Source organism: Psychrobacter sp., assembly GCF_049295055.1.
Classification (GTDB): Bacteria; Pseudomonadota; Gammaproteobacteria; order Pseudomonadales; family Moraxellaceae; genus Psychrobacter.
Genome location: NZ_JBAQQF010000076.1, coordinates 115,343 through 173,013 on the forward strand (window position 1 = coordinate 115,343; position 57,671 = coordinate 173,013).

Genomic DNA, 57,671 nt, shown 5'->3' on the forward strand with positions numbered 1-57,671 from the left:
TGTTGTTATAGCTCGGCGTCGTGGTTGCTGAATAACTTGGCGTTGTGTTGCTGCTAGTATTGCTAGAAGCCATGACATTACTGCTACCGTTGCCTCTTAAAGCGGTGAGCTTAGCGTCAGTAGGGAGACTGACATCATTAGGAATAATAATACGCTGTGGACCTGATGAGTCAATACGTGCTGAAGTCAGCGCCGTATTTAGTCTTTCTAGCTCATCGTAACTGACACCTGTCACTTGTGATACTTCAGCTAAGCTTACGCCATAGTTGACTGGCACACTACGGAAATGCTGACGGTTAGCAATGGCAGGCAGATAGACCCCATATTGTTCAGGTTTAGCAACGATTTCGGCAACAGCCAAAAAGCGCGGGACATAGTTCATGGTTTCAGTCGGTAATCTGAGTGACCAATAGTCGGTGGGTAAGCCTTGAGCTCTATTGGCATCAATGGCTTTTTGCACACGACCAGGACCGGCGTTATAAGCTGCTAATGCCAGCTCCCATGAGCCAAACTGATTATGCAGCGCGGTCAAAAAGTCATAAGCGGCACGGGTTGACTCGATGACATCACGTCGACCATCATAAGTGCTACTTTGATTCAGACCATAAATGCGCCCAGTACTAGGAATAAATTGCCATAAGCCTGCTGCTGCGGCACTACTGGTACCACTTGGATCATAAGAGCTCTCAATCACAGGTAGCAAGGCAAGCTCAGTTGGAATGTTACGACGTTCCGCTTCTCGTACCGTGTGGTAAATATAGCGACTAGCGCGCGCTGTTAAGCGGTTTAGATAATCTTGTCTACTGGTAAACCAGCCTTTCTGTGCTTCAATACGCTGATTATAAACCGGTTGCCCACCGTTCATGCGATAGCCCGCACGGAGACGATTCCACAAGTCACCATATTGTTGAATCGCAAGTTTATTGCCTTCAACCATCGTCATGTCGGTGGCTTCTAATAAATCAGCCAGCTCATCCAAGCTCTCAGCATCTAAGAACGCCGTTGAGTAGTCTGCATTTCCCGCTGGCTGAACTTGGGTGGTAGGACGCTTAGTCACCACAGCTGAGCTGCCGGTCGCACCCGTGTTCTTCACCCCTGTTGTACTACTACAAGCACTGATAAGTAAAGTCGACACCGCAAGCGTCAGTGGTAAAGCAATAAATGAGCGATAGTTTAATGACACAGTAGACATGATAGTGGAAGTTTCCTAACAACAAGAAATGATAAAATAAAGTTGATTGACAGTATAGTATGCAATATCAAACAAAAACCAGCCCAATATAAAAGATAATGCACAAAATATAATATGGCTTATCTTTTAATGATGAAAAATTTTTGTTATTAATCAACTTTATTACGCAATGGTGCTTAAGCAATTATACTTAAACAGAAGCAATGATACTTAACTAGCGTGGTTCATGGCGGTAAATTAACCATTAGCTAATAGTCACCAAGCCACTAATTAATAACCACTAGCTAATTAATAGCCACTTGTGAGACGGCGCGTAAAAGTACCGCGTTACCCGTAGCCAAAGTCAATGTGACTCTTGAGGTGGTGACAAACGAGACTCTTTGGCCATCTTTTACCCAGCTCTCATTGGTCGTCACATTGGCTTTTGCTTGCGAGCCCGTAATGACAATATTATCAACATTGATATCATAGCGATAATTAGAAGTATTACTCCAACTATTCTGCAGTAATTTGAGATAAGCCTCTTTGTCTAAGCTAGTAGATTTACCTTTTCTTGACATTGAAATCAATGCGTCATCAGACACTAAGCGCGCTATTTGATTGATGTTTTGGCTATTGGCTGATGATTTCATGGCGGCGGCGTAGTTTTGTACTAAAGATTCTGTCATGTCTGCTGCTTGCGCACTAATGCTCATCGTGCTGACAGTGGCAACAACTGCAGCTACGCCGGCGCTTTTTATCAATAAAGGCAACAGCCCTTTCCCCAATAGTCTTTTCATGATAATCCTTAGTAGTATCTTGGTTATGATCATTTATTGCTTAGTACTTTTAGAAAGCACTTTTATTTGATATTTTTTACAGCTTATTAATAGGATAGTTTTAGCCTATCACTCAATTCTCACAGTCATGTGACACCCTGTGTAATTATTGCGAACACCAAAGCAAAACTATCTTTTAAAGCATCTGCAATATTGGTATGCATTTATTATATTTTTATAGCTTGAGTCGCGTGTCTTTGAAAGATTTTCACTGCTTATTATCAGCACCGTTATCTTCATACTGCTCATCATCACTCAGCTTCAGACCTAAACGCTCTACTCGTTTGTCCATCATTTGCCGTGCCAACGCTTGCATATCTTCGACACGATCTATCTCATCAACAATCTCAAGACCCAATAATGTTTCAAACACATCTTCTAAGGTGACCAGACCTTTGACTTCACCATATTCACCGACCGTAATCGCAATATGAATACGGTTTTTTAACATTAGCTCCAACAAATCAAACAATTTCATCTTTGAAAATACAAAGGTGATGTCTCGTTTGAACTGCGTTAGTGGTTTATCTACGGCATTATTAACCTTTGCCAACAACATATCTGTTTTTAATACAAAGCCAGTAATATTATCTAAATCACCATCATAAATTGGTAGACGCGAAAAGATCAGCTTTGGTCGATCAACCAATAACTCAGCGACCGTTTTGTTTTCTTCAAAAGACAGCATGACTGAACGCGGGGTCATAATATCTTCAACTTTGATGGCACCAAATGCCAGCAGGTTGCGGATAATGCGTGATTCTAATGGGTCTATTTGTCCTGCTTCTTCACCAATGCTGGCAAGTGCGGCAAACTCACGGCGGCTGAACGCTTGCGGTTCTTTGCCGCGTACAAGCAGCTTGGTCAGTTTTTCTGAGACCCAAATTAAAGGATACAGCAGCAAGATAATCCCTCGTACAAAATAGGCAACCATGCCACCTAATTGACGCCAGTATACAGTGCCGAGTGTTTTTGGCATGATTTCAGATAAAAACAAAATAGCCAATGTCATGACTGCAGAGAATAATCCAAACCAAGCACTACCGAACACAATCGTTGCCTGTGCACCAGCACCGATAGAGCCTAAGGTATGTGCCACGGTATTTAGTGTCAAGATAGCAGCTAAAGACTGATCGATATTATCAATCTTTAGGCGTCTTAGCATACCTGCTTTTTTTGGATTGGTTTCTTGAAGGTCAGCAATATATGACGGTGTCATTGTCAATAGTGCTGCCTCTGCCAGTGAACAGATAAATGAGATGCCAATCGCCACTAACACAAATAGTATGAGTAGTAATACGCTGGAAGCGCTTGGATTCGCTAAGCCATCAGCTGCCCAAACAGAGTGCGGCAATATCAAGGTTACCAATAGTGATAACGTAGAAAACGACTTGAGATTCAACCAAGTCTTGTCACGCATCGTCGGGGGAGGTTTAGCAGATGCGTCTTTACGACAAGCGCGCGGACGGTATAAACGAGGTACAGACATAAAAGAGGTGGACAAGTTAGATAACCTAAACAAATAAGAAAAAGGAAGTCACAATATATCACGACCATATCATGAGCAGATAGCAGCAGATAGAAAATAATATCTGCTAACCTCTAATCCTGATTTAGTTTTGACCGTCATTTGCTAAAAGCGCGTGTAATATAGGCTATTAAGCAATGCTTTTAACACTGGTGACTTATCCTTTGATAGTAGCATTGATGCTGATAATTCACAATAAATCGCTATTTATTTCAAGGACGCCATACGTTCGATAATTTGCATTATTAAAGCAATATTTGCTTTATACAAGTTGAGGTTTTTCTATATTATGTAGTCGATACCCATTATATAGTCGATATCCAATAAAACAGCTACGTTATTTTATCACGCGAGACTAGGATGAGTTTTTCTGTCTTGCTGTGTCTATACCTATGCCTATGCCGACAGAGGCTGCAAAAAATTCATCCTAGTCCCGCTTTATCGTTTTTATATTGAACTGACTATACTTATCGCCTTTATATATCACCTTATATATCACCTTTTTATAGCGTAAAGCGATTGTTGCATTAAATATTGGCTGTTAGTATGCCAGTACGTTAACAAAAACGTGCTCAGCTTATGATTAACAGTTACCAAGTCTGGGATTTTTTGTTACTATGCATTTAATTTTATTACTATCTATAATTTATTGAGACAGATATGGAACAGTTCGGTCAAATCTTATTACCAGTTGCCTTCTTTGCGATTTTCTACTTTTTAGTTATTCGTCCACAATCTAAACGTACTAAAGAGCATCGTGCGATGGTCAATGCGTTGACGGTTGGTAGTGAAATCATTTTTGCTGGTGGCTTGATGGGTCGTATCAAAGACTTGGAAGGCGATTACGCCGTGGTTAGCTTAAACAACAATACCGACGTAAAGGTACAACGTGCCTCTGTTATTTCAGTATTGCCAGCGGGCACTATCGAAAGCGTTTAATTATCATAAATGGTTTTGATAGCTATTAACTTCTTGTCATTAATGACTGGCTATTTCAAAACCATTGATGATTCTTTATCAATTAATAGTTGTAATGACTATAAAATGACCGTACATTATTTACGGTCATTTTTCGCTTTATCGTTTTACCCTCATCGCGGATGATCATAATGGTGCACTATCATGGCTGCTATGGCTGCTGAATATAGTATCTCACCATTGTTATCGCTAACTTCCCATCTGCTAACTTGTGGCCTGCGTCGCCAGTAGTTTATCAACTTAAAGAAGTGATTATGCAATATCCCGCTTGGAAATACTTACTCATCACCGTCGTGTTCATCTTTGCCGGTCTGTATGCTGCTCCTAACTTATATCCTGATGAACCTGCCGTACAGATTACCAGTGCAGCAGCAGGCACACAGTTGTCTGAAGGTATATTGACTCAGTCACAAAGCTTATTAAAAGAAGCTGGCTTGAACTACCATGACGGTACGTTTAAAGGCAACAGTGCGCTGGTACGTCTTGACACCTCAGCCGATCAGCTTAAGGCTCAGGAAGTATTGAGACGGAATTTAGGTGAAGACTATGTGGTCGCGCTTAACTTAGCCCAAACGACGCCGCAGTGGTTACGTGATATCGGCGCAAAACCAATGAAACTTGGTCTTGATTTGCGCGGTGGTGTGCGTTTTGTGCTAGAAGTCGATATGGACAAAGCGCTAGAACAACGCCTGACCAGTGCCAGTCGTGATATTCGACGTGATCTAAGAGCTGAGAGCATTGCCGTTAAAGGTATCAAGAATGACAAGCGTAGCGTGGTGCTGCATTTTGCTGATACGGATGCTCGCAATCGTGCCCAAAACGTTTTGCAAAGCTCGATGGGTAATACATTTGCCTTACAGTCCTCTATTGATGAACAAGGTCCTTCGCTGATTTTGGCGTATAACGATAAAACGTTGGATGAAATCAATAGCTATGCGGTCAACCAAAACTTAACCACCCTACGCAATCGTATTGCTGAGCTTGGGGTTACAGAAGCCTTGGTACAATCACAAGGTGCTAGCCGCATCGTCGTTGAGCTACCAGGTGTACAAGATACTGCTGAGGCAAAACGTGTCCTTGGTCGTACTGCCAACCTTGAGTTCCGTATGGTCGCTGAAGGTGCTGAAAACTATACGGGCGGTATACCACCTGCAGGTACCGAAGCCTTTCCATTTAACACACTCGATGGTGCGCCGGTATTGCTAGAGCGTCAAGCGATTGTGACGGGTGAAAAAGTCACTAATGCTCAGACAGGCATTGATGAAAGTGGCTCACCGGAAGTCAGTATTACCTTAGATAGTGCAGGTGGTAAGCTGATGCAAAACGCTACCCGTACTGCTGTTGGTAAACAAATGGCTGTACTATTTATTGAAAATAAGCAGCGCATTACTTATGAAGAAGACCCAGCAACGGGCGAGACTGTCGAGGTCCGCACCCCTTATGCTGAGACGAAAGTTATTAACCGCGCTAATATCCAAGCAGTACTAGGCTCATCATTCCGTATTACGGGACTTGATAGTAGTGCTGAAGCAGCTGAGCTTGCGCTCTTGCTACGCTCGGGTGCGTTAGCAGCACCAATGTATTTCGTTGAAGAACGCACGATTGGCCCATCACTGGGTCAAGAAAATATTGATAAAGGCTTATTCTCTACGCTGGTTGGTTATTTATTAGTCTTTGCGTTTATGATAATTTTCTATCGCTTATTCGGCGTGATTGCCAACGTTGCACTGGCAGTTAACGTTATTATTATCATCTCTATTATGTCAATTTTAGGCTCATCACTGACGCTACCTGGTATTGCGGGTATCGTTTTGACCATTGGTATGGCGGTCGATGCCAACGTCCTGATTTTTGAGCGTATACGTGAGGAGCTGGCAAACGGGGTCAGACCAAAATCCGCCATCGTGGCTGGTTTTGATCGTGCTTATAGTAGTATTTTCGATGCCAACATCACAACATTACTGGTCGCGTTTATTTTATTTGCGATTGGTACTGGTCCGATTAAAGGATTTGCGATTACGTTAGCGATTGGTATTGTTAGCTCGCTGTTTACTGCCATTTTAGTAACACGTGCGCTGATACAAATTGCTTACGGTAAGCGTAAATCTATCAAACGTTTGAGCATCGGTTAGGAGAACACTATGGCAATCGATAAGAATAACCCTCTAGAACAACAGAACAATCCTGAACCTAACGGCTCAAACAGTGATGCAAGCACGTATCGCCGTAAAAAACCACGCCGTGATGGTAAAGGTAGTAATACCCAAACCAATAGTTCTACTAAGACAAAATCAAGTAGCAATAAATCTCGTCGCAGTGGTAAAGGCGACGGCAAAGACAGTCAAGCACTGACTACTCAAGCGCTAAACACTAATACGGCTATCGATCCTAACTTAGCAGTGGGTGACGCTGCTGAAGATGCCGCCGCCTATGCAGAAGGTGGTATCAAAGCTATTGGCAATCAACGTATCATTCCTTTTATGAAGATAGAAAAGCCAATGGCGATTTTGTCTCTTATTTTAGTGATTGGTAGTATTATTGCGATTGCAGTCAATGGTCTAAACCTAGGTCTTGACTTCACCGGCGGGGTTTCAGCAGATGTGCGTTATGAGCAGTCTGTTGAGCAAACCGATGTGATCAACGCTTTGGCTGATAATGGATTTAATGATGCTGTCGTACAGTATTTAGGAACGTCTCAAGAGCTACTGATACGCCTACCACCGCAGTCTGATAACGTTGATGGGCTTAGCGCTAGTCTCAGTGAAGCTTTAGCACTGCCTAATAATGACGTTAACATCAGTAATGTTAATATCATTGGTAGCCAAGTTGGTAATGAGATCTATCTAAGCTCAGTGATGTCGATTGTGTTAGCATTGGTATGTATGCTTGGCTATGTCGCCCTACGCTTCCAATTCAAATTGGCTATTGGTGCAGTATTGTCGCTATTTCATGATGCTATCGTGACCATCGGTGTCTTTGCGTTATTTGGTTTTCCGTTCGACTTAACAGTATTGGCCGCTATCTTGGCATTGATTGGTTATTCATTGAACGATACGATCGTCGTCTATGACCGTATCCGCGAAAACTTCCGCCGTGTGCGCGGTATCACAGCCGTGCAAACGATTGATTTGTCACTGACAGAGACGCTACGTCGTACGATTATGACTATCTCAACCGTGCTATTAGTGGTATTAGCAATGCTGTTCTTGGGTGGTGATGGCTTATTCTGGTTCTCAGCTGCGCTCTTCATCGGCTTACTTGCTGGTACTTATTCATCTACCTATATTGCAAGCTCGATTCCTCTAGCGATGGGTCTGTCACGTGATGATTTTATCGTCAAAGTAAAACCTGAGTTTGAAGAAGAAATCGTTACTTTTAATGACCCAAAAATGTTTGAACAAGACTGATAGTGGCATCAAAGATAATAAGCCTCATTATAATAAAAGCACCTAAATCCTAGGTGCTTTTATCTTTATACTGTTTTCATTTATAGCCCGTTTATACTCCAATATTATCTAATAAATAACCGCCACCCTTAATGCGCCGACTTAAGCGACCATTTCATGCCATCTACCCTATCGCCAAGTGCTATGCCACCTATTGATACTCGTTACGCGCGCATCATTGCTATTGCATTGCCGGTATTACTGGCAAATCTTGCGATGCCACTACAAAGCGTTATTGATACTGCGATTGTCGGCAACATGAATGACACCGCTAAACTTGCTGGTATTGGACTCGCGATACAACTGCTGTCTTTATTGCTCGTCAGTTTTAATTTTTTGCAATATGCTTCATCTGGACTTTCCGCTCAAGCATTAGGTCAGCTGGCTAATAAAGAAACTTCTACTCATGATGCATTAAAAAAACCGGATACCACGCAATCACCGCTTCTATCTATTTTGCAACGTGCTTTGGTACTTGCGTTTATTATTGGAGGCGTTTTGCTACTGGCAAAACCTTGGTTAATTGATTTTGGTCTACAAGCACTCTCAGCCAATCCTGATAGTGGCACAGCAGCAAAGACCTATTTAGATGTACGCTTTTGGGGTGTAATAGCCGAGCTGATGAACTTTGCTTTTATCGGCTGGTTTGCAGGTCAAGGCAAAACCCGTTATATGCTCTACCAACAAGGTTTTATCGCGATACTTAATATCATTCTGACGCTATTTTTTGTTTTCGGTATGAATATGGGCTTGGTCGGTGTCGCACTAGGTACCATGATTGCCTTTTGGCTGGGTGTGCTATTGGCATTATGGTTGAGCCGTCGGCATCTACAAATATCTTGGCAAGCTTTATTTACTGCTGACCCGCAGCATTTTAGTAAAGATAAAATGCTTAGGCTATTTTCGCTAAATAAAGATATTTTTATCCGTACGCTTATATTAACCTTAAGCTTTGCTTGGATTACTCGGCTGTCGGCCCAAAGTGGTGATGTCATACTGGCTGCCAATGCTATTTTATTACAAGTATTGAGTATCTCAGCCTTTGCGCTTGATGGGGTGGCAGTATCCGCTGAAACGTTAAGTGGGCAAGCAGCAGGAAGACGTGATTGGCCACGCTTTCGTATCATTGTTAAGCGCACAGGTATCGTCAGCTATGGTTTAGCGTTAATGCTAAGTGCCATATGGTGGCTGGCAATGCCCACTTATTTGCAATTTATGACCAATATTGAGTCGGTCTTTACCCTTGCTTATGACTATCATCTTTATGCCGTATTGCTACCACTGGTTGGAGTTGGTGCTTATTGGCTAGATGGAATATTTTTTGGCTTAACAGCCGGTAACGTGATTCGTAATGCCGCTCTTATATTAGCAGTCGTCTTTTTCCCATTAAGCTGGCTGCTTTATCAACAATGGGATATGACTGGTATCTGGCTAAGCGTCTGGTGTTTACTATTATTAAGATTGATTATTCTCGGTGGATTCTTATACCGTGCTCAGCAAACAGGCAGCTATGAGAAATTGCAGCCTGAGCATTAAACCTTGCTAGATACTCATGTGCATAGCCAGTTTAAATAAATAAAATTAGTAATAAACGAAAACTATAGTAAAATTAGGATGTTACGTGACCACTCAATCAAATGAGATAAAGCAGAATCAAGCGCAGGGCTCTGACTGGACAGAAGGCTTCAAAAAAAGCTTACCAGTAGCCATGGGTTATTTGCCAGCGGGCATTGCTTTTGGTGTGCTTGCTCAAGTTGCCGGTATACCCATATGGGCAACAATTATGCTCAGTGTTGTGTTATATGCCGGGGCGGCTCAATATGCCTGCCTACCCATGCTGAGTGCCGGATTGCCTATTGGTAGTATGGCCACTAACATTGCCGCTATCAACTTACGTCATGTGTTTTATGGTATGCCATTGCTGCAATACTTACCCACACAGAGGCTTGCAAAGACCTATTGCTTGTTTGCCCTCACTGACGAGACTTTTTCGGTCATGACCAGCTTACCGAACGAATCACGGCAAGCCTTGATACTACCGATCAGTCTTTTCAACCAAAGCTGGTGGGTACTGGCGAGTGCTATTGGCGTTTTGATTGGCAGCGCCCTCAGTGATTTGGTACCACATTTAGATTTTGCTTTGGTTTGTTTATTTGCTATTTTAGCGTATGAGCAATTTCAAAGTATCAAACGTTATTTTCCGATAGGTATTGCTGTGATTGCATTAGCCATTGCTTCGCTGTTTACCAGTAATTGGTTATTACTGGTGGCGATTACCATTTGCATGCTGATGATTTTGGCGCGTGGGTTTTGGACACGACAAAGCGTGAAAGGAGGCAGCAATGACCAGTAGCTATCTGATTATAGCGACTTTTGCTATGGCCACAGTGACCTTTGTGACTCGCGCCCTACCTGCTTTAATACCCAAAAAACTGCTCGACACACCTTGGCTGCACCGGTTGAATGAGAGTTTACCCCTATCAGTCATGGTATTACTGATTTTAACCAGTTTGTCGTATCAAGGCTTATCAGAAAATATTGGCTTAAACAGTGCAGAGCTGCATTTATTGATGGCACAAATTGGTGCTTTATTATTGGTACTATTCGTCTACCATATTAGCCGTCAGTTGCTAGTTAGTATGATAGTCGGTATTGCAGCGATTAATGGCTTTCTCTGGCTATTAGCCAGCTTTTAACGCTAAGATATGTGCTTTCTGCCCATGATTCCTAATGATAATTCTTGAGCATAAAAAAGGCTGAATTCATTGAGATTTCAGCCTTTTTGCACTTTAAAATCAATTTTATTTTTTAGTTACTTGGTAATCTATAGCTCTTCTACACCCATCATATCGACTGGCGTATCGGCAACGATTTGCATGCCTTTCTTACCTATTTTAGCCGTTTCACTACGCTGTTCTTGTAGATGATCAAGATAAGCTTCATCTATTTGACCAGTGATGTAGCAACCATTAAATACTGCACAGTCAAAGCCTTCAACCTTACTGTGCTTGGTATCTTTTACCGCATCAATGAGGTCATCTAAATCTTGAAAAATTAAGCGATCGGCACCGATAATATCACGTACTTCTTCCACTGTATGACCTGAGGCAATCAACTCGCTGCGTACTGGCATATCAATACCATAAACATTAGGGTATTTGACCGGTGGCGCAGCACTGGCAAAGAATACTTTGCTGGCACCTGCATCACGTGCCATTTGAATGATTTCATGGCAGGTCGTACCGCGGACGATAGAATCATCAACCAACAAGACATTTTTGCCTTTAAACTCTAATGGTACTGGGCTAAGCTTTTGGCGTACCGATTTTTTACGCTGCTGCTGACCTGGCATGATAAAGGTGCGACCGATATAACGGTTTTTCATAAACCCTTCACGGTACTTAATATTCATTTTCAGCGCCAGTTCCATCGCGGAGGTACGCGAGGTATCCGGAATAGGAATCACCACATCAATATCGTGATCTTCGCCCCACTCTTTAAGGATTTTATCTGCTAATTTCTCACCCATACGTAAACGTGACTTGTAGACCGAAATATTATCCATAATCGAATCTGGACGCGCAAAATAAACATATTCAAAAATACATGGGGTATATTCTTTTTGCTCTACACATTGATGGGTATGCAGTTGATGGTTTAAGTCAATAAAGATAGCTTCACCAGGTTTCACATCACGAATAATGCTAAAACCTGAACCAGTAAGCGCTACCGACTCAGAAGCTACCATATATTCTGTGCCGCCGTTTGCCGCTAGACGCTCACCGAAAATTAACGGACGAATGCCATTAGGATCACGAAACGCCAGTAAACCATGACCAGTAATCAAAGCTACTACCCCATAAGCGCCTTCACAGCGGCTATAAACTGCTTTTGTTGCTTCAAAAATATCATCAGCAGTCGGATGGGTTTTGCCTAAATTCTGCATTTCATGCGCTAAGACGTTTAATAGTACTTCAGAGTCTGAGTCAGTATTCAAATGACGACGGTCATCCTGATAAAGTGACTTTGCCAAGCTTTCCGCATTGGTTAAATTACCATTGTGGGCAAGCGTAATACCATAAGGGGAGTTGACATAGAAAGGTTGCGCTTCAGCACTGCTTGAGCTCCCAGCAGTAGGATAACGGACGTGACCAATACCGAATTTACCTACCAAACGCTGCATGTGGCGATTCATAAAAACATCACGTACCATGCCGTTTTCTTTACGTAAATATAAGCGTCCATCCTGTAAAGTCACAATACCTGCCGCATCTTGCCCGCGATGCTGCAACATAGTTAAAGCATCATAAAGAATTTGGTTGACTGGCTCATGAGCTGCGACCCCAACGACTCCACACATAGTTGTATCCTATTTTAAATTTGAACCACACACTGAAAACACAATAACGGCATAATTCATGACAAAGGTATTTTGCAATATTACCTATCACTTGCCGTCAAGCTGATGATATTTTCTGAGATTAAAATCTTATTGATAACAGCTAAAGCTGATGATCAGCAAGACAAACGATTGATGCTTGATAATTAATGCTTGATAGCTGATGGATTATATTTTAATAATATTAAAAGCGATTAAATAGATTTTATTCATAGTTTATGACTGATTGACTTGATCCCAAGCCAACCCAAACATATCTGAGACCAGCTCTTTACCCATCGGTGCATAAGGCAGCAATTCAGGCGCAAGTATTGATGTTTGCCATTGCGGCATCTGTACCAATAATGGCGCACTAACGCTAAGAACAACCAACACCATGAGCACGTTTTTAGCAGCACCCAGTACACCGCCTGCCATTTTATCTAATACGCCCAAACGCAAGGTTTTGAGCACCCCTGAAAAGACAAACGCCACTAAATGCATGATAGCCAAGATAATAATTACCACCAATAAAAAGGCGGTTGCCATCTGTAATACGGGGTTTTGTACGATACCTGATAACTGCGGTGCCACTGAACCTGCCAATCTGGTCGCAGCAATGAGCGCGATAAACCAACCCACCAGACCAACCGCCGTTTTAATCAATCCGACTTGAAAGCCACGCCATAAGCCAATTAAAACAATAACAGCAATCACAATGTCTAAACCACTCATGTTTATCGCCTCATTAGCCTATATTTATTGTATCGGGTATTTAATTGAAGTTTTCAGCACGCTTAACTAAGATTTGGTTTTCAATAAATCATGCGCTACCTAATGAATAATTGGTCTGGCTATTTAACCTTTCAGCTAACTTTTCACTTAGCCTTCCATAGCATCGTAATAACCGCCAATGGATTGGATACAAGACTGTACCAACCCAGGACCTCGATAAATAAGCCCTGTATAAAGCTGTACCATGTCTGCACCTGCTTCGATCTTTTTGACCGCTTTTGCGCCGCTATCGATACCGCCCACACCAATCAAAGCTACTTTACCATCCAGTTGATCGGCGAATTGTTGTAAAATTTGGGTGCTAATGTGGCTGACTGGGCGACCTGATAATCCGCCCATTTGATCGCCATCTGGCAAGTCTTCGACACCGACTCGGCTTAATGTGGTATTGGTCGCAATCAAACCATCAATCTCAAAATCTAGCAGCTGCTGAGAAATATAATCAACTTGTAACGGCTCTAAATCAGGCGCGACTTTAAGCACCATCGGCACATAAAAACCATATTCTGTTGCCAGCTGATTATGACGATTTTTAATAATATCTAATAGACGAGTGAGCGCTTCCCCACTTTGTAGGTCACGTAAGTTTTTGGTATTGGGTGAGGATATATTAACGGTAATATAGGAAGCATGCGGATAAACACGCTCTAGGCAATAAACGTAATCATCAGCGGCTTGCTCGACTGGTGTAGCGGCATTTTTGCCAATATTAATACCGATGTTACCTTTATATTTACAACGCTTCACATTTTCAATCAGGTAATCGACACCTTCGTTGTTAAAGCCCATACGGTTAATAATGGCATCGGCTTGTTTGAGTCTAAACAGTCGTGGTTTATCATTACCTATCTGCGGCTTTGGGGTGACCGTACCCACTTCTATAAAACCAAACCCTAGCTCAGCGAGGGCATCAATATAGTCGCCGTTTTTGTCCAATCCTGCAGCAAGCCCAACCGGGTTAGAGAACTGCAAGCCCATGCAATCTGTTGGCTGCATAGATTGACCATATATCAAACCTAAAACGCGCGCCTTATGAGCTTTATCTAATAAAGACAATGTCATTTCGTGAGCGTGTTCAGGGTCGAGATTGAATAAAAAAGGGCGAAGTAAGGCATAAGACATAGTAATGGCAGACCCTGCTTGAAAAGCGATAATGAATAAGAAAAACGAATGAGATCAAGCGCAGCGATTATATCAGCTTAACAGAAATAAGACCAAAGTTTCATCAGTCGATTTTTTATATAAAAGCTTAAATATGTAACTATAAATCGTGATTTATTTGGCATGTAGAAGCTGTATGTATGTGTATTGATATTAAGGTACAGGTCGACCATCGGTTAAAGCAATCCAACCTCGCACGATACGGTATAAATGCCAAATAAAGGTAAAACCCATTATTAAAAAGCCCAAACCAGCTAATAATACCGAGCCGATGGCTATATTGCCACTATCGGCCAACATGCTTACGCCAAAGCCACCTAAGGCAAAGGTGATGGTGGCAATCCCAATGACGAACAAAACGATACTGTACCAAAAAGTTTTAATTTGCCAGTCAAAATGCGTCGCTAGCCATGTGCCGTCAGCATCATGGCGCTTGGCGTAATTCATAAAAATAGGCACAATCCATAATAGACCAGCTGTAAAATAACTGAGTACATATAATAAATAGGTGATGTGATTATAAGTGACCAAAGAGCGGCGCGTGTTGTCGCTCATATTATTATTCATGTTTTGACTCATATTCCCATTCATATTGTTATTTATACTGTTATTTATATTGTCGCTCGTCATATCGTATTGTCCTTGCCCTCTCCCTCTCATTGCATAATCAGATGAGTTCTCAAAAGGCGCATTATTATCAGACACAACCGATTCAGATTCTTTAACCTGTTGACGCAAACGTGCTTCAGTTTGGCGATTAGGAGAGTCATTCATCATAAACATCCATCACTGGCAGTGGCTAATAACTATTTTATTGTGTCATATCAGCGTTTTTCAATGACCATGTTTTAAATTATAAGTATTACAAGTTAATCCTGAGATGACTCCATCCTAATATACTTATACTAAGAGGTGACGGTCGCCTGTACTTGAATCGCCTTAGTGACCAAATCCTGCTGCATGGACAGCTGAGTAAATTGCCAACCTTGCTGCTCAAGCTTACCAAGTGCGGTGCTCACCACTGCTTGGCTTGCATGATTAAAGCTCAGCTGCACTGCATCACCAGCCGCGATTACTTGCGCATCGACAATACCTGAATTATTTAGCAGCGCGCTGACACTGCTGGCAGGTGGCATCGCAGCCGCGCCATCAGCGCTATTGGCAGCATTTAACGCGTTACTATCGATATTGCTTGCTTGGGCACGCAACCAGAAATAATCCGCCACCTGCTCTTGATATTCACTTTTGCTATTATTTGCTACCTGATGAACACTATAGCCCCCATAACCGCCAACAAATAACAGTAAAAAAGTAGACAGTAATATCAAAGCCAACTGATCGCGGGAAGACAATATCTGCCAGCGTGCAGATAACATATTTTGATAGCTAGTCATTCGCGCTGATAGCACACTGGTCTGAGGCATAGAGGCGTTACTTTTGGCGCGGCGCTGTAATATTTTCATTATTAACCTTTATTGCCTATCGTTGGACAGCTTATAAATAACTCGTTAAAGAACAGACCGCTTATTTGAAGCGCGTATAAAATGAGTACTGTACTAGGACGTTGCCCCATTATTCGCTGTGCTGTTATTTTCTATGACATTGACGGTCACTTGACCACTAAATTGACCTTGCTCATTACTATTAACCTGCTCTAACTTGGCAGTTAAGCCTTGTGCAGCAAGCGTATTGGTAAATTGGTCAAGACTACTACGATCAGGTGCAATCAGCGTAAAACTGAGTGCCGATGGCTGCATTACTAATGCCTGCGCCCTTAATGAGGACTGCTTAATCACAGGGGATATGCGCGCAAGTATGGCCATATGTGACGCTGGCGCTTGGCTATCGCTGCGTAGCTTTGGTTGTAATTGCACTTGCAGCTTCGTACGCGCACTTAAAGGCTCATTTGGAAACCAAGACTGATACTGCGCGGCAATCTCTGTCTTGGTTTGCGCTGCTGCGTCATTATATTGGTACCACTGTATCGCATCCGTTGCCATCTGCAACACTAGTGCCGATAGCGCCACCATCATTGCCACACGAAGATACGGAGATAACTGCGAATCTGTTGATTTAATAAAAAAGTTAAGTGCATGACGCTCAGGGTTGTCAAACGGCTTAGGAGTAATAGGCAGCGTGGTTAATAACAGCTGATGCTCAGCTATTAGTGCCGCTGTGATAGCGGTAAAGCTGGCCGTTGTTATAGGCTTTATTAAATCAACATTACTATCAGACTCTAAACCATCAGTAACACCTGTATCAGAAGCATAAGACGCCTCATCGATGACTGGTAATAGCAAAATCTCACTCAAATGCGGGAAACGCTCGAATATTAAAGGCAGGTAACTAACCGCCATACCTTGACGCAATGACTGGCGCAATAACGTCGTATGCGCATCTTGGTACAATGTTATTTGCTGCCCAGCACCTTCTTCTGGCGTTGGCAATAATAAAAAATCAGGAAGCAATGCTACGATATTCATGCCCGCAAGCTTTGCACTTTGCTGCCATAACTCGATATCACTTTGTGCCAATGCATAGAGATGATGGCTATTGGTATCGCTCAGCTGCCGAATGGCCAACTGCTCAACAGGAGTCAGAGAGGTCTCTTCAAACAAATACTGCTTACCAACACTCCCCAACTGTTTGAGTTGAGCGGTATTCAGTTCAGTATCTACTTGTAAAACATGGCTTGAGGGAAAATAAAGACAAATGGCTTTTTGGCTATTTGTCTTATAGCTACTATAGATATCATATAGCTGTTGCCAACCGTCGACCAATTGCCAGTGTTGACTGTCTTCATGCCAGACCGCTAATGGACTGTGCTGCGCTCTTAACCAAACGTGTAACACCAAATGTGTCCTTAATTATCGAAGCGGTAGCTTATTAAAGTTATATTCATCAAAGCCATTATTTATCGAAATTGTTATTTATTGAAACTATTATTTATTGAAGCTTTAATCTACAAAAAAACAGTCTAGCTAGAAACATAGACAGTTTTTATGAGCATTAATAGCGGTCATGTTAATACAGGCACAGCTACTATTATAATCAGTTAAAAATGAAATCCTTACGATTATCACACCACTCTGCTAGTATAAATTTTTCTCGCTTGCTGTGCACTTCATCAGACAGAGGCTTCGAAAACTTCATACTAGTTCCGCTGTATCGCTTTTACATTGAACTGACTATAGCAATAAAGTATTTTTTTAAGTGAATCGAATACAATACTTAGGTGCTAATTATTAATTACCAAAACAGCATATGTTAATAAGGTTGATCCGGTACAAAACGATCAATTTCGCGTGCCATACCAGCCATCATAAAGTCCATCTCGAACACGCGCGCTTCTCCTAGAGAGAAAGACTCAGGATAGTCATCGATGAGCAGCCCAGCAATGTTAGCCACGATAGACATATGACAGACTACTGCCAGACACTCTACTTCAATATTAGCAATGTCCGTTAAAGCATGACGCGCATCATCAGAAGGCGTGATATTTTCTTGTATTTTTGATGGCACGCTAGGTAAAAGTGATTGCAATGCTGCTAGTGTCTGCTGCGCTCTATCATAAGGACTCACCAAAAAACAATCAGGACGATAACGAGCCGTGATATATTCTGCCGTTTGTGCAGCCTGCTGCTGCCCGAAGTCGGTCAACTGACGGGCACTATCTGGACGCGTCTCGTCTTCTGCTTGACCATGACGAATCAATATAATTTTCATAACCTTCCTTATTACTTTTTTGCATTGCTATCAGTATCATTTTTTTTGGTTTTTGCTTTACTGCTTGCTGTTTGCATTTGTGCCGTCAGCGCCGCATTACTATGATCATGCTCCATGACAAACTCAACGTCGCTACGGAATCCCGCTTCCATCAAGTGTAAAGCAACCCCTAGCGCCGCCTTATCTTCGTAAATGACTGCATGCAATGCATGGGTGATAGGCATATAGATGCCTTCCTTAGTGGCTTTTTCATGCACCTGCTGAATGGTATTTACCCCTTCAGCGGTTTGACCCAGTTTTTTGACGGCGGCATCAATATTCATACCGCGACCAAGCATATTACCGATGCGATAGTTGCGACTCAATTCTGAGCTACAGGTGGCGTATAAATCTCCAACACCTGATAGACCTAAGAAAGTAAGCGGATTGGCACCAGCATGTACCCCAAAGCGGCTCATCTCTGCCAAGCCACGGGTTAATATCATGGCTTTGGTGTTCTCGCCCACTTCATAAGCTGCCGCCATACCCATAGCAATGGCATAAATATTTTTTAGCGCACCACCAAGTTCGACACCGCGGATATCATCACTGGCAAACACTCTAAAGAAGGCGCTGTGCAGTGCTGCTTGTACCGCATGGCGTAGTGGCTCAGATTCACTAGCAATTACAGTGGCTGACGGCATATTTTTCATGATTTCTATAGCCAGATTTGGACCTGACATAACACCGAAGTTTACTTCAGGTAGCTCATCTTTGATGATATCGCTCATCAATGCAAAGGTATCTTTTTCCATACCTTTGGTGAGAGAAACAATAGATTGACCACTAATAAAAGGAGCGATACTTTTGAGCGTTTCACGAAAAGCCAAGCCCGGTACGGCAATAAAAATAATATCGGTATCTTTCACTGCTGCTTGTAGCTCGTGGCTATATTTGAGACGATCATCAAGCTTGTGACCTGGCAGATATTTTTTATTCATCTGCGACTTCGCCATCGCTTTAACAGTACGCTTGTTACGTACCCAAAGCGTGGTATCACAACCATTACGCGCCGCTAGATTTGCCATAGCAGTACCAAAGCTACCACCGCCTAAAAATGCCAAACGCAGCTTAGTCGGATTGTTGTGAATCTCTGCCATGTTTTTTGCTACGGCAGACTCTACCGCACTTGGATTTAATTTTTTACGCCCAATGCCTGATTTGGTCGCACGTTCAATGATACCGGACAACAAACTATTATTTTTTTCAGCCATTTTTTGCTCGGCTTGATTGCTGTCTATTTCCGTATCTGTGTTTTTATCACTGGCACTTGTCATATTTTTTATCCGTGTTGACTAATTTATTATAAATCAAATTTATGCTGAGTATACAGTGAGACCAACGCTATGTATGAACAATTATTGATATAAAATAATAGTATTCATTAAATAGCGGTATTCATTAAATAATTAACTTAGCTGAAAGGGCATCTTGATTCAGCCATTGTTTTTATGAGTCAGTCGCTTCACTAAAGCAATCGTACTCTGCTGAATGTATTACTCAAAGCGCACCAGTGGCTCAATATCAATCGGCTTGCGTGTTGGCATATCACAAGGACTGCTGCCAGTATAAACAAAAGCCGTGACATAATCATCTGCACTAACGTCGAAATACTCTTTAACGGCTGGCTCGTTACATAGTAGACCTGTACGCCAAACGGTACTAAAGCCTTGTGCTTTTAGCGCTAAAATGAGGTTTTGAACTGCCGCACCTGCACTGAGCATCTGCTCAAAAGGCGGTACTTTTTTATGGGCTTGCATATGCGTAACGACAGTAATAATAACTGGCGCGCGTAACGGCATATTATAGGTTTTCTGTCGTGCTTTCTCAGACAGCGTTTCGCCCTTTTGCGCCGCTTGTGCTTCGGCGGCTGCCAAAAAAGCACGCCCTAGCTCATGACGCGCGTTACCCTGTGTGACGATAAAACGCCAAGGTTGTAGTTTTTTATGATCTGGTGCGGTAACAGCACAATCAATCGCCGCTTTAATTTGGCTTTCTGTCGGTGCAGGAATACTGAGATTACCGATACTACGTCTCGATTTAATCCAATTAATCAATTGTTCATCAGTTACTTGTGAGTTTGTCACTATTGGGCTTTCAGTATTGTTTTGCTCGTCATTTTTATGCTCATTCTTATCTTTAGAGATACTCATGGCTCATCCTTATTCATTATTATGTGTGGTTATTCATAGTGTTGTTATTGATAACGTTGTTATTATAATTTTATAAAATATGTGTAGAAAAAAGCCAGCCTCTATTTTCTCGTTTTAAATAGTAGCTGGCCTTAAATGGAAGCAGACTGAATAGAAGCAGAATTAACTTTTCATTACGCCGCATCCGAATCTTCTGTACGATGCTCCATTTTCAAATAATCTTCTGACTGCATCTCAAGCAAGCGCGAACGCGTACGCTCAATCTCAAACGCCAGCTTCTCGCCTTGATACAACTCAAGAATGGGCTGCTGTGCTCTAACCAGTAGCTTGACACGACGATCATAAAACTCATCAACCAGATAAATAAAACGTCGTGTTGGGTCGCGTAGGTCATCATCTAGCGCTGGTACGGCGTTGACCAATACGGTGTTGAACTCCTTAGCGATAGCGATAAAATCAGACGCCGAACGTGGCTCCATACATAAATGCCGGAAATCACAGAATAAAATATCTTCGGTACGAGCATTAATTCTAATTTCTCGACCGTTAATGATGATTGGCTCATTACTGATTTTCTGATTATTGGATAAGCTGGCAAAACGGTTGGCTAACCAATGGTGATTGGCTTTGGTCATAGGCGACTCGTACAGCTCCGCTTGCTGCAAGACCCGTAAGCGATAATCAATACCAGAATCGATATTCATAACGGTAGTATGACGCTCAACTTCAGCGATAGCCGGCATAAAGCGATCGCGATGCAAACCATCTTTATAGATACCTGATGGTTCAATATTTGAGGTTGCCACTAACGTAATACCTCGATCGAATAACATGGTAAACAAATCACCTAAAATCATGGCATCAGAGACGTTGGAGACAAAAAACTCATCAAAACAAATAATCACGGCTTCTGCATAAATGATATCAGCAACTTTTTCTAACGGATTACTCTCACCTTGTATTTTATTTAACTCTTGATGGACACGCTGCATAAAATGGTGAAAATGTTGGCGCATTTTGCGATCAATCGTCAATGAATCATAAAACATATCCATCATCCATGTTTTACCACGTCCTACCCCGCCCCACATATACAAACCTTTGGGTGCAGCAGGCTTTGCCTTTAAAAAACTAAAGAAGCCTTTTTTTTGTACTGCGCTATCATTAAGCTGATGGTAAAGCTCATCTAAGTAGCTCATCGCCTGATATTGCTGCTCATCTCGAGTAAACTCATCAGTGCTAATGGCTTGCTCGTAACGCTGTAAGGGAGATAAACTCATAATACGACTCATCATTAAACAACATAAATACTAGAATAAAGTGTTAATACCGACAATCACTACTCACTTATGATTTTTACACTGAGATAGTAGTCATTGATATATCAGAATGGCTCATCACAACCATTCTTTAGGTTAACACAGCTCAAGATCGTACAAAAAACCCATTAAATCGTTAAAATATTTTAATACTGATTGGCGCAAAATTAGTTTGAATAACTTAAAACCTACCAAGCGTTTGTTAGACAATACTATGTATCGCCGTTATAGGTATGCTGCTCTAATAGCTTTTTGAGCTCAGACAAGCGCCCATGAAAAAAGTGACCTGCCCTATCGACAACACTGACAGCTATCCCTAATTGTTCAGCAAATGCCTGCATGTTGTCAGGGTTAATGACTTCATCAGCATTGCCATAAATCTCAAAGGTCTTATCAGCTGGCAAACTGATATCACTACTATCATTTTTTTCAACAGATGGTGCGATAAGAGCGACTTTTGCTATCTCAAAATCGCTTAATCCCCATATATGCGCTGATCCCATGACTTGCTCAGCTACCCGTGCAGTCACATAACCACCAAAGGAAAAACCACCAAGCCATAATTTTCGTGCAGAAGTTTGCTCTGCAATCCATTGTAGCACGGTCATTGCGTCCACTACCTCACCTTCAGCATAATCATGCTCGCCAGTTGACTGCCCTACACCGCGAAAGTTAAAGCGCACCACATGCATACCGTTGTCACGAGCGAAGCGATACATGGTGGTGACCACTTTATTGTTCATCGTACCTTCAAACAATGGATTAGGATGACAAAGCAGCGCCACTGTATCAGTATTCGGGTCATTAGGATTGTCTTGTTGCCATAGTGCGTCAAGCTCTAACACGCCAGCAGGAGCGGGAATCAATTGCATAAAATACTTACTAATTAAAAATGAATAGCTCAATTATCCTAGATATGGTTTATATTTCAAGTAATTTGCTGTGTAATGCTGATATCCATCACTTTTTTAATGTAAATCCTAGACCACAGTAGCCAAAATAGATGAGAAAGACGCAACTGATAGCTTTTTTGGCAAACTCAGCACGTTTTTATTCATTGTAATTTTGATATGCAATATAAGCGCAATACCAAACACAATAACCGCCTAGACACTCAATACGTGAATAGGTTAGATTTATCCTGCCAAAGCCTTGGTTTCTTATTTTATTAACGCATTGCTTCATTAACGCCATGTTTACAAAGAAGGCTTCGCACCAATTTTGTTTCACTTTTAGGTTCGCGCTTTCATTTTTAATTTACTGGAATTAGGAATAACTTATGAATACTTTTAATAAAACCGCCACTTTAGCGGCAACTTTAGTCGCTGCCCTCGCTTTAAGTGCTTGCCAAACTACCCCTTCATCACCAGTGATCCAACGTGCTAACTCTCTTTATGAGACCACCGGTATCGCCAAAACCAAAGTACAAGCTCAAAAAAATGCATTGGATAGCGCGAAGACTACTTGCCGAAGTAAGCAGGTTATCATCGTTGAAGACACGGTTAAATATAACGGTATTTTAAATGAAAATACGGGTCGTATGATTGGTCAAGCTGGTGCAGTGCTCGGAACAATTCTTGGTACTGGCTCGCCAAACTTATCACGTGATGACGATTATGAATATATGATTAGCTTCCGTTGTCAGTAAGCGATAACGTTAAACTGCCTTTATCTTATAAATAACCAATACATAAAAGGCAATGTATAGCCAATAAGTTTGCGACAGATATTATATCCATCGCAAATTTATTGGCTTTGCTTTTTGTGCAGAGGCTTTTGGGTTAAACTACCCCATCTAAGCTTTTCACTCTTTTACCTCGCCTAGCCAGTCTCTGAGCTTTTACAATCTTTGGTCTATTATTATGCGCAAACCCAATCTGTCAAATATTAAACAAGCGAGCACTGAAAAATCTAAGGTACTAGCACCTGCCAAAGATTTAGCGACCTTAGAAGCCGAGCTGGCAGAGCAAGAAAACAGTCTAGAAGTCAATTTAGAAGATACTGTCCTGCGTCTTAGTGATTACTTATCGGCGGTTGATATGGTAATCAAGCAAACCTTTAATCACCGCGTATGGGTCAAAGCTGAGATTCGCAACTTATCTAGTAAAGGCGGACATTATTATTTTGAATTGGCAGAGAAGGACGACGATGGCAAAGTCATCGCTAGCTGCCGTGGTAACCTTTGGCGCTTTAAAGCGGCGCGCGTCTTAGCGAAGTTTGAGCGTGCAACCGGTATGCCTCTTGACCGTGATTTAACGGTTTTACTAAAAGTATCGGCAGGTTTCCATGCACAATATGGCTTCTCGCTCACGATTGAAGATATTGACCCTAGCTACACGTTAGGCGATTTGGCGCGTCAATATGCCGAGATGGTCGATCGCCTGACTGGTGAAGGGTTACTACATCTTAATCAGCAGCTGCCTACCCCATTTGATATTGAACATGTGCTGGTCATCGCCCCTGAAAAAGCAGCCGGATTAGGCGATTTTCAAGCGGATGCAGATCGCTTAGCGAGCACTGGCGCTTGTCATTTCCATTATCATAACGCGACCTTTCAAGGCAATCATGCCCCAGAGGAGATTCGCCAAGCAATCGTCAGCGCCCAGCAGCAATTTCAAGACACTTATCAGCGTTTACCTGACTTATTAGTGATTATCCGTGGTGGTGGCGCAGTCGGTGATTTGGCCTATCTTAATGATTATGAGCTTGCCGCCTTAGTCGCTGAGCAGCCTGTGCCGGTTTGGGTAGGTATTGGTCATGAGCGTGACAAAGTTATCTTAGATGAAGTCGCGCATAGCAGCTTCGATACGCCATCCAAAGTCATTGCCGCTATCAGTAGCCATTTAGTGCAGCTGGTCACTCAGACGCTACAGTATCAAGCACAAATCAAGCAAGCTGCCCAGCGCCAATTAAATATCGCTGAACAACAAACGGCACGTCAATTAAGCCAAATACAGTCGCAAACGATTGGTCAATTAACGGCACTACAAAAAGACAGTGACTATGCGTGGCGTAGTATTCAGCAAAGCGCCCAGCGCCAAGTTAAGCAAGCAGCAAGACAAACAAGCGAGTTGCACACACAAACCCAAGCCTCTGCTTATCAGCAACTATCAACTGCTTCTACTCATAGTGCAAATCATCAAAAAACTATCATCCAAAGTGCTCAGCAACAAGTGATACAAGCGCAACGTGATAGTGAGCATCTGCGTGATATCGTACTCTTGCATCGACCAGCTCGTATATTGAAGCAAGGCTATAGCATGCTTACTGATGAGAAAGACAAACAAATACTGACCAGTAGCAGCCAGCTGCATCCTGAGCAAACCATTCATATCATCTTAAAAGATGGTAAGGCAAAAGCTCAGATTATGGATGTTAATATTAACGAGAAAACTATAGAATCTGCAGATACGCCAGCTTAATCATATAACACGATTCTATAATTACTCAGCTACTTACTCTTACTTTGTACTTACTTTTATTTTAAAAATCAGGAAATATTATGACAACCCCTACTCGCAAACGTAAAAAAGCCGCCCCAAAAACCTTTAAGGCGGCTTACGATATTCTAAAAACCAATGCCGCTGAATTACAGCAACAAGACGAGCCTGATATTGATAATCTGATGACGACCGTTGAAGAGTCTATCGCCGCTTATCGCGTTTGCGAGACTCGCATCAATGCCGTACAACAAGCATTAGATGCAGTCTTTGCTGAAGAAGATAAAACTGAGAAAAGTGATAGCTAAACTATAGTCGATCCACTATTAAATAAATACAGCGCTACTGGGATAAATTTTGCGCAGCCTCTGTCTGCGCAGGCACAGCAAGCAAGTAAAATTTACACCAATAACGCCTGATAATAGTTGTAATTTTTTTATTTAAAACTGACTATATCTTTCTTTATTCTGGTTCATCCACTTCAAATACTTGGCGCAAATAGGCAAGATACGTATCGTTATTGATCATGGTCTTGCCTGGACTGTCAGACAGCTTAGCGACCGGTTGACCATTGCATTCAACCAATTTTAGGACAATATTTAACGGCGTTATACCCATATCGTTGGTGAGATTGGTACCAATACCAAAGCTGGTTTTAATCTGATCTTTAAAATACTGGTGTAAATCCCATGCTTTATTAAGATTCAAACCATCACTAAAGGTTAAAATCTTAGTCCTAGGATCTATTTTTAGCTTTTTATAATGGGCAATCGCTTTATCACCCCATAGATATGGGTCGCCGCTGTCATGACGCAGACCATCAAAAAGCTTGGCAAAATACAGATCAAAATCACGTAAGAAAGCATCCATTCCAACGACATCGGTCAGTGCAATACCCAAATCACCGCGATATTCATGTACCCAAGCTTCAAGTGCGGCTTTTTGTGAGTCACGCAAACGCACATCTAATGCCTGAAATGCCTGCATAAATTCATGCGCCATCGTGCCGATTGGGGTTATCCCGAGCTTTTTTGCCAAATACACGTTAGAAGTACCGCTAACTATTTTTGGTTCAGCTTTGTGCAAAGTCTCAACCACATGTGCTTGCCAATGTTTGTTAAAGCGTCTACGAGTACCGAAATCAGCAACGATAAATGGCGGTATATCGTGACCGTCTTTTGCCTGAGCTGCTGCATAATCATGCAACAATGCGACTTTTTTATCTAACCGGCGCTGCCCTTCTTCAATCACACTGGCATCTGATAAAGCATCAAAATATAGTTCATTGACAATCGCTAGTACAAATACTTCAAAGAACATCGCCTGAATCATCGGACCTTCGATATCAATAAACAAGCGACCTTTTCCATCGGTAGTAACCGTAATAAAACGCCGTTTAAGCTTAAATAGCTCTAAATAATCTACGAAGTCTGAACGCATAAAGCGTAAACCACGTAGATACTCCAACTCATCTTCTAAAAAGCGCAATTCACATAAACTGTCTAGTTGTTTTTCTAGTTGCTCTTTAATATCAGACAATGGATAAGTAGTATCTTCGTTGTTACGGCAGCGAAAACGGTAGACACCATGGGTCTGTGGAAACTGATGCAGCATGGCTTGTAACATCGTAAATTTATACAAATCGTTATCAAGTAACGAGGTAATAATAGGTTCAAAAGTTTTAGAGATATGGGTAACGATCATGTTACAGCCTTAAAAGCAAAGATGAAAAATCGCTAAATGAAGCAAGCGATAAAATAGGTAGACGTAGCTATAGTAGTTATATAAATATTGTAGCTGTGTAAATATAGTAGCTTTGTAAATATAGTAGCTATATAAAATTACTGATAGAACAATCATAAGCGTTTGAGTATAACGAAATTTAGCTAATTTTTCATAACTCACCTGCTATAACAGCAAAACTACAACGATAATAAGAGTATCTACCACGCTTTGTCTAGCAAAGAAGTTATAGCACACAAGTTATAAAAAAGACGCTGAGGATAGCCTTAACGTCTTTTTGCAACTTAGATTTTATTTATATAAGAGTTATTAATAAATCCGGATAATCAATAACCATTAACCATTAACCATTAATTATGGTCTCGCCGGTTTAACCAATTTCACTAACGGCGCATAGCCTGACTGCGGCATCACATCGACTGGGATAAACTGCAAGGCACCGCCATTGATGCAATAACGCAGGCCGCCACGGTCTTTAGGACCATCAGGGAACACATGACCAAGATGCGAATCCGCTACCCGTGAGCGAATCTCAGTACGCACCATGTTAAATGCCATATCGTCACGCTGAGTAATTACCTGCATATCAATCGGCTTGGTAAAGCTCGGCCAGCCACAACCTGATTGGTACTTATCGGTTGACAAGAATAATGGCTCACCGCTGACCACATCGACATACACACCGGGTGCAAACAATTCATCATATTCATGACTGAACGCACGCTCAGTTCCAGCATCCTGAGTGATATTATATTGTGCTTTAGTCAAGGTGTTTTTCAATGCCCCTTTATCAAACCCAGCATAACGCTTAGGATTTAACGTCTCAGCAACGCTGTTTACAGGTGCAAGCTTAGTACGTGCTGTGCCTTCAGGCTTATCATCGGCAAGGCTCAAATCAACATGACAATAGCCATTTGGATTTTTCGCTAGATAATCTTGATGATACATCTCAGCTAAATAGAAGTTGTCTAATGCTTCGTTTTCAACCACGATTTTTTGCTTATATTGACTTTGGACGCGTTTGAGTGCCGCATCAATGACCGCTTTGTCTGCTTTATCGGTGTAATAGACACCAGAACGGTACTGTACACCGCGATCATTGCCTTGCTTATTTAGGCTAGTTGGGTCAATCACGCGTAAGTAGTATTTTAGGATAGTATCGAGATCGGTTTTATCAGCGTCATAGGTAACCTTGACTGCTTCGACATGTCCTGAACCACGGATTACTTGCTCATAGCTTGGGTTAGCCGTATCACCATTCGCATAGCCTGATACTGCATCTATGACGCCATCGACGCGCTCCATATAAGCTTCGACGCCCCAGAAACAACCACCAGCCAGATAAATTGAGCGCGTATTAATCGCTTTACCTTTATCGTTATAGTAAACGCCATCTTTTTGTTTGATGGTTTCAATCTTACTGTTGTTATCTAATGCTTGCGCGTTTGCAGGTTTGGCACTGCCGGCTTTTAACTCAGCAAAATCGTTACCGGCATTTTCAGCGAGTGCATAGGCTTGCTCTGCTGACATATTACCTTTGACTAAATGGACCAAATTACCCTTTTTATCGAGTATCGCCCAGCTAGGATACACCTGCACGCCAAGCTTATTAATCAACTCACCTGAGGCATCTGTTAATACAGGTAGCTTCGGATAGTCGGCTTGGACGCCAGCATACCAAGTGCTGAATTCGCCATCGGCTTTTTCATTCAGATGACCAGGGCTAACAACGGTAACGACATTCAAATCAGTAAATTTGGGGTCAGTGCGCCATTGTTCTGTTTCTTCAAGCGTCCCTAAACATAGAGGACACCAGCTTGCCCAAAATTTAACTAAGGTAGGTTTATTAGGATCAATGACTGCAGCGCCATTTTCACCCAAACCTTTTGTCAGCTGCGGCAATGCTTGCATTTGCTTGAGCATATCAGAGGGCAACATATCACGTGAGCTTTTCACGCCACTGTTTTGCGTGCTCTTGTTTGCGCTACTGGTCGCATTATTTTCTGCACTGCTCATTTGCCCACAAGCAACCAATATGCCTGCACTCAAGACTGTCGTCACGCCAAAAGCACTAACGTTTTTTAGCCAACGTGATGGTGCGCGTGATGAGTCTGTCGCTAAATTATTGGCATTATTGGTATTGTTGCGGTCGTTATTATGATTTTTTTTATGTGGCATGATATGTCCTTTTTACGAAGTCTTACTGCCATGAGCTAGAGATTATAAGGGCGCTCATGATCTTCTTACGTTATTGATTAAAATGAGTGGAACGAGATTTTCGGAGAAAATAAACGTGCTGTAGAGCTACTCGCTACTTTTAAGTAAAGATAGCTAAAAAATATGATGGTTAATAAAGAAATTTTGCAATCTGCTCATATTATTAAAATAAGGCTATCTGCTAAAACAAACCTGTCTGATAAAAATTACCTGCATTAGATTATCTTAATAGTATACATCGATATTGGAGTTTACTTTAATAGTAAAATATAGATGCTACACTTTTTTAACAACATAGTAAGAGTAGAGAGATAGAGAAATAATTAATGTGATTATTGGCACTAATATGTAGTTATATGGGCATAAAAATGAGGATATGAGCGATATTATTAATAGGTTACCCATAAAAATAATATTCATTGGATGGCTTAATATGAGTTGATTGTCATTTAAGCCATCTTATTCAATGATTTTAATTAAGCCTTAGCACTCATAAACTGCGCAACATAGCCGTCAGATGGATTATGGCGTAAATCGCTTGGTGTACCCGTTTGTATTAAGCGTCCACCATTTAAAATACTGATACGCTGACCTACTTTAACGGCTTCATCAATATCATGGGTAATAAAAACAATGGTCTTATTCAGGCGCTCTTGTAAATCCAACAACTGATCTTGTAGTTGGGCGCGAATCAGCGGATCAAGGGCAGAAAACGCTTCATCCATCAGTAATATCGGATTGTCGGTTGCCAAAGCACGTGCTAGTCCGACACGCTGCTGCATACCACCTGATAACTCATCAGGATAGCTGTGCTCCAAGTTTGATAGCCCAACCTCATTTAGCCAGTGCCGAGCAATCTCATGGCGGTCGCTCACGCTCATTTTTCGTACACGCAAACCGTAGGCGACGTTCTGTATGATTGTCATATGTGGCACTAAGCCAAAATGTTGAAAGACCATACTGACCGTTTGCTGGCGATACTGCTGCAAGCCTTTATCATCAAGATTTAAAATATTTATAGCGGAAGATGAGCTTTCAGTTTCTGATAGCTGCTCAGTGTTTGTTAGAACTTCCTCAATATTTTTAGCAGCTTTGGTTGGTTGCTTCTCATTTGTCGAATTCTTTATATTAGTGGGGCTTTTTGCGTTAATAGCAGTATCGACCCATATTTTTCCGCTGGTTGGATCAATCAAGCGATTAATATGGCGTATCAAGGTTGACTTACCAGAGCCTGACAATCCCATTATGCAATGTAACTCGCCCGCCTTAATATTTAGATTGATATCATAAAGCCCGACTGAATAGCCGGTTTGTTCCTTTACCGCAATACTATCCATGCCCTCAGCCAATAATGCCAATGCAGACTGTGCTTGCGCATTATTAGCATTATAAATTTTACTAATATTCTCGAGCTGGATATGATTCATTGCTATTCTCTTTATTTTAATTTTTAGATTTCTATCTATCAAGTTTAATTGATAGCGAATCCTTAACTAGGATGTCAAATAACCTCTAACCGATCGAGCGTTTCCCTGCTTCAATGGTTTTTTGCCGCGCACGCTTGCCTTGCCCAAATGCTTGAGTGATACGGTCGATGATAATAGCTACAATGACGATAGCCGTACCTGCCTGTAGACCCTGACCAATATTGAGCGTTTGAATAGATTGCAATACGTCTTCTCCAAGACCAGGCGCGCCAATCATAGAAGCGAGTACCACCATCGCAAGCGACATCATCACGGCCTGATTAATACCTGCCATGATACTGGGTAGCGCTTGCGGCAATTTAATCCAAATAAGCAGTTGCAGATGAGTGCTGCCAAATGAGCGCCCTGCTTCAACCATTTCATGATTGACTTGAGTAATACCCAGAGTCGTCAGACGAATCAATGGCGGTAATGCATAAATAACCGTCGCAAATAGCGCTGGCACTTTACCAATACCAAACAGCATCAACACAGGTATCAAGTACACAAAACTTGGCATAGTCTGCATCACATCGAGTATCGGCGTGATAATCTTGCGCAGCAACTTACTACCCGACATCGCAATGCCAATAGGAATACCAATCACCACCGTCACCAATACTGAAACGATGAGCAGCGCTAAGGTGTCAATCAACGCGCCCCATAGTCCAAATGCACCGATTAAAAACAGTCCTGCTCCACATGCCAGCGCAAACCAAATCTTACGTACACCAAACCAAGCTAATACCGTTACAAATGAAATAATCAGCCATGGTGGAATAACGGTTAATAGTCGTTCAATAGGAAGTAATAAATATGTTAATGCCATCGTACTGATAGCACGGAACACATCGCCGTAATTTTGTACGACGTTTGCTAAGGCGTTATTAAGTGGCGTTTCAAGTGACCATGAGGGGAAACTTGACGATAGACCCAATTCATTAGTGCTAGATACTGCTGTATCGATAGCGATAGCAGCGCCTGTTAAGCTAATACCTAACTTAGCAGCAAGGTTCGTAGCTGCCTCATCCGATAACCACTCTTTCCAGACATTTGGGTTATCACGCAAAAACACCAATGCCTGCTCCTCCCCGCTACGCTTGTTTTCACTCATCTCCAAAATAGCGCCATTGAGCTCATCAGAGGTAAACTGTACTTTTTTGAACACATCTGCCAGCTCAGGATTGGCATCGATAAACGGCGTAGATGCGGCGATACCTAAAGGGGATACGGGGAATCCAGAGACACAGTCAGCGGTGCCATCAGCAAGTAGTAGGTCTTGCCAACAAGCATCTTGATAAGCAGGAAATTCTAATGGCGCAAAGTCATACTTTGCCATCAAGCCAGTAGGCTGCCAATAGTAAAATAATAACGGTTTATGCTGCTCAAAAGCGGAGGCAATCTCCGCATCGAGAGCAGCGCCCGTACCGGGATGAGCGTTATTAAAAACACTGTCCAAACCCGTGTTTTTGAGAAGGCGTGTATTAAAAATCTCACAGGCCCAACCAGATGGACAATTCATAAATCGTGACTTGCCTGGGTTTTCAGGGTCTTTAAAAAGCTCAGCGTATTTAGGTAAATCTTGATAGCTGCGTAAACCTGGGTTTTCGTCCAGTACATACTTAGGGACATACCAGCCTTGAGTTGCGCCGCCTTTCAGCGTATCGCCAATGACTGCGACCTTATTCTGTGCAATGGCTTGCTCCATAATTGGGGAGCGTCCAACCCACTGTTCACTGATAATTTGAATATCGTTTTGTGACAATGCCGTTTCAAGCGCTGGACCTGCACCAGGCACTTCCGTCACTTGACAGCCGTAACCGCTCTCGGTGATATATTTGAGTACACCCGTAGTGAACTGCCCGCTCTCCCATGTTAGCGCCCCAAACTTAATCGGCGTATCACAGGCTGGTAAGGCGGCTGATACTGGTGAAGACAGTAGTAGCGAGCTTATTAGCAATAAGCTGAATGCAATCCATTGGCGCACGGCATGTCCTATTTAAAATATTTATTATGATTAAAATGGCTCTCTTTTATCTAAATAGCACTGACTTTCGAACCAAATCTTTATTGCTTTTTGTTCATATAAAAGCGACAGTACTATCATTTAGACTTACTACAAAGTGTAGCGACTTATAAGACTGATAACAAATGCTTATTTATCCATTATTAACACTCATTTTTACACTGTCATTCATATTAAACAATATTTATTAGACCCTATAAATATCAACATTTAATTATTTAGACAAAAAAATAGCACCTACTTAAGTAAATGCTATTAATCACTTTATCGAAAATCTGTATGCATACTTAAAAATATTAATCTAGAGCTATTACTCTAAAGCTATTAGTCTAAATCTATTGTTCTAAGCCTCTATTTCAAAAATAGTGCCATCGCCTTTTTAAATAAGCCACCATACGGCGGTAATAAGATATTCAGACCGTTAATTTTGGATTGTATAAAGATTGGCTTCATATGGCTTAAACGCTCAAAGCCCGCTTTCCCGTGGTAAGCCCCTGTACCTGAATCGCCAACACCGCCAAATGGTAAATCATGCTGTACCACATGCATAACAACTTCGTTGATACAGAGACCGCCCGATACGGTGTTGGTACGAACTTTGTCTATGTCACGGTTATTATCACCGAATACATATAGCGCTAACGGACGTGGGCGCTCGTTGACAAAAGTAATGGCGTCGTCAAGGGTGTCGTAATGCATTAACGGTAGGATGGGTGCAAAGATTTCATTTTGCATCACGTCACTATCAGGAGCAGGCTCGCTGACAATGACCGGCGGCATGAGGCGGGTTTCAATATTAGAGTCAGCAGCAGTCAGCTTATGAACACCCTCACCTGACAAATTGTCTAAATAGCCTTTCACGCGTTTAAATTGCTCACCATTGATAATGCGCGAGTAGTCAGGGTTGTCTTCTATATTAGGATAGTGCTTTTCCATCCATTCTCTTGCCAGACGAATAAATTCTTCGTGATATCGACGCTGGATGAGCACATAGTCAGGCGCAATACAAGTCTGACCGGCATTCAGGGTTTTGCCCATCATCACACGGTTGACGACGTTCTCTAAGTTTGCATCCTCTAACACTAGCACGGGTGACTTACCACCCAGCTCCAGCGTGACTGGGGTTAAATTAGGAGCCGCAGCCGCCATGACTTTTTTGCCAACCGCGGTAGAACCGGTATACAATAAATGATCAAAGGGTAATTTACTAAATTCTTCAGCAATCTCAACCTCGCCAATCACCACACAAACCATATCTGGCGAAAAATAACGCGAAATAGTATCTGCAAAGGTTTGCGCAAATTGTGGCGCCGCTTCACTCATTTTAATCATAATGCGGTTGCCAGCGGTCAGCGCATCAATCATTGGTCCTATTGCCAAAAACAATGGGTAGTTCCAAGGTACCATGATACCAACCACGCCCAATGGCTGTGGCAGAATCTCATTGTGTGCAGGCATATAAAGCGCTGAAATCGAGACACGCTGCGCTTTCATCCATCTTTTACCGTGTTTTTTAGCATAACTGATACCAGTAAAGCTAGGGAATAACTCGGCAAACTGGGTCTCTGACTCACTACGATAGCCAAAGTCTGCGCTAATAGACTTAGCAAGCAATGCTTGATTATCGCTCAGCATCACCTCTAAATTATCGAGTTGATTGGCACGAGTGGCCCAATCATTGATGGGTTGAGTACGGCTTAACTTTTGCAACCGTGAAAATTGCGCCTGCATATCAGCCACTGTTTTGACGGTACTAAGCGAGTCATACTCATTGTAAGTATCGTTCGTATTTTCGGTCTGATTGGTTTGGGCCTGCTCAGTTTGATTGTTGTATGTCATTTATATTCCTTTTCATATGCGTTAGAGTCGGCACGCTATATTAAGTTTAAGACTCTATATTTGTTATTAGATACTGTGTTTATATACATATCTTACCTACACAACAGCGTCTAATAATGAAAGCTGATGAGATTCCATTCGATGCGTTCTATACTATGGTATTTAATGTAGCGCATTGACCAATAAATGAACAGCATCTTTAATTGACTACTCGGTCTGTATGAAATACGTGTCCGTTAGCATATACGTGATTGATATTTGACGTTTTTTTTAGACGTGCTATGTGATTTAATACTTAAAAATTGACAGTATTATTGTTAAAATTTAAATTTGGACGACAATAGTAAAACTGCTACACTCGATATCAGCCATAGACATCCATCTAAACCACAAAACTATAAGATAGCCACTCTCATGCAAAACGCTACCCAACCGCTTAATGACGCACTTATCACAAAATCGCTCTCAACTGCCGATTATGTTCCTACTCTCGATGCTATGCTATCGCGTACATTAGCGCGTATTGCCCTCAAAAAAGAGCAAGGGCTGCGTACTCCTGATGAGTTATGGATCGTCGATCACAATGACGTCTATACACTTGGGCAAGCAGGTAAAGAAGAGCATATCTTGCAACGCACTAACACGCCTATTATCAAGACAGATCGCGGTGGTCAGGTGACATGGCACGGGCGTGGACAACTGGTTATATATTGGTTGTTTGACCTAGACAGTTTGGGCTGGAGTGTCCGCAATATGGTCTCCCACGCTGAACAAGCGATTGAAGATGTGGTCAATGACTGCTTAAAAAGCCCATCATCGTCTGACCCCACTCATATCAGCGCCCTTGCTCGCCGTGATGCACCCGGTGTTTACTTATATGCCGATACCTCTGCAGAAAATAATAGCAGTACAAATGATGATGCCAATACTGATGCATCTGCTGCTGATATAAATAATACCATTATGCTTGGAAAAATTGCTTCGCTCGGTTTTAAAATTAAACATGGTTTTAGCTACCATGGTATCGCCATTAATTTAGATTGTGATTTATCCGCATTTAATGCCATTAATCCTTGCGGTTACGCTGGGATGCAAATGTTACGGCTAGCCGATTTTGTCAATATGGAAAAACAGACAGACCAAGCACTAACTAACAAATCTGCTTCCGATATTTCCGAATCGCTCACTTATGAGCAAGTCACCCAAAAACTTATCGATAATATCGCTGAGCGTCATGCAGGACGTATTACACTACGAGCGCTAGCGCCAAAGTAAATTGGTTGAGTCTTTTTTTGCATAATCTTTGTTCGCATAATCTTTGTTCGCATAGTCTTTTTGCATAATCTCTTTTTGCATAATCTCGTGCGCGCTTAGACTTAAGCATTGTGAGAAAATTTGATTCAAACTTGTTATAATCGTCAGCGGCACAAATTGGGCGCAGCAACAATCCTTGTACGCCAACCTTTATCCTTTTACGACTCAAACATTCATAACAAAAGCAAATTGGAGTATTTTATGGCAGATTTTAATAAAATTTTAGACGCAGGCGACGTCGACGGTGGCATCATTAACGTGGTAATAGAAATTCCAACAGGTAGCAGCCATAAAATTGAGTGGAATCGCGAGTTGGCTGTATTTGAGCTTGATCGTATTGATCCACAGATTTTTGCTAAACCTTGCAACTATGGTTTTATCCCACAAACGCTTGATGAAGATGGCGATGAGTTAGACGCATTAATCATCACTGAATACCCATTAACGACTGGTATTTTCTTAAAAGCCAAAGTTATTGGTGTGATGAAGTTCGTTGATGATGGCGAAGTAGATGATAAAATCGTCGTCGTGCCTGCTGATGACCGTAATAACGGCAATGCTTATAACAGCCTAGCTGATTTACCTGAACAGCTTATCAAACAATTAGAATTCCATTTCAGCCATTACAAAGACCTTAAAAAACCAGGTACGACGGTCGTTGAATCTTGGGGTGACGTCGCAGAAGCCAAAGAAGTGATTAAAGAGTCTATTCAGCGCTGGAAAGATCTATAAGCGATAGGCGTTTTACTTTAAAAGTAAGCGAGCCCTAATAGTTTATAAAGTGAGATTTATCAGCATTATAAACCTCATTAAAAATACCGCAGACACGATGATGGCTGCGGTATTTTTTTGCTTGAATTTTGCTCGTCTAAAATGGTTATAATAACCCATACCTATCTATTATCACGCTCAAATAAGGACTGTCATGTTTGACTCTGATTCAAGCTCAAAGCCCACTAATACAAAATTGCTAAAAGCAATTATTATGATGGTCGAAAAAGGCAATTTAGTCATGGCCATTAAAACCTTAGCCGCCGATGAAAATATAAGTATGGATGCCGCTAAATCTCGGATAGATGCTTACGAGCTAACGCTAAAAAACAAGCAACAGCTACAACTTAATACTATCGCTAATAAACAAGGCATACCGAGTCAAGCCTTTAACTTTGATAGAAAGCAGGTTAAAGACGAATCAGAGCGCTTAATTAAAAGTCGGGTAAAAACTACCCCATCCGAACAAGGTTTCCAAGGTCTACAAGAAGGTCTCGACAGTCAACTTAATGATTTGGGTTATAAAAAGCCACTGTTGCCTTATTGGGTAAAAAGACTGTTAGTGATCGCTATCATCATGGCAGGTTTGTTTTGGATAATGTGGCGGATATTTGGCTAAGTAAAAAGAGATAGTGAAGTGTCATACCTCCTAATATCTCTTATAAATTTTTGTACTAATCAGAGCAATTACCCATATAGTCGGTACTAAAAATTCCGATAAGGGCTGTTAGTTTTGTCAGTCTGTTATAAGTGGTTCCATTATAACGGTCTGTTTTGAGTGGTTTATTAATAGGTTTGAAGGCTGAAATGACTGGTTCCCTTGGGGTATGCCCTATTAGTTAATCGTCACTCTGAATAAAAAATATTTACGAATATATTGTTTATGGCTCATTATGGCTACAACCTAGTAATAGCATTTTTGAGAATAGATTATAATCTTTACGTTCTGCTATTTTAAATTTCCTGACTCTGAGAGTTTGCATGCAACAATTCTTCCTAACAGAATAGAAGATGATATGGAAAGTTTAATTGCATCATATTTAGTAGACAATGGAGGGGCTTCGCTAAAATCACATATTGAATATTTGAAAGAATGCTTGAGAGCGCTAGAAAGCCCTTCAACGTATGAGGCTGATATAAGTAGTAATTCTTATTCTGCTGAAATACGTAATGATGGGGTGAGAGTAAGTTTTTTATATGATGAAGTTCAGAGTATTAAAGTAAGTCGTACTAAGCTGCAAGACATTACGAAGGCATGGATTTTATTTTTAGAAAGAGAGCCCATAGCAGGGTATATAGAAACTATGCATATTGCTTAAAACTGTTATATCTAATAATTATTAAATTGTTTTGAGCAAGCGAAGCTAAATATGACTTATGCTTTCAACCCTATAGTTAGCAGATCGATGCCTGTATAGCGCCTCTATCATATTCCCACAACAGAGTTTATGACTTCGGATGTCAGAAGTCAGTTTTCACTGGTTCCGCTGAGGTATGCCTTAAATCAACTCACAGCTGTAGGGATATTTCGTAGTTAGAACCTAACTCGCATTGTAATCTATTCTTTAAAGCATAACCCTCTTCCCAGAAATTTTTTTCGTCCGTATCATTTAAGAAGCCTGAGTCTATAGGGTTAGCTTTAACATAAGTTGATTCGTACTTGCTCGCCCATTGGTCTAAATCAATCTTTAGTTCTTGACTAATCTGCAGATCATCTGGATCAATATTATTCAACTCATCATTTATATATCCCCATAATGGAAAGCATTCATACTCAGGCATCAATTTTATCTCCACTTTCAGGTACTCCTATTTATTAGATGTCAGATTGTCTAAACTATGCCAGTAATTTCGTCTTTGTTAAATTTATATATAGTGCTAGCAGTTCGACTCCTGTATAGCGCACCGAACGTATTCCAACGACCAATGCTTATGTTAAATGGCTTTAACTACAAAAAATTCATCAGTATAAGTTGCTTTTTTTATTAAATAATCGTTTCCGTCAATGGTATGCTTGACCGATAACCTTCAATCAGCGAACGAAATACATGATCTCATCTAAAACCAAGTTAGCTGTCACTCTCGTTTGTCTTTCTTTATCACCTATTTTGATAACGAGCTGTCAGAAAACGCAAAATGACCACCATCATGATGTTTCTAACGTACAACCAGTAATGGAAGAAAGTGATGACATTGCAGAGTTGCAGAGATTAGCTGAACAAGGCGATACTATAGCGCAATTTGATTTAGGTGTTTCTTACGAAAAAGGGCTAGGAGTACCGCAAGATTACGCTAAAGCAATCGAGCTATATAAAAAAGCGGCCATCAAAGGTGATGCCGATGCACAAAATAATTTGGGCAGATTGTACGATTATGGTTATGGAGTAAATCAAGACTATGCTCAAGCTGTTGAGTGGTATACCAAGGCAGCTAAACAAGGCAGCTTTGATGCACAGAACAATCTCGGTTTAATGTATTTCAATGGTCAAGGTGTAGATCAGAATTATGATCAAGCTATTGAATGGTTGGAAAAAGCAGCTGAACAAGGAAATACAGATGGTCAATATAACCTTGGGATTCTATATAGAGATAGTGATGAAAATCATCAAAGCTATAGTAAGGCGGTAGAGCTTTTCGAACCGTTAGCCGAACAAGGTCGTTCCGATGCACAGAATAACCTTGGAGACATGTATCATAATGGTTATGGTGTAAATCAAGACTCCGTTAAGGCTGTTCGATGGTATCGAAAGGCAGCTGAACAAAATAATGCTGAAGCACAATACAATCTTGGGGTTATGTATATCACTGGTCAAGGGGTTGCACTAGATGAAATAGAAGCGGTGAAATGGTTGGAAAAAGCAGCGGTTCAAGGAAGGATGGATGCTCAATATAATCTTGGAGTAGTATATGAAAAAGGACTTGGTGTGGATAGAGATTATCCCAGGGCTATTCAGTGGTATGTAAAGGCGGCTAAACAAGGTTTTGTTAATGCTCAAAATAATCTTGGAAAAATTTATGACAATGGGAACGGAGTATCTGAAGATGATTTCTTAGCCGTTAAGTGGTATCGCAAGGCGGCTAGTCAAGAAATGCCTGAAGCACAGTACAATCTTGGAAGAATGTACGATTATGGTTATGGGGTAAATCAAGATAAAGTTATCGCCAAAGATTGGTATGGCAAAGCCTGTGATAATGGATTGCAAGAAGGTTGTAATCAATAAAATAAGAGGTGAGGGATAAAGCTAAGCTAATTAAGTACACTCAGATGTACACTGGTTCAATATAAAAGCTTATACCCACTGGAATCACTTAGTCTACAGCCTAAGATTCGAGTCTTAACTAGGGAACCGAACCCATTTAATGAGGTAGTATCACTTAACTGATGCAATAAGCTTAGATTCTACAATAAAAAACTAGCCCAGCTGTGAAAGCTTAATAAGGCAAATAAAATGAATATCCATGTTTTAAACGAGTTTAATGAAATATATTCTGATTTAAGTAAGCTTAGTGCAGATAATATCTATTATAAAAATCGAATTAGCTCTTTAGGATTTGATCGATTTCGTCATGACCCATTGAACTTCAAAGACGATAAGCCTAAAGAGCAGAGTTTTCATGAACACTTCTTTACGCCTTTTAAAGACAATCAACCTGAGACTTACAAAGTCTTATCTGAGATCAAAGAAGACTTTTTCTATGCTATTGAAAGATCAGATATACCAGAAATATTTTCTGATATTACGGCGTTTGGTATTAATATAAATGGCATTATAGTATATTTAGAATTCTCACCCTATATTGCTGATGATGCTCAGGAAAACGAGTTTAACTTTCCAATAGAGATTATTCAGTCATGGCTATGGCGTAGTGCAGGTTGGCATATTGCTGGAAGTGTTAATATTGCACCATTAACCGCAAGTGGTTTGCCTTCTGGTCATAATCCGCCTATCGGATCAATTTGCCCAGATATTGAAGGTAAAAATAAAAAAGCTCATAAGAAGGTGGCATTTTTAGAGGAGAAGTTTCAACAGCCATTGCTGGTCGACTATGAAGATGACGCGAGTTATGAGACGCATTTTCAACTTCGTACCTTACTCGATACTAGGTTTAATGGTCTAGAGCAAGAGACGAATTTCCAGATATTTTCTGCCACCAACCATATCCAAAAAGACATATATTTGATACAAGATCAGGATATCTATAGTATCCAAAAGCTAATGAAACCAACAGAAGCAATTGATCATTATGCTGCTCATTTACTATCAAGACAGGCTGGAGAATTCGACTTTTAACGGCATTCATAGCTCGATTACTAGCGTAATATGGCTGCTACTCCCTGTAGGGCTATTCTAGTTGACCCCTTAAACTTCGCTTATCAAGAAAATTGAGCTTTATTCCCACAACGGGTCTTATGTTAAATGAAAGAATTTGCTGAATATATTAGTAAATAAAACGCACAGCCAAATATTCAAGTCTTAAATAGGCTACCGAACCAATAAAAGCACCTAATGATTGCATATTTCCAACTAGAGAATATCCAAAAAAATACTGCTATCCTACCATTTTATATAATTATTAATACTTTTAAGGCATTAAAAAAGGATACCGAAGTATCCTTTTTTGGTTATAAACAACAAGCACAGTCTAGTGATGCTCGCCAGGTAGAATTCTTGCAAAGGCGCGTTGAGCAAGATTGGGTTTTTTATCGGTAGTTTGCCCAGCACGGGTGCTTGGGAAAATACGATAGCCCATCGATTGAATACCAACGTTGATCGCTGGTGCTAATGAATAAGTAGCCGAAGCAAATTTACCCATGTTACTGGCAATACTATTTGGCTTATGGACAATCGCTTTGGCGACCATCATCGCCGCTTCATCTGGCATAAGTGCTGGCATATAACGGTAAAGCTTGGTCGGCTCAATCATCGGCGTGCGCACCAATGGCATAAAGATATTGGTTATCGTCACATTATCGCCTTTGACTTCAGCGGCTAGGCAGCGGCTAAAGGCATCCAATGCCGATTTTGATGCGACATAAGCAGCAAAACGCGGACTGTTTGCCAATACACCAATGGATGAGATATTAACAATTTGACCAGTTTGGCGTTCAATCATCGTCGGCAAAAACCCAAGGATGATTTTGACGGCGCCAAAGTAGTTGATATCCATGGTGCGCTCAAAATCATGAAAACGATCAGTAGACTCATGAACCGAGCGTCGAATCGAGCGACCCGCATTATTTACCAATACATCAACATGATCAAAATCAGCCAAAATTTGCGCGCTGACTTTCTCAATGGCATCCATATTGGTCAAATCACAAGGATAATAACTGGCCTTACCACCAAGCTCCTCGATACTTTCTTTAACGGCTTTTAGCTTGTCTTCAGTACGTGCCAATAAAATGACATGAGCGCCGCACTCACTAAGTAAAAAGGCTGTACGCTCACCAATACCGCTTGATGCCCCTGTGATAATAATATGCTTATCTTTGACTGCTCTAGTGATTGCTTTTTTTGAGGGGTTAGCCATGAAACATCCTTTTAAGAATTAGACTTCCGTTAATATCACCCTAAATCATAGCAAAGAAATATAGAGTAAAGGAAATAAATAAGCAGTAAAACCGCTTTAACTGGATAGGCACTCTTATTTGATTAAATATGAACCACTTTGTGCTCAAAATGTCACCTTTACTTACTATTCATGAGCATGCAAAAACGCTTCGACCACACGAAACTGACCAGCTGTGCTCTCTTCACCATACATGGCTTGGCGAAAAGCATTAGAGTTGGGAATGCCGGTGGTATACCAAGCAATATGTTTGCGGGCAATTCGGCAGCCTGAATATTCACCATAAAAATCATACAACTCTTGTAAGTGGGCTAGCACAATTTCTTTTATCTCGCTTACGCTAGGTGCATCAAGGCTCTCACCAGTACGTAAAAAATGTTCAATATCACGAAATATCCAAGGTTGTCCTTGAGCAGCACGCCCAATCATCACCGCATCACAACCGGTTAGCTCGTAGACACGCTGCGCTTTTTGCGCACTATCAATATCGCCATTAGCAATCACCGGAATACTGATACTTTCTTTCACTTCACGTATCAACTCATAGCGTGCTTCGCCAGTATACATATCTTCGCGCGTACGTCCATGAATAGCAATAGCCGCAATACCTGCTTGTTCAGCTCGTCGTGCCACCCGTAAAATATTCTCACGGCCATTCTCATAGCCCAAACGCGTTTTTAAAGTGACGGGTGCATCAACGGCATTGACAGCGGCATCCAATAAACGCGCCACCAAGTCCTCGTCTTGCAGCAGCGCAGAACCTGCCAACTTACGGCAGACTTTTTTGGCTGGACAGCCCATATTGATATCAATAATCTGTGCGCCATTATCAATCTGATAACGTGCCGCTTCTGCTAACTTATAAGGTTCCGCTCCAGCAATTTGGGCAGAAATAGGCGCTATCTCATTATCAAAATTGGCACGATAGAGAGATTTTTTGCGCGCATATAGTGCAGTATCAGCGATAATCATCTCACTAACGGCATGACCAGCACCAAATGATTTACACAAGCGGCGGAATGGATTGTCTGTCACGCCAGCCATCGGCGCGACCATCAGACGGTTTTCAATCGTCAAGCCGCCAATCACTAATGGCTGCAATAAAGGATGGTCTGAGGCAGGCAAAGAAGAAGGTAAGACGGGAGAATTAATAGACATAAAAAAACGGCTTGCCTCTTAATGATGATAAGTCAATGAAAACAAGCCGTTATTCTAAGCATTCTTACACTTTTTGCAAGTTATTAGATTGCAAGTTATTAACATCAATAACTTATTTATCAAACACACTGCCTTGCTCTAGCGTAATGTCATCATCATGCTCTTGCATACGCCAAGGTAAAATATCTGGCGAAACATTAACGAAGTGTAGATATTTTTCAAATTGATCAATAATATCATTAATCACTGATTCGGACTTATAACCATATAAGTCATAAGTCTGACCACCACGGCGCAGATATACTTCAGCGCGATGATCATGCTGTTGTGGTAATTTATCAGCGCCCTCTTCAGTATAATAGTCTGGTGCATCATGCTCAGACAAACGCACCTCATACCAAAACTCGACACCATCGCCACGTTGCAGCTCTAATACTGCACGATTATTGATTGCATCGTAATTAACATGAGTCGTCCAACCAGTTTCTGTGAATTTCTCTGAAACTTCTACCATCGAAGGCATAATAGTCTCTTTGATATAGCTCAAGACTTTATCGCGAGTCGGCTGATCAGCCATATAATCAATGCGCTCACGCCATGCAGAGGGCTTGAGCAGATGCGGGGGAATTCTATTATCGTTACCTAGACTCTGAGTACGATGCCCTTCAATGCGTAGCGCACGCCACATGCCAAATATCGAAATCAATATAATAATCGCAAACGGTAAGGCACTGACAATAGCAGCGGTTTGTAAAGCGGTAAGACCACCGGCTATAAGAAGAGCAGCTGCTACTGCCCCTTCGGTCACTACCCAAAACGTGCGCTGCCACCATGGTGTATCACTACGTCCACCAGCTGCTAACGAGTCAATAACCAACGAACCTGAATCCGATGACGTAACAAAGAAGGTAATGATCAATAGCACTGTCAATGACGAGACAATCTGTGTGAAAGGTAAGTTCTCTAGTAATTTAAATAAGGCAATTGCTTGGTTATTCTGCACCTCAGCAATTAGCGAGTCGTAGCCATCGACCATAATCATATGTAGCGCGGTATCGCCAAATACCGAAAACCAAAAGAAGGTAAACAGGGTTGGTACCAACATCACCCCTAAGACAAACTCACGAATGGTACGACCACGGCTGATTTTGGCGATAAATAGACCCACAAATGGCGCCCATGCAATCGTCCATGCAAAGATAAATAATGTCCAACTACCGATCCAATCGCTCGATTGATACGCTTGCAAGCTAAAGGTACGCTCAACGATATTACCTAAATAGCTGCCCGTATTTTCCATAAAGGCATTAAGAATAAATATGGTGGGACCAACGACAAATACAAACAGCATCAGCGCTGTTGCCAATACCATATTTAGAATAGAGAGCCGCTTTACGCCTTTATCCATACCTGCTAGCACAGATACCAGAGCGGCCGCTGTCACCAGCGCAATAATAATCACCTGAACCGTAATACTAACCGGAATCGTATTTGGTAGCAGATAGTTTAAGCCGGCGTTAATTTGCGATACCGACAGACCTAAGCTGGTCGCGATACCGAACATCGTACCTACGATCGCAAACACATCAACGGTATGACCAATAGGACCATAAATTTTATCACCGATTAATGGATACAACGTTGAGCGTATCGACAACGGTAGACCATGACGAAAGGAGAAATACGCCAATGATACGCCTACCACGCCATAAATCGCCCAGATATGAAAGCCCCAATGAAAATAAGCAATTTGCATTGCTTCTTTGGCGGCCTCAATAGTTTGCGGTGTCGATAACGGTGGACTAGCAAAGTGTATGACTGGTTCCGCGACCCCGTAGAATAGCAAAGCTATGCCATAACCTGCCGAAAACAACATAGCAAACCATTCAAGAAATTTATATTCAGCCTCGGCATGGTCAGGGCCCAGCTTAATATTGCCATAAGGTGAAAATGCTAGATAGATAATAAACATTAAAAATATGGCCACTGCCAGCATGTAAAACCAACCGAAAGTATCGGTGACAAAATTCAGCACGGTACTAAAGAGCTCGCCAGCGGCTTCAGGATTAACCGCGGTGCCAATCACCAATAACAGCATGATGGCTGCTGCCGGTATAAATACCGGTAATAAAATGGTAGAACGGGATGATTTACTTTTCATAAAGATGTTCTCATTAAAACGGACACCTTAAAGAAACCTCTAAAGTCAGTCTCTAAAAAAGATATATCCTCAAATTATTCTTAAGATGTTAAAAAACGATACTTTGTTTAAAACCCTAAAATGGAATAAGCAATAACGTTAAAATAAACGACAATGCTCAGATAGGCGATAATGCCCAAGTAGAAGTACTGTTTACCATAAACACGTTACAAACCCCAGTATTGGTGCCAGTTTGTAACATTATTTTAACGTTTATTACATGACTATTACCAAGCGATAAAAAAGGCAACTTGTTAGTTGCCTTTTTTATCATTATCGAGAATATGAATTATCGCTATTGTATGCACCCAAAAAATCTATAGTAAAAAATTGATTTTAAGCATCGATAATCGCTGCTAGTTGCTTTGCCGTTTCAGCAAGCTCTGCATGATCAGCTTGTGTGACAGCATGACGACCTAGCTCGTGGATACTAGACGGAATCAGATGCACATGGTAATGAAACACGGTTTGCCCCGCCTCGCTACCGTTCAGCTGCATTTGGATAATACCTTCACGTTTAAACACCTGACGCTGCGCCTGCATAATTTTCTTACAAGTCATCAATACTGCAGCGGCATACTCAGGTTCAAGATCAACCAAGTCAACCGCTTTTTGCTTAGGAATGACCAAGACATGCCCTGCTGCTTGCGGCATGATATCCATAAAAGCGAGGGTTTTGTCATCTTCATAAACCTTATGATAAGGAATCTCACCGTTAAGCATTTTGGCAAAGATGTTGTTATCGTCGTATGTGATTTGGCTCATTACTTTAATCCTTTATTTGTTTAAAATGAATCTACAATATAGTGAACGAAATATGGTGACAGTACAAGTTGCTGATAAATCAACGAACCAAATTCATTTATCTATATAAAAGCCTGCTTGGTTGATGATTAAATTATTGACGAGTCATACACTATAAATGTTATATTAATCCTCTACTTTAATTGCCTTACGTTTATGGATTTGACTGCCTTGCCAACTCAATCAACAGATACTGATGACACTTATTCAGAAACCTACAATACAACAACGACGTCTGTATTAAATGACTCTATGGTTGATAGCGCTGGAGAACAACCTATCACTGAGAGTAATGCTCAAATCATCGACCCAAGCGCTATTATTTTGGCGGCAGCATTAACTGATAAAGCAATCAGTTGGCGTATTCATAATTGTAAAATCAGCAAAAAGACGGTGACGAAAGACTTGCCGCTACCGTTTTTATATCACTATGACAGCTTGGATGATGCTATTAAACAGACGCATCCGCTAACACCGGTTTTACTTGCACAATTTAATACGCCAATGACTGCCAATGAAGCTGCCAAATTAATAGGTATCGATGAAGCACTCATATCAAGTCCGTGGCATGTCAAAGTAATTGGCTCATTGGTGGTGTTTAGCGAAGCATTACAATTAGCGGTCCGTCTGCATTGGACCAATACCGGCAAAGACACCCAGCAGATTTATACGCAAAACGAAGCTGACGCTATCACTGCTGCCTTTAAAGAATGGCAATTTTTTGGTCGTATTGACGTTCTATATAAAAATGACAAACAAACTTTAGTGAGCATTGATGAGCAAGCTGAAAGTAACGAGCAGATACTTACTATTGACGCCAGCGCTGACTATCAGTTCTTGCTAGCGACCCATGCATTGGTCACTATCGCCAAACTAGAAGCAGATAAAGCTGAGCTACCTTGGTTTGAAACCTCGATTTTAGAGCGTCTGGCATAAATTTTGACCCTCAAGTCCTGATGATTATCGTCTAATTATTTTTAGTTACTCATATCTAATGGTATGGTAACGACTTAGTATTATTCACTAGTCCTCACTCTCTATAAAAAGCACACTATTAATATAAAACCTAAAGGTGAAAACGTTAAGTCACCTCGCCTAATTGTAAGGAATATCACATGGATTATCGCTCAAAAACCTCTACCGGCGGTCGTAATATGGCAGGTGCGCGAGCCCTATGGCGCGCCACAGGCATGACCGATGATGACTTTGGCAAACCTATTATTGCCATTTCTAACTCATTTACCCAGTTTGTACCCGGGCATGTGCATCTTAAAGACTTAGGACAATTGGTCGCGCGCGAGATTGAAAAAGCGGGCGGCGTCGCAAAAGAGTTCAACACCATCGCAGTCGATGACGGTATTGCCATGGGACACAGCGGCATGCTGTACTCCTTGCCAAGCCGCGATTTGATTGCTGATTCTGTTGAATACATGGTCAATGCTCACTGTGCGGATGCTTTAGTGTGTATCTCTAACTGCGATAAAATTACACCGGGTATGTTAATGGCAGCACTGCGCCTCAATATCCCAGTGGTATTTATTTCAGGTGGCCCAATGGAAGCGGGTAAAATTATCGCCAGTACGGTCGCACACAGTCATAACAATGACGGTGGCAGTGATTCGCAAAGTGTTGATAGTAAAGGCAATGCCATTCGTAAGCTTGACCTCGTTGATGCGATGATGGATGCCGCTGATGACAGCATTAGCGATGAAGATGTGCTCGCTATTGAAAGCTCAGCCTGTCCTACTTGTGGTTCGTGCTCTGGTATGTTTACCGCCAACTCCATGAACTGCCTGACCGAAGCATTAGGATTGGCATTACCGGGTAATGGTTCACTATTGGCGACACACTCGCTACGTCGTGAGCTGTTCTTAGAAGCGGGTCGCACTATTGTTGCACTAGCCAAACGCCGCTATGAGCAAGATGATGATTCTGTACTGCCGCGCTCAATTGCTACTAAAGCAGCCTTTGAAAATGCGATGACCTTAGATGTCGCGATGGGTGGCTCGACCAATACCATTTTACATCTACTAGCTGCAGCGAATGAAGCAGAAGTCGACTTTAAAATGCACGACATTGACCGCTTAAGTCGCAATGTACCTTGTCTGGCTAAGGTGGCACCGGCCTCACAAAAGTATCATATGGAAGATGTGCATCGTGCTGGCGGTGTCTTTGCGTTGTTAGCCGAGCTTGACCGTGCGGGTTTGCTCCATACCGACTTGCCGACTATTCATAGTGCCACTATGAAAGAAGCAATTGATAAATGGGATATTATGAATCCTGATAATCTTGAAGCGCGTGCACGCTATATCGCAGCACCCGGCGGCGTGCGCACTACTCAGGCGTTCTCACAATCGAAAGAGTGGTCGAACCTAGATGTTAACCGTGAGTCCGGCTGCATCCGTAGTGCTCAGCATGCGTATACAAAAGACGGTGGTCTTGCCGTACTCTACGGTAATATTGCCGAGCGCGGCTGCGTGGTCAAAACTGCTGGCGTTGATGACAGCAATTTAGTCTTTACCGGACGCGCACGCATCTTTGAGTCACAAGATGACGCAGTAGCAGCCATACTCGCGGACAGCATCGTTGCTGGTGACGTGGTCATCATCCGTTTTGAGGGTCCAAAAGGTGGCCCTGGTATGCAAGAAATGCTCTACCCGACTACTTATCTCAAATCTAAAGGTTTAGGCAAAGAATGCGCCTTATTGACTGATGGTCGTTTCTCTGGTGGTACGTCAGGCTTATCGATTGGTCATGCCAGCCCTGAAGCGGCTGAAGGTGGTGCGATTGGTTTGGTTCAAGAAGGTGATACTATCCATATCGACATTCCTAACCGCACGATTGATATGCAGGTTAGCGATGCTGACTTAGCTGCTCGCCGCGAAGAGATGGAAAGCCGTGGTAGCAAAGCATGGAAGCCTACTAGTCGCGAACGTCATGTAACGCCTGCGCTACGTGCTTATGCTGCGATGACCACAAGTGCTGATACTGGCGCGGTACGTGATGTGAGTCAGGTTGAGCGTTAAGATAGTAATAGCGTTAAGATAATGCTATAACGTCAATTTAGTGAATCTACATGCTAAATAAATAAGAAGTCTGCCTTGAGCAGGCTTTTTTTTCACCAAAAAACAACGTGGCTGTCGTTTTGATAACGATTTTTAGCGGTATTAAAAGGATTTTACCGTCATTATAAATGGCTGTCGAACACCACCTAATTTTAACCTTTACAATAAATATAACAGTGTGCACCAACCTTATGATCGAAAATTATAATTTATTCCTATTGGTCTGCGGCATTGCCTTCTTATTTGGGGCGCTATTTCCGATCATTTTTAAACGCACGCCTATTTCATTACCAATGCTACAGCTAAGCTTTGGGTTAATGATGGGCTATTGGTGGACGAGTCTTGCGTTTCTAAATCCTATCGATAATGGCCTAATTATCGAAAAATTGACGGAAATCGTAGTATTGGTTTCTTTGGTCGGTGCTGGCATCAAGATTGATACCGAGCTATCTTGGCGACTGTGGCGCACAACGATGCGCCTATTGCTGATCACTATGCCAATTGGCATCTTTGCAATGGCGGTCTTAGGCTACTACGCCTTTGGTATGACGCTAGGCGCTGCAATCTTACTGGGCGCTGTACTTGCCCCGACCGACCCCGTACTGGCCTCAAGCATCCAAGTTGGGCCACCTAACACTGGTGGTGAAGATACGACGCGTTTTACCTTAACGTCAGAAGCTGGCTTAAATGATGGCTTAGCTTTTCCTTTTGTTTATTTGGCCATAAAAATAGCCGAAGCTTATAGCGAAGGGCAACAATTTACCGGTGAGATGCTCTGGTCATGGTTCACCCACGATGTACTATGGAAAATTGGTGCAGGTTTACTGGTTGGAGTTATCGTTGGTAAAGTGATGGCAAAACTGGTGTTTTCAAAATACAGCCGTGAGACGACTATGTCTCAAGGCTATGTCGTTATTGCCTTGACCTTACTGGCTTACGGCATAGCGGAATACGTCCATAGCTACGGTTTTATTGCAGTATTTATCGCCGCATTTGCATTCCGCCGCTCAGAGTGTGAGCACAGCTATCATGCAAAATTGCATGACTTCGCTGAACAGTCAGAAGGGCTACTGATGTCATTAGTCCTGCTGGCTTTCGGCATGTTTATCGGTCAAGGGTTACAATCAGGTGTTGAGCTAACGTGGCGTGTGTATGTTGTCAGCTTCACTTTCTTATTGCTGATACGTCCAATTGGCGGGATGCTTGCGCTATCCGGCCTCAAGATGCATCATACTGAAAAGTATGCTATTTCCGCATTAGGCATTCGCGGTATCGGCACCTTATATTACTTGTCTTATGCCATCAACCAAGGGTTTTTTAATGATGAGGATGCCCTTAAACTTTGGATAGTGTGCTCAATTGTAATTTTGGCCTCTATTTTTATCCATGGCTTAAGTGCACCATGGCTGCTTAAAATGACGCCAAATAAGCCACATTGATGACATATATCTTATATAAAAACTGCTACTTATAAAAATTTATACCCATTAAATCTCAGCATCAATCAACTCTAACACGGCTTCCGTCAGCGCAAACTGACGGATATCATTGAGCATGGTCACATCAAAGTTATGAATAAAGGCAAATGACAATTGACGCACAGGATCACACCAAGCGACCGAGCCGTTATAGCCCATATGACCAAAACTTTGCTCCTTACTATCCGCAGCATCGTTGGTGTTTTTATCAAGACCCTTACTCTGGCAAATACTGAATCGACGATGATAGCCCAAACGCCATTCCATATGAGCAGGCATGACCGCATCCATGCCAGTGACTTGTGGCGTGGATAATTTTTTAAACGTTGCCTCATCAATCAACGTCTGCCCTTGCCACACGCCACCATTGGCTAGCATGGCATAGATAGTAGCCAAGGCTTGCGCTGAAGCCACACCATTGGCAGCAGGAATAATGGCTTGTAGCGTCTGCTGATGGTAATAGTCGATAGGCTGTTTGTTGGCGAGTACGAGGGCTGACTTATAATTTTTTATATTGAGCTGACTATTATTAAAGTATAAGCGGTTAATCTGTGCAGTATCTAGACTTGCTATCTCACCCTCTATTCTACGGTCATTTCTTGCTTTTTCTTGCCAACAAGCATAACTTGGCAGGCGCATATAAGTATGTCGTGTATTTTCAGAGTCCGCTCTTAAAACCGGTTTACTACGGCGAGAATGCGTTTGTGCTGGTTGCTGGTTTATTTCTGGGTCACCCTCTTGCGCTATTACCTCAAAGTACTTAACCAAATGGGCAACCTTGTTTACCTTGCTATCTGGCACGCCAAAATAGCAACTATCAGCAATACCCAAAGATTCAGTCAAATAGCAACGTAACGCCTCAGCTAACGACATATCAGTGACAGCTTCTATCAAGCCACCCAATACCCAGCCATAAACCAACGCACTATAAGCACTGTCATATAATACTGCCTCTTCAGGTACAGTTATCGGCATCGCAGCAATTTTTTCTAGCATGACATTCCAGTCAAGCACCGCTTCGTTATCGGCATCGATACTCTGAATCGAAAATAAATTGGCTTGATGCGACAGGACATTACGCAAGGTAATTTGCTCTTTTCCCTGCGCGGTAAAGGCTGGCCAATAATGAGCAATCGGCATGTCATAATCGAGCATCTGCTGCGAGACCAATACATGAACCAATGTCGCCAAGACACCTTTGCCGGTAGAGAAATTAAGCGACAAGGTATCAACACTCCATGCTAAATCTTCTCGTGCCAGCCCCACACTTGCCTGCGCAATACACTTTCCAGCTTGGTAAACCACCAACGCGCCACCTGCTGGCGCATCATCTAATTGTAAATTATCTAATAACTGCTGTAGACGGCGTTGGATATTAGGGTTGATGCCTATATTGGTGCTTTTAATTTTATTTTCATCATTATTCATCATGATTACCTTACTTAATTTTTATAATATTTTTGGATTTTATGAAGCATTAAGGTTTTATGAAGTATGGATATTTTATGAAGCGTTAATTTTTTGTGAAGCGTTAAGTTTTATTAAGTGATTTAATGCATAACGTTTAATACTTAATACTTATAGAATAAGTACGCTATAAATTATTAAATAAAAAAGGCAACCTACTGGTCGCCTTTTTTTACTCATTAATACTTATGGTTTAGCGCGGTACTAATAAACGATTACGAACCTCTTCTGCAAGCTTAGTCAAACCGTGACTGCGCCCACGTTCCATAGCGGTATCCATTTTACGCCCACGCAGCCAACCAGCACGCAGTGCCATTGCTGCACCAACGCGATTACCAGAGCCACAATGCATAGCCGTTTTTTTGCCATGATATTGACGCAATATATTATCAAACGCCAAGATTTTAAGCTGCTTTAAATCTTGGGTACCGCTTATGGGCAACTGCTCATAGTGCATACCTGCACGCTCTACAGCCGCTCGTTCATCAAAGCTCAGCTCATCATCAGGCTGTAAATTGAGCACCAATTCAACCCCAGCAGCAGCCAATGCAACCACCTTTTCATCATCAAGCGCGCCGCACACGATCGTATTTTCATCAGGACGAAAATAAGGTTCAAAAATGGTTGCTAGATTGATACCATTATCAGAGACAGTAACATCAGTGTCTTTATGGTCATTGGTATCTTTATGGCCATTGGTATCGTTAGCCGCTGTTTGTTCTATAACGGCTGAGTTATCAGAGGGCACGATACTTTTCGTGTTTTCATGTAAAGTCATAATTATAAATTTGTTCGTTAGCTATGTTGGTTAAGATAAAGGATGTCGTAATTTATTTATTTCCATCCTGTAATGTAATCACTCCTGCAAGATGTGGCTTATCATTTTTAGCACTGAATAACCCAAACTCGCAAGTATCTTCTGCGTTTTCTAACTGCGTGAGCGGATCAGCGATAAGCTCTACCTCAGATGGCAAGAAGATAGGCAGCTTAAATGACACCTCAACCGTACAGGCATCGGGTAGCTCGTCCATCATTGCCAAGCATTTGGCTTTCGACCACATGCCATGAGCAATAGCTTTTGGAAAACCAAAGGCACGCGCTGATAATGGATGTAGATGAATCAGGTTAAAGTCACCAGAGACAAATGCATAACGACGACCGATATCTTCTGGTACTTCAAAGATACTATGTACGCCTTCTTCGTTGACTGTTGGCTTAACCGTCACTGGACGCGGGGTACTTTTTTTATTCTTACTACTATCAGGTTTTTTGCCACGTGATAAATACGTAGAGGTCCCTTCCCAAACAATCTCATCTTTTGATTTAACGGTAGTCACAAAATCAAACTGTTGACCTTGAGCATGGTCACGTAAATTATCAAAGGTCACTGACATGGCAACCGTTTCACGCTCACCAATAGGGCGATACTGGGTTACGCTATTATCCACATGTACGAGACCTAGCATGGCAAATGGAAACGGCTCTTTGACCATCATATTCATCTGCAAAGTCTGTGATAGTACAGAAAAATACGTAATAGGCACTTTGCCGTTGTCAGCAAAGCCACAAATTTTACGATAGTCGTTTAGATTGTTTTGTTCAATGTGCAAATCATCCACATAATAAGTCGCTTGCGGCAACTCATCGCGACTGACTTTACCACCATTACCGATAGGTAATAAACTTTTAACTATATTAGCGTAAGTGGTATGCGCTTTTGGCAACGCATCATAATGTTTGTCTGACATAATAAATCCTAAGTGAGGCTTGAGCAAATTTATGGCTACATCTAAAAAGTTATAAATTCGTTGATTGAAAACTATAATTAAACAATCAAATAATGGCTGATTTTAATCAACATAATAGCAATCCAATAAAGCGAAAAAATATTCAGTTTCTGGTTACTGTGTTTTTATCATAAAAAAGCCACCCATGGGCAGCTTTATTACAATTTATTAGCATTTTTTTCGTAAGCATATGTGAAGTAAATCTAATGTTAACTTTAATAACAGCTATTTACCACAGACTTTATTGCTCACACATGCCTAGCTTTCATTAGGTATTATGACGGTTAAGCGCCCAGCAAGCTTTGACCACAAACACGAACCGTGTTGCCAGTTAGGCCACCAGAAGCAGGTGATGCAAACCATGCGATAGTTTCTGCCACGTCTACTGGTAAGCCACCTTGGCTCATTGAGTTCATACGGCGACCCGCTTCACGAATGGCAAAGGGAATCGCTTCCGTCATTTGTGTTTCGATAAATCCTGGAGCAACGGCATTGATCGTCATGCCTTTTGCATTGTCTTCTAGCTGCTTGGCAGTTGCATTAACCAAACCAATAACACCAGCTTTAGAAGTGGCATAGTTGGTCTGACCCAAGTTACCAGCGATACCTGAGATCGATGATACACAGACAATACGAGCATTGTCTTTTAGTACATCATTATCGAGCAAGTAGCGGTTAAGCTTGGCAATACTGCCCAAGTTGATATTGATAACCATATCCCACTTCTGCTCATCCATATTGGCTAGTGTTTTATCACGAGTCACGCCAGCGTTATGGATAATTGAATCTAGGCCGCCACGTTTTTGCGCCGCTTCTGCTATTTCTTTGCCAGCGTCATCGCTAGTAATATCAACTGTCAAAACAGAACCACTGATTTCGCTAGCGACTTTTTGTAAATCTGCTTGCTGTTGCGGCACATCTAAACAGATAACATGTGCCCCTTCACGAGCTAATACACGGGCAATCGCTTCACCAATACCGCGACTTGCACCAGTGACCAGCATGGTTTTGCCGCCCAAAGGTTGTGTCCAATCCACATCAACTGAGTCACCTTTACTAACACGTACGACCTGTCCTGAAACGTAAGCTGAACGGGCTGAGGTGAAGAAGCGTAATGTCGAATCTAGGTTTTGCTCTGCGCCTTCTTCAACATAGATAAGTTGTGCAGTGATACCGCGCTTAAACTCTTTACCAACCGATTTTACAAAACCTTCAAGCGCGCGCTGAGCCAATGCCGCTTCGATGTCAGTGATAGCTTCTGGTGGACGACCAATCACAATCACTCGACCTGATTTTTCTACACGGCGAGCAACTGTATGAAAGAATTCATAAATCTGTTTGAGTTCATCAGCATTACTGATATTACTGGCATCAAACAATAAAACTTTGAATTTATCATCACCGCCAGTATTGGCTTTCGCTTTAACGCCAGCATCAGAAAGCGCATCTTTCACGTCATCACGGCTGTTCACAAATACTTCAGCGTGGAGTTCTGACAAAATACGTGCCACTGACGCACTGATCGCTTTATTAGCACCATCAGCGCGACCAACTAATACACTACCGCGTACCAAAGGTTGACCACTATCAAAACGGTCAAGATCTACTGGTATAGGCAAGCCTAGATTTTTTGCTACTTTTTTACCAATAGAAGACTGAACAAAATCACCATAACGGTCTGACATAATATAATCCTATAATTAACGAGTGAAATAATAGTAAACAAAAATGCAATACGCCTATTATAAAGGCTCATGATCATTGTCATTGATAAAAATTCTTTGTGCTTAGCAATTAGTAATTAGTGCTTATTAAATTAGTGCTTAGTAAATGGGTAGAAAACGGTCTTAACTATACACTTCCATGCGAAACAAGTCCAAAAGCCAATAATGTCCATAACAATCTGTAGACAAGCCAGTATACAAGATGGCAACTTTTTCTAACGTCAAAAACGCTTAACTTATGCTAAAATCACACCTATAAGTTATGGCAAACTCATTTATCGATAACAATATATTATCAAACGCGCTGTTATGCAATGCTTTTAAACGATACTAGCCAGTCTAAAAGCTTTGGATTTATTTCTACCAAAGCTTGCCACGACCGCACGTAAGCGTCACATCGTTTGCTAAATATATACAGTAAGGCTATAAAAATTGCCTTATGGTGAGCCACGATGTTGTGTAATATGTGCGGCAATAAATGATGATATCTGTATACGTTTTTTTAAGATAATTTGAGCTTGCTTGAAAGGTTTTAAGTATCTTTTTATTGATATCTCCCTTTTCTTCTACCCATACTTTTTAAGGATAATATTATGAGTAACAAAAACAATCATCCAGATAGTCCTGTTATTGAAACCACAGTCGTTAAAGCTACCGATGCAAAAAGTACAGACACTGCTGCTGATAAAGCAGTGACTGATACGAAAAAAGCCGACACTAAGGCTACTGATTCAAAAGCAGCAAGCACTAAAAAAGAAGCACCAGCGAAAGATAGCAAAAGTGATTCTGCTAAAGATGATACTACGGCTAAAGATAATATTGCTGCCAAAGAAAGCAACGATAAAGCTAATAATGATAAAGACAGCGCTGATAAAAAAGATGCTGATAAAAAGGTCGAAGCGACAACTACCAAGAAAACTACCACTGCTGCTAAAAAAGCCAATACAACCAAGCTTAGCTCAGGTCAGCATCGTGTGGCTATCTTAGGTGGTAACCGTATCCCATTTGCACGCTCAAATGGTGCTTATGCTGATGTTAGCAATACTGATATGCTAACCGCTGCGTTAGATGGTCTAATTGAACGTTATAATCTGCAGGACGAAAAAGTCGGTGAAGTCGTTGCTGGTGCAGTTATGAAATTGAGCCGCGATATCAACTTAACTCGTGAATCGGCACTAAACACGGCACTTAACCCACATACCCCAACTTATGATATCTCACAAGCTTGTGGTACTGGCTTGCAAGCAACGTTTGCTTCTGCCAATAAAATCGCCCTTGGTATCATCGATTCGGCCATTACTGGCGGTGTTGATACCACCTCTGACGCGCCTATCGCTGTCGGTGATGGCTTACGTAAAGTATTAATTAAATTGGGCGCCGCTAAAGACAACAAACAACGCCTAAAAGCATTGATGGGTCTAAATCCAAAAGACTTACTTGATAGCCCGAAAAATGGTGAGCCACGTACTGGTTTATCAATGGGCGATCATCAAGCGATCACCACGCTTGAATGGAACATCAGCCGTGAAGCGCAAGATGAGCTTGCTTTTAATAGCCATCAAAACCTAGCACGTGCTTATGACGAAGGTTTCTTTGATGACCTAATTACTCCCTATAAAGGTTTGACTCGCGATAATAACTTGCGTCCAGACACCACTTTAGAAAAGCTTGCCAAGCTAAAGCCTGTCTTTGGTAAAAAGAATGCCAAGCCAACCATGACCGCTGCTAACTCTACTCCATTGACTGATGGCGCATCTTGTATTCTATTGGGTACTGACGAGTGGGCTGCAGCACATGGTTTAAAACCATTGGCTTATATCGTTCATCAAGAAACAGCTGCTGTCGACTTCATTGGTAAATCTGGCGATACAGAAGGTCTACTGATGGCACCTGCTTATGCCGTACCGCGTATGCTTGAGCGTGCTGGTCTGACTCTGCAAGATTTCGATTTTTATGAAATCCATGAAGCTTTTGCCTCACAAGTATTATCAACACTTGCTGCGTGGGAAGACGAGAAGTTCTGTGAAGAGCGTTTAGGTCTTGATGCGCCATTAGGCTCAATTGACCG

Annotated in this window: 47 protein-coding genes (2 of these 47 running past the window's edge); 19 read left to right on the plus strand and 28 right to left on the minus strand. The window is 41.7% G+C overall.

From position 1 onward, the window contains the following. From WAZ74_RS11520 to WAZ74_RS11530, 3 genes are all read right to left on the minus strand, one after another. Positions 1-1,192 carry the start of a LysM peptidoglycan-binding domain-containing protein gene (locus tag WAZ74_RS11520; protein WP_422308436.1) on the minus strand. It extends 1,889 nt beyond the left edge of the window, so the window shows 1,192 of its 3,081 coding nt (coding positions 1-1,192); the start codon lies at positions 1,190-1,192; its stop codon lies off the left edge, out of view. Positions 1,193-1,476: 284 nt separating this feature from the next. Then, positions 1,477-1,971 (minus strand): nuclear transport factor 2 family protein, encoded by a 495-nt coding sequence (locus tag WAZ74_RS11525; protein ID WP_422308437.1) that lies wholly within the window; start codon positions 1,969-1,971, stop codon positions 1,477-1,479. Between the two features lie 247 nt (positions 1,972-2,218). Then, positions 2,219-3,499: a hemolysin family protein gene (locus WAZ74_RS11530; RefSeq protein ID WP_422308521.1), complete on the minus strand. Its 1,281-nt coding sequence runs from the start codon at positions 3,497-3,499 to the stop codon at positions 2,219-2,221. A 699-nt stretch (positions 3,500-4,198) separates the two neighbouring features. Between WAZ74_RS11530 and yajC the strand changes: the two genes are divergently transcribed. The 6 genes from yajC to WAZ74_RS11560 all read left to right on the plus strand — a co-directional run bounded on the left by yajC (position 4,199) and on the right by WAZ74_RS11560 (position 10,658). Further along, a complete protein-coding gene (gene yajC / locus WAZ74_RS11535) occupies positions 4,199-4,477 on the plus strand; it encodes a preprotein translocase subunit YajC (RefSeq protein ID WP_422308438.1) in 279 nt (92 codons plus the stop codon). Between the two features lie 293 nt (positions 4,478-4,770). Next, positions 4,771-6,648 carry a protein translocase subunit SecD gene (gene secD, locus WAZ74_RS11540; protein ID WP_422308439.1) on the plus strand — a complete coding sequence of 626 codons (1,878 nt, stop codon included), beginning with the start codon at positions 4,771-4,773 and terminating at the stop codon, positions 6,646-6,648. Between the two features lie 9 nt (positions 6,649-6,657). Beyond that, on the plus strand, positions 6,658-7,923 hold the full coding sequence (gene secF / locus WAZ74_RS11545; RefSeq protein ID WP_422308440.1) for a protein translocase subunit SecF: 1,266 nt from the start codon (positions 6,658-6,660) through the stop codon (positions 7,921-7,923). 156 nt (positions 7,924-8,079) lie between these two features. Beyond that, on the plus strand, positions 8,080-9,498 hold the full coding sequence (locus WAZ74_RS11550) for an MATE family efflux transporter (RefSeq protein ID WP_422308441.1): 1,419 nt from the start codon (positions 8,080-8,082) through the stop codon (positions 9,496-9,498). Between the two features lie 85 nt (positions 9,499-9,583). Beyond that, a complete protein-coding gene (locus WAZ74_RS11555; protein WP_422308442.1) occupies positions 9,584-10,315 on the plus strand; it encodes an AzlC family ABC transporter permease in 732 nt (243 codons plus the stop codon). Continuing rightward, positions 10,305-10,658 (plus strand): AzlD domain-containing protein, encoded by a 354-nt coding sequence (locus tag WAZ74_RS11560; protein WP_422308443.1) that lies wholly within the window; start codon positions 10,305-10,307, stop codon positions 10,656-10,658. Before WAZ74_RS11555 ends, WAZ74_RS11560 begins: the two co-directional genes overlap by 11 nt. Before the next feature lie 128 nt (positions 10,659-10,786). On the opposite strand, the gene purF is transcribed toward WAZ74_RS11560, so the two are convergent. From purF to WAZ74_RS11615, 11 genes are all read right to left on the minus strand, one after another. Continuing rightward, entirely contained in the window at positions 10,787-12,322 is a 1,536-nt protein-coding gene (gene purF, locus WAZ74_RS11565; RefSeq protein ID WP_422308444.1) for an amidophosphoribosyltransferase, read from the minus strand. Positions 12,323-12,577: 255 nt separating this feature from the next. Next, complete coding sequence (locus tag WAZ74_RS11570) at positions 12,578-13,075, minus strand: CvpA family protein (protein WP_422308445.1); 498 nt, start codon at positions 13,073-13,075, stop codon at positions 12,578-12,580. A 147-nt stretch (positions 13,076-13,222) separates the two neighbouring features. Further along, a complete protein-coding gene (locus WAZ74_RS11575; protein WP_422308446.1) occupies positions 13,223-14,257 on the minus strand; it encodes a quinone-dependent dihydroorotate dehydrogenase in 1,035 nt (344 codons plus the stop codon). A gap of 192 nt (positions 14,258-14,449) precedes the next feature. Next, positions 14,450-14,887, minus strand: coding sequence for a DUF4870 family protein (locus tag WAZ74_RS11580; protein ID WP_422308522.1), 438 nt, complete (start codon positions 14,885-14,887; stop codon positions 14,450-14,452). A 314-nt stretch (positions 14,888-15,201) separates the two neighbouring features. Then, a complete protein-coding gene (gene gspM, locus WAZ74_RS11585) occupies positions 15,202-15,759 on the minus strand; it encodes a type II secretion system protein GspM (protein ID WP_422308447.1) in 558 nt (185 codons plus the stop codon). A 93-nt stretch (positions 15,760-15,852) separates the two neighbouring features. Next, the gene (gene gspL / locus WAZ74_RS11590; protein ID WP_422308448.1) at positions 15,853-17,148 is read right to left on the minus strand and encodes a type II secretion system protein GspL; all 1,296 of its coding nucleotides are present in this window, start codon (positions 17,146-17,148) and stop codon (positions 15,853-15,855) included. A 415-nt stretch (positions 17,149-17,563) separates the two neighbouring features. Next, on the minus strand, positions 17,564-18,022 hold the full coding sequence (gene sixA, locus WAZ74_RS11595) for a phosphohistidine phosphatase SixA (protein WP_422308449.1): 459 nt from the start codon (positions 18,020-18,022) through the stop codon (positions 17,564-17,566). 11 nt (positions 18,023-18,033) lie between these two features. Continuing rightward, positions 18,034-19,338, minus strand: a complete 1,305-nt coding sequence (locus tag WAZ74_RS11600) for an NAD(P)H-dependent glycerol-3-phosphate dehydrogenase (protein ID WP_422308450.1) — start codon at positions 19,336-19,338, stop codon at positions 18,034-18,036. Positions 19,339-19,557: 219 nt separating this feature from the next. Further along, positions 19,558-20,214 (minus strand): nitroreductase family protein, encoded by a 657-nt coding sequence (locus WAZ74_RS11605; protein ID WP_422308451.1) that lies wholly within the window; start codon positions 20,212-20,214, stop codon positions 19,558-19,560. 173 nt (positions 20,215-20,387) lie between these two features. Continuing rightward, positions 20,388-21,494, minus strand: a complete 1,107-nt coding sequence (gene zapE / locus WAZ74_RS11610) for a cell division protein ZapE (RefSeq protein ID WP_422308452.1) — start codon at positions 21,492-21,494, stop codon at positions 20,388-20,390. A gap of 251 nt (positions 21,495-21,745) precedes the next feature. After that, positions 21,746-22,405 carry an alpha/beta hydrolase gene (locus WAZ74_RS11615; protein WP_422308453.1) on the minus strand — a complete coding sequence of 220 codons (660 nt, stop codon included), beginning with the start codon at positions 22,403-22,405 and terminating at the stop codon, positions 21,746-21,748. 407 nt (positions 22,406-22,812) lie between these two features. Here WAZ74_RS11615 and WAZ74_RS11620 point away from each other — a divergent pair, with 407 nt between their 5' ends. The 3 genes from WAZ74_RS11620 (at position 22,813) to xseB (ending at position 25,281) form a co-directional block, all read left to right on the plus strand. Continuing rightward, positions 22,813-23,181: a hypothetical protein gene (locus WAZ74_RS11620; protein ID WP_422308454.1), complete on the plus strand. Its 369-nt coding sequence runs from the start codon at positions 22,813-22,815 to the stop codon at positions 23,179-23,181. Positions 23,182-23,395: 214 nt separating this feature from the next. Next, positions 23,396-24,955, plus strand: coding sequence for an exodeoxyribonuclease VII large subunit (gene xseA / locus WAZ74_RS11625; RefSeq protein ID WP_422308455.1), 1,560 nt, complete (start codon positions 23,396-23,398; stop codon positions 24,953-24,955). A gap of 80 nt (positions 24,956-25,035) precedes the next feature. After that, positions 25,036-25,281, plus strand: coding sequence for an exodeoxyribonuclease VII small subunit (xseB, locus tag WAZ74_RS11630; RefSeq protein WP_422308456.1), 246 nt, complete (start codon positions 25,036-25,038; stop codon positions 25,279-25,281). 154 nt (positions 25,282-25,435) lie between these two features. On the opposite strand, the gene pncB is transcribed toward xseB, so the two are convergent. The 5 genes from pncB to WAZ74_RS11655 form a co-directional block, all read right to left on the minus strand. Beyond that, a complete protein-coding gene (pncB, locus tag WAZ74_RS11635) occupies positions 25,436-26,677 on the minus strand; it encodes a nicotinate phosphoribosyltransferase (RefSeq protein ID WP_422308457.1) in 1,242 nt (413 codons plus the stop codon). Between the two features lie 393 nt (positions 26,678-27,070). Then, positions 27,071-28,894, minus strand: coding sequence for a bifunctional peptide-methionine (S)-S-oxide reductase MsrA/peptide-methionine (R)-S-oxide reductase MsrB (msrAB, locus tag WAZ74_RS11640; RefSeq protein ID WP_422308458.1), 1,824 nt, complete (start codon positions 28,892-28,894; stop codon positions 27,071-27,073). A 515-nt stretch (positions 28,895-29,409) separates the two neighbouring features. Further along, a complete protein-coding gene (locus WAZ74_RS11645; RefSeq protein ID WP_422308459.1) occupies positions 29,410-30,360 on the minus strand; it encodes an ATP-binding cassette domain-containing protein in 951 nt (316 codons plus the stop codon). An 85-nt stretch (positions 30,361-30,445) separates the two neighbouring features. Beyond that, entirely contained in the window at positions 30,446-32,386 is a 1,941-nt protein-coding gene (locus tag WAZ74_RS11650) for a glycine betaine ABC transporter substrate-binding protein (RefSeq protein WP_422308460.1), read from the minus strand. A 390-nt stretch (positions 32,387-32,776) separates the two neighbouring features. After that, positions 32,777-34,264: a coniferyl aldehyde dehydrogenase gene (locus WAZ74_RS11655; RefSeq protein WP_422308461.1), complete on the minus strand. Its 1,488-nt coding sequence runs from the start codon at positions 34,262-34,264 to the stop codon at positions 32,777-32,779. A 414-nt stretch (positions 34,265-34,678) separates the two neighbouring features. Here WAZ74_RS11655 and WAZ74_RS11660 point away from each other — a divergent pair, with 414 nt between their 5' ends. The 4 genes from WAZ74_RS11660 (at position 34,679) to WAZ74_RS11675 (ending at position 37,668) form a co-directional block, all read left to right on the plus strand. Beyond that, positions 34,679-35,539, plus strand: coding sequence for a lipoyl protein ligase domain-containing protein (locus tag WAZ74_RS11660; RefSeq protein WP_422308462.1), 861 nt, complete (start codon positions 34,679-34,681; stop codon positions 35,537-35,539). Between the two features lie 240 nt (positions 35,540-35,779). Next, entirely contained in the window at positions 35,780-36,310 is a 531-nt protein-coding gene (locus WAZ74_RS11665; protein WP_422308463.1) for an inorganic diphosphatase, read from the plus strand. Positions 36,311-36,503: 193 nt separating this feature from the next. Next, positions 36,504-36,968 (plus strand): hypothetical protein, encoded by a 465-nt coding sequence (locus WAZ74_RS11670; RefSeq protein WP_422308464.1) that lies wholly within the window; start codon positions 36,504-36,506, stop codon positions 36,966-36,968. Between the two features lie 358 nt (positions 36,969-37,326). After that, entirely contained in the window at positions 37,327-37,668 is a 342-nt protein-coding gene (locus WAZ74_RS11675) for a hypothetical protein (protein ID WP_422308465.1), read from the plus strand. A gap of 190 nt (positions 37,669-37,858) precedes the next feature. Here WAZ74_RS11675 and WAZ74_RS11680 read toward each other — a convergent pair whose 3' ends face one another. Beyond that, positions 37,859-38,131 (minus strand): hypothetical protein, encoded by a 273-nt coding sequence (locus tag WAZ74_RS11680; protein WP_422308466.1) that lies wholly within the window; start codon positions 38,129-38,131, stop codon positions 37,859-37,861. Positions 38,132-38,397: 266 nt separating this feature from the next. Here WAZ74_RS11680 and WAZ74_RS11685 point away from each other — a divergent pair, with 266 nt between their 5' ends. Together WAZ74_RS11685 and WAZ74_RS11690 are read left to right on the plus strand one after the other, a co-directional pair. Next, positions 38,398-39,570 carry a tetratricopeptide repeat protein gene (locus tag WAZ74_RS11685; protein WP_422308467.1) on the plus strand — a complete coding sequence of 391 codons (1,173 nt, stop codon included), beginning with the start codon at positions 38,398-38,400 and terminating at the stop codon, positions 39,568-39,570. Positions 39,571-39,798: 228 nt separating this feature from the next. Then, positions 39,799-40,641 carry a hypothetical protein gene (locus WAZ74_RS11690; RefSeq protein WP_422308468.1) on the plus strand — a complete coding sequence of 281 codons (843 nt, stop codon included), beginning with the start codon at positions 39,799-39,801 and terminating at the stop codon, positions 40,639-40,641. Between the two features lie 352 nt (positions 40,642-40,993). Here WAZ74_RS11690 and WAZ74_RS11695 read toward each other — a convergent pair whose 3' ends face one another. From WAZ74_RS11695 to WAZ74_RS11710, 4 genes are all read right to left on the minus strand, one after another. Then, complete coding sequence (locus WAZ74_RS11695; protein ID WP_422308469.1) at positions 40,994-41,881, minus strand: SDR family NAD(P)-dependent oxidoreductase; 888 nt, start codon at positions 41,879-41,881, stop codon at positions 40,994-40,996. A 165-nt stretch (positions 41,882-42,046) separates the two neighbouring features. Further along, positions 42,047-43,078 carry a tRNA dihydrouridine synthase DusB gene (gene dusB / locus WAZ74_RS11700; RefSeq protein WP_422308470.1) on the minus strand — a complete coding sequence of 344 codons (1,032 nt, stop codon included), beginning with the start codon at positions 43,076-43,078 and terminating at the stop codon, positions 42,047-42,049. Positions 43,079-43,190: 112 nt separating this feature from the next. Beyond that, a complete protein-coding gene (locus tag WAZ74_RS11705; protein ID WP_422308471.1) occupies positions 43,191-45,239 on the minus strand; it encodes a BCCT family transporter in 2,049 nt (682 codons plus the stop codon). Between the two features lie 375 nt (positions 45,240-45,614). After that, the gene (locus tag WAZ74_RS11710; protein WP_422308472.1) at positions 45,615-46,043 is read right to left on the minus strand and encodes an HIT family protein; all 429 of its coding nucleotides are present in this window, start codon (positions 46,041-46,043) and stop codon (positions 45,615-45,617) included. 210 nt (positions 46,044-46,253) lie between these two features. Here WAZ74_RS11710 and WAZ74_RS11715 point away from each other — a divergent pair, with 210 nt between their 5' ends. The 3 genes from WAZ74_RS11715 to WAZ74_RS11725 all read left to right on the plus strand — a co-directional run bounded on the left by WAZ74_RS11715 (position 46,254) and on the right by WAZ74_RS11725 (position 50,586). After that, on the plus strand, positions 46,254-47,018 hold the full coding sequence (locus WAZ74_RS11715) for a hypothetical protein (RefSeq protein ID WP_422308473.1): 765 nt from the start codon (positions 46,254-46,256) through the stop codon (positions 47,016-47,018). 179 nt (positions 47,019-47,197) lie between these two features. Further along, positions 47,198-49,108: a dihydroxy-acid dehydratase gene (ilvD, locus tag WAZ74_RS11720; protein ID WP_422308474.1), complete on the plus strand. Its 1,911-nt coding sequence runs from the start codon at positions 47,198-47,200 to the stop codon at positions 49,106-49,108. A 230-nt stretch (positions 49,109-49,338) separates the two neighbouring features. Further along, positions 49,339-50,586, plus strand: coding sequence for a cation:proton antiporter (locus WAZ74_RS11725; protein ID WP_422308475.1), 1,248 nt, complete (start codon positions 49,339-49,341; stop codon positions 50,584-50,586). A 48-nt stretch (positions 50,587-50,634) separates the two neighbouring features. Here the strand turns inward: WAZ74_RS11725 and WAZ74_RS11730 are convergent, their stop codons facing one another. The 4 genes from WAZ74_RS11730 to WAZ74_RS11745 all read right to left on the minus strand — a co-directional run bounded on the left by WAZ74_RS11730 (position 50,635) and on the right by WAZ74_RS11745 (position 55,564). Next, positions 50,635-52,056 carry a serine hydrolase domain-containing protein gene (locus tag WAZ74_RS11730; RefSeq protein ID WP_422308476.1) on the minus strand — a complete coding sequence of 474 codons (1,422 nt, stop codon included), beginning with the start codon at positions 52,054-52,056 and terminating at the stop codon, positions 50,635-50,637. A 229-nt stretch (positions 52,057-52,285) separates the two neighbouring features. After that, complete coding sequence (locus WAZ74_RS11735; RefSeq protein ID WP_422308477.1) at positions 52,286-52,870, minus strand: serine/threonine protein phosphatase; 585 nt, start codon at positions 52,868-52,870, stop codon at positions 52,286-52,288. A gap of 52 nt (positions 52,871-52,922) precedes the next feature. Beyond that, the gene (locus WAZ74_RS11740) at positions 52,923-53,840 is read right to left on the minus strand and encodes a MaoC family dehydratase (protein WP_422308478.1); all 918 of its coding nucleotides are present in this window, start codon (positions 53,838-53,840) and stop codon (positions 52,923-52,925) included. Positions 53,841-54,163: 323 nt separating this feature from the next. Continuing rightward, the gene (locus tag WAZ74_RS11745; RefSeq protein ID WP_422308479.1) at positions 54,164-55,564 is read right to left on the minus strand and encodes a 3-oxoacyl-ACP reductase; all 1,401 of its coding nucleotides are present in this window, start codon (positions 55,562-55,564) and stop codon (positions 54,164-54,166) included. A gap of 632 nt (positions 55,565-56,196) precedes the next feature. On the opposite strand from WAZ74_RS11745, the gene WAZ74_RS11750 reads away from it, so the two are divergent. After that, a protein-coding gene (locus WAZ74_RS11750; RefSeq protein ID WP_422308480.1) for an acetyl-CoA C-acetyltransferase crosses the window boundary here: on the plus strand, positions 56,197-57,671 show its 5' portion. It continues 175 nt past the right edge of the window; the window shows 1,475 of its 1,650 coding nt (coding positions 1-1,475); the start codon lies at positions 56,197-56,199; its stop codon lies beyond the right edge, outside the window.

What these genes read in the sequence shown, in the direction of transcription:
- WAZ74_RS11695 (WP_422308469.1), bottom strand. Translation starts at nt 41,881, where the DNA reads ATGGCTAACCCCTCAAAAAAAGCAATCACTAGAGCAGTCAAAGATAAG.
- WAZ74_RS11525 (WP_422308437.1), bottom strand. Translation starts at nt 1,971, where the DNA reads ATGAAAAGACTATTGGGGAAAGGGCTGTTGCCTTTATTGATAAAAAGC.
- WAZ74_RS11665 (WP_422308463.1), top strand. Translation starts at nt 35,780, where the DNA reads ATGGCAGATTTTAATAAAATTTTAGACGCAGGCGACGTCGACGGTGGC.
- WAZ74_RS11740 (WP_422308478.1), bottom strand. Translation starts at nt 53,840, where the DNA reads ATGTCAGACAAACATTATGATGCGTTGCCAAAAGCGCATACCACTTAC.
- purF (WP_422308444.1), bottom strand. Translation starts at nt 12,322, where the DNA reads ATGTGTGGAGTCGTTGGGGTCGCAGCTCATGAGCCAGTCAACCAAATT.
- WAZ74_RS11550 (WP_422308441.1), top strand. Translation starts at nt 8,080, where the DNA reads ATGCCATCTACCCTATCGCCAAGTGCTATGCCACCTATTGATACTCGT.
- zapE (WP_422308452.1), bottom strand. Translation starts at nt 21,494, where the DNA reads ATGAGTTTATCTCCCTTACAGCGTTACGAGCAAGCCATTAGCACTGAT.
- yajC (WP_422308438.1), top strand. Translation starts at nt 4,199, where the DNA reads ATGGAACAGTTCGGTCAAATCTTATTACCAGTTGCCTTCTTTGCGATT.
- xseA (WP_422308455.1), top strand. Translation starts at nt 23,396, where the DNA reads ATGCGCAAACCCAATCTGTCAAATATTAAACAAGCGAGCACTGAAAAA.
- WAZ74_RS11580 (WP_422308522.1), bottom strand. Translation starts at nt 14,887, where the DNA reads ATGAATGGGAATATGAGTCAAAACATGAATAATAATATGAGCGACAAC.
- WAZ74_RS11605 (WP_422308451.1), bottom strand. Translation starts at nt 20,214, where the DNA reads ATGAGTATCTCTAAAGATAAGAATGAGCATAAAAATGACGAGCAAAAC.
- WAZ74_RS11670 (WP_422308464.1), top strand. Translation starts at nt 36,504, where the DNA reads ATGTTTGACTCTGATTCAAGCTCAAAGCCCACTAATACAAAATTGCTA.
- msrAB (WP_422308458.1), bottom strand. Translation starts at nt 28,894, where the DNA reads ATGCCACATAAAAAAAATCATAATAACGACCGCAACAATACCAATAAT.
- dusB (WP_422308470.1), bottom strand. Translation starts at nt 43,078, where the DNA reads ATGTCTATTAATTCTCCCGTCTTACCTTCTTCTTTGCCTGCCTCAGAC.
- WAZ74_RS11575 (WP_422308446.1), bottom strand. Translation starts at nt 14,257, where the DNA reads ATGTCTTATGCCTTACTTCGCCCTTTTTTATTCAATCTCGACCCTGAA.
- xseB (WP_422308456.1), top strand. Translation starts at nt 25,036, where the DNA reads ATGACAACCCCTACTCGCAAACGTAAAAAAGCCGCCCCAAAAACCTTT.
- WAZ74_RS11690 (WP_422308468.1), top strand. Translation starts at nt 39,799, where the DNA reads ATGAATATCCATGTTTTAAACGAGTTTAATGAAATATATTCTGATTTA.
- WAZ74_RS11620 (WP_422308454.1), top strand. Translation starts at nt 22,813, where the DNA reads ATGAATACTTTTAATAAAACCGCCACTTTAGCGGCAACTTTAGTCGCT.
- WAZ74_RS11725 (WP_422308475.1), top strand. Translation starts at nt 49,339, where the DNA reads ATGATCGAAAATTATAATTTATTCCTATTGGTCTGCGGCATTGCCTTC.
- WAZ74_RS11660 (WP_422308462.1), top strand. Translation starts at nt 34,679, where the DNA reads ATGCAAAACGCTACCCAACCGCTTAATGACGCACTTATCACAAAATCG.
- WAZ74_RS11745 (WP_422308479.1), bottom strand. Translation starts at nt 55,564, where the DNA reads ATGTCAGACCGTTATGGTGATTTTGTTCAGTCTTCTATTGGTAAAAAA.
- WAZ74_RS11530 (WP_422308521.1), bottom strand. Translation starts at nt 3,499, where the DNA reads ATGTCTGTACCTCGTTTATACCGTCCGCGCGCTTGTCGTAAAGACGCA.
- WAZ74_RS11680 (WP_422308466.1), bottom strand. Translation starts at nt 38,131, where the DNA reads ATGCCTGAGTATGAATGCTTTCCATTATGGGGATATATAAATGATGAG.
- WAZ74_RS11600 (WP_422308450.1), bottom strand. Translation starts at nt 19,338, where the DNA reads ATGACAAGTGCCAGTGATAAAAACACAGATACGGAAATAGACAGCAAT.
- WAZ74_RS11560 (WP_422308443.1), top strand. Translation starts at nt 10,305, where the DNA reads ATGACCAGTAGCTATCTGATTATAGCGACTTTTGCTATGGCCACAGTG.
- WAZ74_RS11615 (WP_422308453.1), bottom strand. Translation starts at nt 22,405, where the DNA reads ATGCAATTGATTCCCGCTCCTGCTGGCGTGTTAGAGCTTGACGCACTA.
- sixA (WP_422308449.1), bottom strand. Translation starts at nt 18,022, where the DNA reads ATGAAAATTATATTGATTCGTCATGGTCAAGCAGAAGACGAGACGCGT.
- WAZ74_RS11710 (WP_422308472.1), bottom strand. Translation starts at nt 46,043, where the DNA reads ATGAGCCAAATCACATACGACGATAACAACATCTTTGCCAAAATGCTT.
- ilvD (WP_422308474.1), top strand. Translation starts at nt 47,198, where the DNA reads ATGGATTATCGCTCAAAAACCTCTACCGGCGGTCGTAATATGGCAGGT.
- WAZ74_RS11645 (WP_422308459.1), bottom strand. Translation starts at nt 30,360, where the DNA reads ATGAATCATATCCAGCTCGAGAATATTAGTAAAATTTATAATGCTAAT.
- WAZ74_RS11705 (WP_422308471.1), bottom strand. Translation starts at nt 45,239, where the DNA reads ATGAAAAGTAAATCATCCCGTTCTACCATTTTATTACCGGTATTTATA.
- WAZ74_RS11735 (WP_422308477.1), bottom strand. Translation starts at nt 52,870, where the DNA reads ATGACTTTACATGAAAACACGAAAAGTATCGTGCCCTCTGATAACTCA.
- pncB (WP_422308457.1), bottom strand. Translation starts at nt 26,677, where the DNA reads ATGATCGTTACCCATATCTCTAAAACTTTTGAACCTATTATTACCTCG.
- WAZ74_RS11570 (WP_422308445.1), bottom strand. Translation starts at nt 13,075, where the DNA reads ATGAGTGGTTTAGACATTGTGATTGCTGTTATTGTTTTAATTGGCTTA.
- gspM (WP_422308447.1), bottom strand. Translation starts at nt 15,759, where the DNA reads ATGAAAATATTACAGCGCCGCGCCAAAAGTAACGCCTCTATGCCTCAG.
- secD (WP_422308439.1), top strand. Translation starts at nt 4,771, where the DNA reads ATGCAATATCCCGCTTGGAAATACTTACTCATCACCGTCGTGTTCATC.
- WAZ74_RS11685 (WP_422308467.1), top strand. Translation starts at nt 38,398, where the DNA reads ATGATCTCATCTAAAACCAAGTTAGCTGTCACTCTCGTTTGTCTTTCT.
- WAZ74_RS11655 (WP_422308461.1), bottom strand. Translation starts at nt 34,264, where the DNA reads ATGACATACAACAATCAAACTGAGCAGGCCCAAACCAATCAGACCGAA.
- secF (WP_422308440.1), top strand. Translation starts at nt 6,658, where the DNA reads ATGGCAATCGATAAGAATAACCCTCTAGAACAACAGAACAATCCTGAA.
- WAZ74_RS11730 (WP_422308476.1), bottom strand. Translation starts at nt 52,056, where the DNA reads ATGATGAATAATGATGAAAATAAAATTAAAAGCACCAATATAGGCATC.